Here is a 55,374-nt window from a genome sequence, read left to right as displayed (position 1 = left end):
CGATCGTCGCGTCCCTCGCCGTGGTCGTGACCGCCGGTGTCACCGGGTTCCTGGTGCTCGGCGGTGACAAGGACGACCAGGCGGACGACGGCAAGGACAAGAAGGTGTCGGCGAGCCCGACCGTGGAGAAGTCCGAGTCCCCGGCCGCCGACCCCACGGCGTCCGGTTCCGACGACAATCCGCGCGGCGGTGAGGGGGCGAAGGCCACCATCGACGGCTGGAAGGTCGTCGCCAACCCGCGCTTCGGCACCATGTTCGACGTGCCCGCGGACTGGGAGATCGAGAGCACCGGCACCAGCGTCGGCTTCGAGTGGGAGGAGGACGGCAAGACCGACCGCACCACCGTCACCGCCCCGGCCTACCTGAAGTCCAAGTGGTGCACCACCGACGAGAACAAGGACGGCCGCAAGGAGAGCACCGCGCTCGCCACCGCGGGCACCCGCGGCGAGAGCGGCGCCAAGGACACCGACATGGCGGCCGAGACCCGGGTGCCGTGGTGGATCTACGGCGGTTACACGCAGCCCGACAAGAAGAGCGTGAAGTACGGCAAGCCGAAGGCGTACACGACCGCCTCCGGCATCAAGGGCAGCGTCATCACCGCGCACTCGGAGGGCACGCCCCAGAAGGGCAAGTGCGACTCCGAGGGCAAGGCGATCACCTTCGCGTTCAAGAACGGCGCCGGCGACTTCGTCACCTGGAACCTGTACGGCGCCAAGGGCGTCAAGGACGAGGTCCCGGAGGCGACGGTCCAGAAGATCCTCAGCACCGTGCGCCTGACCGAGGAACCGCCGACCGAGTCGTAAACCGCCGGGGCGTGGGCGCCGGGGCGGTGACGCCGCTCAGCCGATGCCGAACGCCCCGGCCGGCGGCTCGGGCGAGGCTACGGCGTCCTCGTCGCGCACCGGCTCGGCGTCGCCGGTGAACTCCCGCAGGGCGGGCCCGTGTTCGACCCTGGCCGGGAAGACGTCGGCGGCGGTGCGCCGGGCCAGGGCCGCGGTGTCCAGGGGCCGGTGCGCGGCGACGAGCACCGCGTTGCCGAACCTCCGCCCGCGCAGCACGCCCGGTTCGGCGATCAGCACCAGTTCCTCGAAGAACACGGCCAGTGACGCCAGTTGGCCGCGCAGGAAGCCGAACGGCGCCGCGTCGGCCAGGTTCGCCACGTACACGCCGTCGGCGCGCAGCACCCGGGCCGCCTCGCGCAGGTAGCCGACGGAGGTCAGGTGCGCGGGCACGCGCGAACCCCCGAAGACGTCGGCGACCAGGACGTCGGCCGAGTCCCCGGGGGCGGATGCCAGCCAGGCGCGGGCATCGGCACCGTGGGCGGTGATGCCCGCGCCCGGGGGCAGCGGCAGGTGCTCGGCGACCAGGCGGAGCAGCCCCCGGTCGGCTTCCACGACGTCCTGGCGCGAGCCGGGCCGGGTGGCGGCCACGTACCGGGGCAGGGTCAACGCGCCCCCGCCCAGGTGCAGTACGTCCAGCGCGCGTCCCGGCTCGGCGACCGTGTCCAGGACGTGGCCGAGCCGGCGCGTGTACTCGAACTCGAGGTGCGCCGGCTCGTCCAGGTCGACGTAGGACTGCGGGGCGCCGTCGACCGTGAGCAGCCAGGCCCGTTCCCGGTCGACGTCGGGCATGAGCTTGGCGGTGCCGTGGTCGGTGACGCGGCTGACGGGTATGGCTTCGTTCACCCGCCCATTGTGCCAACCGCCGGCCTCACCCGACGGCGGTCACGGTCCCCGCGCCCACCGTGCGGCCGCCCTCGCGGACGGCGAAGCCGAGCCCCGTCTCCAGCGGCACCTCACGCCCCAGCTCGACCGTCATGGTGACGGTCTCCCCGGGCCGGGCGAGAGCCGCCCCGCCGAGGTCCACGTCGCCGACCACGTCCGCGGTGCGGATGTAGAACTGCGGCCGGTATCCGGTGGTCAGCGGCGTCGAACGACCGCCCTCGCGGGCGGACAGCACGTACACCTGCGCACGGAAGCGCCGCGCCGGGACGACGCTGCCGGGTGCGGCGACCACGTGCCCGCGGCGCACGGTGTCGCGGGCGACCCCGCGCAGGAGGAGCGCCACGTTGTCGCCCGCCTGGGCCTCCGTCATGGGTTTGCCGAAGGTCTCCAGGCCGGTGACGACCGTCTCGGCATCCGCCCCGAGCACCTCGACCCGGTCGCCGACGCGCACGGTGCCGCGCTCGACGGCGCCGGTGACGACGGTGCCGCGGCCGGTGATGGTGAGCACGTTCTCCACCGGCAGCAGGAACGGCGCGTCCAGGTACCGCTCGGGCATGGGCACGTACGTGTCGACGGCGTCGAGCAGCGCCTCGACGGACGCCGTCCACCGCGGGTCGCCCTCCAGGGCCTTGAGCCCGGAGACCCGGACGACGGGCACGGCGTCGCCGCCGTAGCCGTGCGTGGTGAGCAGTTCGCGGACCTCCAGCTCCACGAGGTCGGCCAGTACCGCGTCCTCGCCGTCGTCGACGGCGTCGGCCTTGTTGAGCGCGACCACGATGTGGTCCACGCCCACCTGCCGGGCGAGCAGCACGTGTTCGGCGGTCTGCGGCATGATCCCGTCCAGCGCGGAGACGACCAGGATCGCCCCGTCGAGCTGGGCGGCGCCGGTGACCATGTTCTTCACGTAGTCGGCGTGGCCGGGCATGTCGACGTGCGCGTAGTGCCGGGTGTCGGTCTCGTACTCGACGTGCGCGATGTTGATGGTGATGCCGCGCGCGGCCTCCTCCGGGGCGCGGTCGATGCGGTCGAACGGCACGAAGGAGCCGGCCCCGCGCTCGGCGAGGACCTTCGTGATGGCGGCGGTCAGGGTGGTCTTGCCGTGGTCGACATGGCCCATCGTGCCGATGTTCAGATGCGGTTTGGTGCGGACGTACGCCGTCTTGGACATGGCGGTACCTCGAAGCCTCGTGGCGGTGGTGGGGACCCCTGGGGCCGGCCGACCCTCCCCCTGCGGGGTCCGCCGGACGATCCGGGGAGGGTCAGCTTCGGGCGCCGTCGACTGCGGCGGCGAGGTGCGGGACGGCAGCCTTCGGGGCATCCGCGACCGCGGATGCTGCGAGGTGGAAGGCGTACCGGAACATGACGCCGATCATCGCCGACGCCCCGCCGCGCGTCGAATGCTTTTCGAGGGGGCGCAAGTCCGGGCGCGGTGCCCGTCCGGCGCTACGGGCCGACGTTCCGCAGCGCCTCCCGCACGGACAGCGGCGCCAGGCGGGTCCGGTGGGCGGCGACGAAGGCGCGCACGGCGTCCGGATCGGTCTTGGCGTACTCGCGCAGGCACCAGCCGACGGCCTTGCGGACGAAGAAGTCGCCGTGTCCCGACTGGCGCGCGCAGTAGCCGAAGAGGCGGTCGGTGTCGGTGTGTTCCCTGGCGCGCAGTTGGTGCAGGAGCGCCGTGCGGACCAGCCAGAGGTCCTCGTCCTCGATCCAGGCGTCCATGACGGCCGTGAGGTCGCGGTCGGCGGTGACGAGGCCCCCGACGACGTGGACGGCGAGCAGGTCGACGGTGTCCCACCAGGGGACCGTGGTGAGCAGGTGACGCACCACGGGCAGGAATCCGGACGAGCAGTGCGTCACGTACCGGCGCAGGTAGTCGACGGCGAAGTAGTGGTACTCGCGCTCGGGCAGTCGCCAGCAGCGCAGCGCGACCGCCGTGCAGTCCGCCTCGTCCGGGCGGGGCACGCCCGCCAGGACGGTGCGGGACAGGGAGCGGCGCACGGGCGAGGTCGTGCCCAGGAACGGAGCCACGTCCTTCATGTAGGCCCGCAGTTCCACGGCCCGCCCGGGGTCGGCCGCGGTGGGGTACTCGGCGGTGAGCCGCTCCAGTACGGTGTCGGCGAGAGCGCTGTCCGGGGCGTCCGGAAGTGGCCGGGCTGTGACGCTCATGAGACGCAGCATACGGCGATCACACATATATGTCGGTTAGTGTCACCGGATGCTCGATGCCACCACCCGCTCTGGGGGCACCGCCACGGTCACTCCCCGGACCGCTGCCACGGAACTCGCCGTCGCCACCGCGGGACCGGTCGCGCCGACCGGCCTCGCCCGTGTGACCAGAGTCCTGCTGTCCCCGTGGTCCCGGCTCTCCCTGCTCGTCGCGCTCCTGGCCTCGGCCGCGACGACGGTGGTGCTGTTCCGGCCGCAGGAGTTGCTGACCGACGGCTGGCCGCCGCAACTCGGGGGCGCCGCGGCGGCCCTCGCCTACGCGGTGGCGTACGGGCTGTGCACGGTGGCCTTCGTGCCGCGTCCGCTGCTCAACCTGGCGGCCGGTGCCCTGTTCGGCTCGCAGCTCGGCCTCGCCTGCGCGCTGGCGGGGACGGTGCTCGGTTCCGGGATCGCGTTCTGTCTGGGCCGGGTGCTGGGCCAGGAGGCGCTGCGCCCGCTGCTGCGGGGCAAGTGGCTGAAGGCGGCGGACGGGCAGCTCAGCCGGCACGGTTTCCGGACGATGCTGGCGATGCGGCTGTTCCCCGGGGTGCCCTTCGCGGCGTCCAACTACTGCGCCGCCGTCTCCCGCATGGGCCTGCTGCCCTTCCTGCTGGCGACGGGGCTCGGCTCGGTCCCCAACACCGCCGCCTACGTCGTCGCCGGTGCCCGCGCCTCGACGCCCACCTCGCCCGCCTTCCTGATCGCGCTGGCCTGCATCGCCCTGCCCGGGCTCGCGGGAGCGGTGGTGGCCTGGCGCAAGCGGCACCGGCTGCGCGGGCGCTGACCCCGTCGCCCGGGGTTCATTTCGGGGCGCTACGCTGCCCCTCGGCGCGCCAGGTCCCGATCACCGCACACGACGGTTCGGCGTGTCCGCCGACCGTTTCTCGATCGCCTCTTGGACTGACGTAACTTCATGTCTTGGTTTGAATCCCTCGTGCTCGGACTCGTCCAGGGGCTGACCGAGTTCCTCCCCGTGTCCTCCAGCGCCCACCTGCGGCTGACCGCGGCGTTCTCCGGCTGGCACGACCCGGGCGCGGCCTTCACGGCGATCACGCAGATCGGCACCGAGGCCGCGGTGCTCATCTACTTCCGCAAGGACATCGGGCGGATCATCGCGGCGTGGACGCGCTCGCTCACCGACAAGTCGATGCGCCACGATCCCGACGCCCGCATGGGCTGGCTGGTGATCGTCGGCTCCATCCCGATCGGGGTGCTCGGCCTGACGCTGAAGGACCAGATCGAGGGCCCCTTCCGCGACCTGCGGATCACCGCGACGATGCTGATCGTCGTCGGCGTGATCATAGGCATCGCCGACCGGATGGCCGCCCGGGACGAGAAGGGCGGCCGGCACCGCGCGCCGCAGCAGCGCAAGGAGCTGGAGAACCTGGGGGTGCGGGACGGCCTGATCTACGGCCTGTGCCAGGCGGCGGCCCTCATCCCCGGCGTCTCGCGCTCCGGCGCGACCATCAGCGGCGGCCTCTTCATGGGCTACCGGCGCGAGGCCGCCGCGCGGTACTCGTTCCTGCTCGCGATCCCCGCGGTGCTCGCCTCCGGGGTGTTCGAGCTGAAGGACGCGATGGCCAGCGACCACGTGGTCTGGGGGCCGACCCTCTTCGCGACGGTCATCGCCTTCGCCTCCGGGTACGCGGTCATCGCATGGTTCATGAAATGGATCTCCACAAAGAGCTTCATGCCGTTCGTCTGGTACCGCATCGCGCTCGGTGTCGTGGTGATTGTGCTGGTCAGCCTGGGTGTGCTGAGCCCGCACGCAGGCGAATCCGCCGGCTGATCCGGGCCCGCGCCCGTCGTGGCCCGGCCACGCGGCGACCTCGGCAGGCCGTCGGCGGCGGGGTGCTCACTCGGAGCGCACGGTGTCGTCGTCTGCGGTGAGCACGTCTCGGAGTGACGCGGCGACTGCGTGGAGGCAGGCTGCGAAGTCCTTCCGGCCGTGCGAGTCGGCCCAGCGGTCGATGGCGGTCTGGGAGGCGATGGTGGCGATCTGGGCCACGAGTTTCGCGCAGTCGTCGCCGACGCCTCGTTGCCGGAGTGCGTCGTGGATCGCGCTGGTGACTGCGGCCAGTTTGGTGCGCTCCCGCTCCTGGAGCTCCGGGCTGGAGGCGATCACTGCCCGGCGTTCGGCGGTGCGGCCGATGTGTTCGACGAGTGTGGCGCCGACCTGGGCGAGGGCCTCAAGGGCTGCCGACATCGGGGAGGCAGCCGGGCGGGCATCGAGGACCGCCTCGCGGATCACGGCGGGCAGGCGTTCCGATCCGGCGAACAGGACCTCACGCTTGTCGGGGAAGTAGCGGAAGTACGAGCGGCGGGTGATCCCGGCCCGCTCGGCAATCTGCGTCACAGTCACGTTGTCGTACCCGTGTTCCGTGTAGAGCTCGAGTGCTGCCCTTGTGAGGCGCTCCTCGGTCCCGGGGTCCCATCTGGCCATGGTCGGACCATATCAAGTGACGTCCCAGTGTGTCATCGGTGCTAGGGTCGGTAATGACACAGTGAGACATCACTGTGGGAGCGAGCGACCATCGAGCGTGCCGAACGCGCCGAACGCGCCGAACGACAGGAGCAGGCCATGACTGACACCACCCAGAGCACACGATCGGGAGAGATCTGGATCCTCGGCGCCGGCGGGCGCATCGGAAGTGCCGTCACGGCGAACCTGGCCGCTCAAGGACTCAAGCCTGTTCTCGTCGGTCGCGAGAGCGGCGGCGACCGGCTGCGCGAGGCCGCCGCGGACTTCGGTGGCCGTGTCGTCATCGCGAACGGCGTCGACGGCATCGCGGCCGAGATCACCCGGCAGCGACCCGCCGTGGTCTTCAACGGCATCGGCGACTACGCCGCGACGGCCACGGTCATCGCTCGGGCCTGCATGCCCGGTGGCCACTACGTCGACCTGGCCGCAGATCTGACCGCCGTCCCCCGTCTGCTCGACCTGGACCAGGAGGCCGAACGGGCGGGCAGCACGCTGGTGACCGGTGCCGGATTCGGCGTGCTGGCCACCGAAGCCGTCGTGATCAGGCTGTGCGAGGACCGCCCGACCCCTGCCGCCGTGCGCGTCGACGCCCTGGCCTCGGTGTCCCTCAGCGCCGGAGTCGTCGGCTCCGCCTTCGCCGCCTCCATGGTCGACATGTTTGCTACCGGGGGACGTCGCTACACCGGCGGCCGCATGGTTGCTTCACGTCTCGGCTCCGATCTCCAGAACCTCACGCTGCCCGATGGGCAGCAGGCGAAGTCCGCTGGTGCTCCCAGCGCGGAGCTCCTCGCCGCACACCGGGCCAGCAGTGCGCCATCCGTCACGGTGACCACCGGGATGGCCCCCACCTCGCTTGCCGTGCGGACCATGGCCCCGCTGGCCGGGAGACTGCTGTCCGTCGCGCCGCTGCGCCGCTTCGCCGTCGGCCGGATGGCCAAGGCCAAGATGAAGGAAACCCCGGCCCCGCGCCGGCACTCCTGGGGGCACGCGGTCGTCACCTGGCCCGACGGCACCCACCGCGAGGGCTGGCTGCGCGCCGGCGACGGCATGGCCTACACCGCCTCGGTGGCAGCGACAGTGGCCGCCAGTCTCGCCCGCGGCGAGGGCCGGCCGGGCGCCTACACACCCGGCGCCCTGTTCGGCGCGGGCGTCGCCGAGCAGGCGGGCGGAGAGATCCTCCTGCCCCAGGAGACCGGTCCCGCCCAGGACGGACCGGTCATCGACTGAAGGTGCGCAGTATGGTCCCGCTCCGGCCGCGCATGGAGCACCGGAGGGTCGACGCGTCGGAGTCCGCCCTCCACCGGCCTCGTGCCGCACCCCGGCGGCGGTACGTGGCTCCGTTCTTCGCGACCGAACTCGTCCCCGCACACGGTCACCCGGTCCGGCAGGGGGCGGGCCCGGTGTTCGAGCTGTTCCGCAGGCAGCTCGGCGACCAGTGGAGCGTGGGTGACTGGGAGGGGTTCCGCCGCGCGGCCGGCGCCTCGGCGACGCCGACGGCGCGGCCCTTCGTGGCGGACGCGATCCCGCAGTACCTGAAGGAGTACGCGACCCGGCATGAGCCAGGGCTGTCCACAGGGGGACCGTCGGGCCGAACTGTCCGCACGAGCGCATGCTGGGCCGGGTCAACACGCCGGTACCCCTCACGCACCACATGCGCGGCACCGCCCCGGAGACCGGGAACCTGCTGGGGGGAGGCATGAGATCCGGTACCGCATCGCGCTGGTCGCGGCCGGTGTCCTCAGCCCGCACGCCGCGGAGGCCGCGGGCTGACGCCACGGGATCTGTAGCCGTCCGGTAGCGCAGCGTCAGTGCTTGCCCCTAGGCTGTTCGGCATGTCCCCCGATTACGTGACCCCTGGTTCCGTGCGGTCCGCCGCGGAACTGAACGATCAGATCCGCGCGCTGTGGCGGCGCGCGGGCGGGACCCTGTCCGCCCAGGAGCGCGTGGAGTACGAGTTGCTGGTGGTCGAGTGGGCGACCGCGATGCGCGGCGAGGTCATCGAGGCGGCCTGAGCCGTCGCCCCGGGGGCGTCAGCGTCCGCCCGCCACCCGGAGCACCGTCCCCGTCGTGTACGACGCGTCGGGCGACAGCAGCCAGGAGATCGCCGCGGCGATCTCCTCCGCCCGGCCCGCGCGTCCCATCGGCACCGCCGCCCCCATCCGCGCCGCCCGCCCGGCGTCGCCCGCCGCCGCGTGCATCTCGGTGTCGATCACGCCGGGCGCCACGGCGTTGACCCGGATCCCGTCGGGGCCCAGCTCCTTGGCCAGGCCCAGCGTCAGCGCGTCGACGCCCGCCTTGCTCGCCGCGTAGTGCACGTACTCCCCCGGACTGCCGAGGGTCGCGGCGCCCGACGACACGTTCACGATCGCGCCGTCGCCCCGCGGTGTCATCAGCCGCGCCGCCCGGCGTGAGCACAGCAGCACGCCCAGCAGGTTGACGTCGAGGACCCTGCGCAGGTCCGCGGTGTCGCTGTCGGCGAGCCGCCCGAGCGGGCCGGTCACGGCCGCGTTGTTCACCAGCCCCGTCACCGGGCCCAGCCGTTCCTCCGCCGCGTCGAAGAGGCGCTCGACGTCGGCCTCGACGGACGTGTCCGCCCGCAGCGCGACCGCGCGGCCGCCCGCCTCGCGCACCTGGGCCACGACCGCCTCGGCGGCGGCCGAGTCGCGTGCGTACCCCACGGCGACGTCGTGTCCGTCGGTGGCGAGGCGCAGACAGGTCGCCGCGCCGATCCCACGACTGCCGCCGGTGACCACCGTGATGGGTCGCGTCATTGATGCCTCCAGGTCCAGGCGATCATGTTTGATCGATCATCGATCATCCTAGGGAAACTTTTCCGCGCCGCACAGACCTCGGTGTGATCAACTGAATTCGCCGTCGCCGTGGGCGCACGCTGTGCGGATCACCGGGTAGGCGGCATCGACAAGGAGGCGCCCATGCACAAGCCCGACCACTGGCTCGCCTCCCGGTGGCGGCGCTCGGTCCTCGCCGTGCTCGCCGGGGCGCTGCCGGTGCTCGCCTTCCCGGGCCCGGCCCTGTGGTGGTGGGCCTTCGTCGCGCTGGTCCCCTGGATCCTGCTGGCCCGTACCGCACCGGACGGCAGGCGCGCGGCGTACGACGGGTGGTGCGGCGGGTTCGGGTTCGTGCTGGCCATGCACCACTGGCTGCTGCCGAACCTGCACGTGTTCACGTTCGTCATCGCCGCCCTGCTCGGCGCGCTGTGGATCCCGTGGGGCCTGCTGGTACGCCGGACGCTCGGCGGGGCGCCGTCCCGCGGCCGGGTCGGCGCGGCCCTCCTGGTGCTGCCCTCGGCCTGGCTGCTCGCGGAGCTGGTCCGCTCCTGGCAGGGGCTCGGCGGGCCCTGGGGGATGCTCGGCGCCAGTCAGTGGCAGGTGGCCCCGGCGCTGCGGCTGGCCTCGGTGGGCGGGGTGTGGCTGCTCAGCTTCCTGGTGGTGGGCGTCAACGTCGCCGTCGCGGTCCTCGTCGCCGTGCGCCGGGCGAGGGTGCCGGCCCTGGCGGGGCTGGTCGCCACGGCCGCGGCGGCCTCGGCGGCCTGGGTGTGGGCACCGCGCCCCGACACCGGCGAGCGGGTCGCGGTCGGCGTGGTGCAGCCGGGCGTCGTCGCCGGCGCGGGCAGCGCGGACCGGCGGTTCGACCGCGAGGAGGAGCTGACCCGCGGCCTCGCGGACGAGGGCCTCGACCTGGTCGTCTGGGGCGAGAGCAGCGTCGGCCACGACCTGGACGACCGGCCGGACCTCGCCCGGCGGCTGGCCGCGCTGTCCCGGGAGACCGGCGCGGACGTCCTGGTCAACGTGGACGCGCGGCGCTCCGGCAAACCCGGCATCTACAAGAGTTCGGTGCTCGTCGGTCCCGAGGGCCCGACCGGCGACCGTTACGACAAGATGCGGTTGGTGCCCTTCGGCGAGTACGTGCCGTTCCGCTCGCTGCTCGGCTGGGCCACCTCCGTGGGCAAGGCGGCCGGCGAGGACCGCATGCGGGGCACCGGGCAGGTGGTGATGGACGTCGGTGACGGCCTGCGGATCGGGCCGATGGTCTGTTTCGAGAGCGCCTTCCCCGACATGAGCCGGCGGCTGGCCGCGGACGGCGCCGGAGTGCTGCTCGCCCAGTCGTCCACGTCGACCTTCCAGCACACGTGGGCGCCCGCGCAGCACGCCTCCCTCGCCGCCCTGCGCGCCGCCGAGACCGGCCGGCCGATGGTGCACGCGACCCTGACCGGCGTCTCCGCCGTCTACGACGCGAACGGCACGCGGATCGGGCCCCGGCTCGGCACCGGTGCGAGCGCGTCACAGGTGTACGAGGTCCCGGTGGCCCACGGCACCACGCCGTACGTCCGCTACGGCGACTGGACGGTGTACGCGGCGCTGCTGACGCTCGCGGCCTGGGGCGCCGCCGAGAGCGTACGGACGGTGCGGCTCAGGCGGGGCCGTCCAGTACGGCCCGGACCACGCGCTCGCACAGCTCATGGGTCTCCAGCGCGTCCCGGGCGCTGAGCACCTCGCCGGAGCGCACCGCGTCCAGGAAGGAGAGCACCGCCTGCTCGATGCCGCGCTGCCGGGCCACGGGCACCCAGTCGCCGCGCCGCCGCACGGTGGGCTGGCCCTTGTGGTCGATCACCTCGGCGAGGTTGACCACCTGGCGCTTGGTGTCCTGGCCGGAGACCTCCAGGATCTCCTCCGCCGAGCCGCTGAGCCGGTTCATCACGCCGAGCGCGGTGAAGCCGTCCCCGGCGAGCTGGAGCACGACGTGGTGGAGCAGGCCGTTCTCGGTGCGGGCGCGCACGGTCACGTCGTCGACCGGTCCGGGCACCAGGAACCTGAGGGTGTCGACGACGTGGATGAAGTCGTCGAGGATCATCGTGCGCGGTTCCTCGGGCAGTCCGGTGCGGTTCTTCTGCATGAGGATCAGCTCGCGCGGGTGCTCCGCGCACTGCGCGTACCCGGGCGCGTGGCGCCGGTTGAAGCCGACGGCGAGGCCGGTGCCGCGCTCCTCGGCGAGGGCCACCAGGCGCTCGGAGTCGGCGAGTTCGTAGGCGAGGGGCTTGTCGACGTAGGTGGGGACGCCCGCGCCCAGCAGCTTGGTCACGATCTCGGGGTGGGCGGCGGTCGGCGCGTGCACGAAGGCGGCGTCCAGGCCCTGGGCGAGCAGCGCGTCGAGGTCGGCGTGGCGCCGCGCCGGCGGGACGCGCAGCCGGTCGGCGACCCGGGTGAGGGTGGCGGGGGTGCGGGTCTGCAGGTGCAGTTCGATCCCGGGGAGGCCGCCGAGCACCGGCAGGTAGGCCTTCTGCGCGATGTCGCCGAGTCCGATGCAGCCGACCTTCACGGGATGTGCTCCTCTACCGCTCGTAACGCTCGCCGTCCTGGGTCCGCGGGGAAGCATACGGGGACTGCGGGGGCCGCCAGTCGGCGATGCCGTCGAAGCTGCGCAGGAACAGGGCCGGTCCGGCCGTGGACAGGGCGCGGATCGCGGTGTCGCGAACGGCGATCTTGGCCCGGTTGCCCGTCAGGTTGAGCCGGGCGACCTTGACCGCTTTGCGGGTGATCGCGGTCGTGCGGGGCAGCCGGGCGGCCGTGTAGGCGGCGAGGTCCTGGCTGTGGTGGGCGAGCACGACCGCGTCCTCGACGGCCTGGTTGCCGCCCTGGCCGAGGCTGGGCGGCATGGCGTGCGCGGCGTCCCCGAGCAGGACGGTGCGGCCGCGGTGGTAGGCGGGCAGCGGCTCGGCGATGTGGTGCACGTCGTGGCGCAGTACGTCCTCGGCACTGGCGGCGGCGAGGACGGCGGGGATCGGGTCGTGCCAGTCGCCGTAGCGGTGCAGCAGTTCCGCCCTCTCGTCGGCCGCGTGCCCTCCGGCCGGGGCGAGGGCGGCGGCGTAGGCGTAGACCCGGCCGTCCTTGAGCGGGTGCGTGCCCCAGATGCGGCCGCGGCCCCAGGTCTCGTGGGAGGCGAACCGGGCGCCGGGGAGCGGGATGACCACCCGCCAGGTGGTGAAGCCGGAGTAGACCGTGCCGGGGTGCAGCGGGAAGAGCGCGCGGCGTACGGCGGAGTGGATGCCGTCGGCCCCGACGACCAGGTCGGCCTCCAGTTCACCGGCCGGCGTGCGGACCCTGGCCGGACGGCCGCGCTCGCCCGGGTCGGCGAGGCTCGCGTCGGCGCCGGTGCGGACGGCGTCCGGCGGCAGCAGCGCGGAGAGGCGGTCGACGAGGGTGGAACGGTGCAGCAGCACCAGCGGACCGCCGAAGCGCGCCTCGGCGTCCTCGGCGCTGGACCGGGAGAGCCAGCGCCCGTCCGGGGTGCGCATTCCCCCGTCGCCCTGCCAGGCGGCGAGGGCGCGGATCTCGTCGCCGAGGCCGATCACGTCCAGGGCGCGCAGGGCGTTGGGCGACAGCGAGATGGCCGCGCCGACCGGCCGGAGGGAGGGGGCGCGCTCCAGCACGGTGACCCGCAGGCCGCTCTGGTGCAGGGCCACCGCCGCGGTCAGGCCGCCGATGCCGCCGCCGATCACGACGGCCGTCCTCGTCCTCGTCATGACGCTCGACTCTCCTCGGTCTTCTCGGCTGCTTCCCGGGCTGCTTCCCGGCGCTCGCGAGCGCTCCTGGGCGCTGCTCGTCCCGGGGCCCGCCACGAGCAGGGCGGGTTCACCACAGGCGTTTCACTACAGGCGTAGTAACCCCTTGCCGCCGACTGTACTACAGCCGTAGTCGGGCCGGTAGATTGATCCGCATGTCCGCTCCTGCCGCATCTCCCGGGCCCCCGACGGGCGTCTCGCGCGCCGACCTCGTCGCCGACGCCGCCGTGACGCTCCTCGCCGAACGCGGGATGCGCGGGCTGACGCACCGGGCGGTCGACGAGCGGGCCGGGCTTCCCCAGGGCTCCACGTCCAACGTCGCCCGGACCCGGCAGGCGCTGCTGGAACTCACGGTGCGGCGCCTGGCCGACCGGGAGGCGCGGGTGCTGGCCCTGCACGAGATGCCGGACCCGCGCGCCGGCCTCGACGCCCTGGTCGGCGCGCTGGCGCTGGCGACGCACCGGGCCCTGACCCGCCACCGCACGCTGACGCTGGCCCGCTACGAACTGGCCCTGGAGGCCACGCGCCGCCCCGAGCTGCGGGCGCACTTCGACGCGGCGGGCGCCCGCTTCCGGGAGCAACTGGGCGTCCTCGTCACGGCGATGGGCTCGGCCGACCCGGCCCGGCACGTGCTCTCCCTGGTCGCCTGGGCGGACGGCCTGATGTTCAGCTGTGTGGCCGGGAGCTTCCACTCCGAGGTGCCGAGCCTCCAGGAGGTGCGCTCGGGGCTGCGGGAGCTGCTGGACGGCATGCTGGGCGGACGGCCGGTCCCCTGAAACCGGCTGGTGGGACCGGCCGGGTCCGGGCGAGGATGACGCCATGACCACCGAACGCCGTGAACCCCCCGCCGACGCCGACGAACGCGCCATGCTGGAGGGCTGGGTCGACTACCACCGCCAGACGCTCGCCCTGAAGTGCGAAGGACTCACCGACGAGCAGCTCAGGACGGCCGCCGTGGCACCGTCGACGCTGACCCTGATGGGGCTGGTCCGGCACATGGCGGAGGTGGAACGCAGTTGGTACCGCAGGGTGCTGGCGGCCGAGGACGCGGGCCCGATCCACTACTCCGACGAGGACCCGGACGGCGAGTTCCGGGTGACCGGCGAGGACACCTTCGCCCGGGCCCGCGCCACCTGGCAGGCGGAGATCGAGGCGGCCCGGCGCAACGCGGCCGGCGTCCCCCTGGACGCGCCGACCCGGGGCAGGCATCTGCGCACCGGTGAGCGCTACACCCTGCGCTGGATCCACACCCACATGATCGAGGAGTACGCCCGGCACAACGGACACGCGGACCTGATCCGCGAACGCCTGGACGGAGCCACGGGCGACTGACGTCACCTCCGGGCGCCCACGGGCCTCCGTACGGGGCGGGAGATCACCCGTGCGGGGCAACCTTCGCTCGTCCGGCGCCGGTTGGCGGGCCGGACGCAGCAGAGTGGCGCGGGTGCATCGAACGACGACCACCGCAACGCTTCTGCTGACCGTGGCTGTCTCGGCCCTGACCGGCTGTACGACGGTCGGGGGCCGGGCCGTGGACGGCCCCTCCGGAGCCGGGGCCCGCTCGTCGGCGCCCCGCCCGGACGGCCCGGCCGAGCCACGGGTCGTCCAGGCTCCGGCCCGGGAGGCACTGGAGATGATCGGCCCCTCCCCCACCACGAAGGGCGCCACCGCGAAGCCGCACCCCGCCGGGACCCCGGCGCCCCGGTCCACGCCCCACGCTCCGCCCGCCACCCACGCCGCCGGACGGCAGGACGCCCCTCCCCCGGCACCGGGTCCCACCCGCGCCCCCGCCGCACCCCGGCCCGGGGCCCCCGGCGTGCCCGGCACCCCCGGCTCCGGCGGGAAGGCGGACGTGTGCTCCCTCGGCAAGCAGTACGGCGGCTGGCGGCCGGGCAGCCCCGAGGCCCGCATCTGCGAGCAGGCGTACGGCCACTGAGGCCGGGCGGTGCTACGGCCGCTGCCGCGGCGGCCGGCCCCACTCCTCGGGACCGTCGAAGCGGCCGCCCCCGGCCATGCGCCGCTCCAGCCGGTCGATGGCGGCGCGTACGCCCTCCGCGTAGCGGCCGGGGGCGAGGGACTCGGCGGTGGCACGGGCGCGCCGCAGGTGCAGGCGGGCCGCCTCCCGGTGCCCGAGCCGGTCGTAGTCCGCGGCCAGGTTCAGGTGGAGCGAGGGGGACAGGGCACGGGCGGCGGACGCGCCCTCGTGCCGGTCGGCGCGCCGCTCCCCCGTCAGTTCCTCGGCGGCCGACAGCGCCCGCAGGTCCCAGGCCAGCTCCTCGGACGGGTCGTCCTGGGTGCCGGCGAGGTAGTGGGCCAGCGTGCAGCGGTGGAGGGGGTCGCCGTGCTCGCCGATCTCCGCCCACAGGGCGAGGAAGCGGTCCCGGGCCTCCTCGCGGTCGCCCGCGTGGTGCAGCATGGCGACCTGACCGATCCGCGTCAGCACGGCGTCCGGTGCCGTCTGCTCCTGTCCCCTCGCCACCGCGTCCTCCGTGCCCTCGTCGGCTGTCCCGACGACGCTAACCGCAGGCACCCGCATTCCCGGTCAGGCGGCACCGGGCGCGCTGATCAGCCCAGGTTCGGGATGGTCCAGTCGATCGGCTCGTGGCCCTGCGCGGCGACCGCCTCGTTGATCTGCGTGAACGGGCGGGAGCCGAAGAACTTCTTCGCGGACAGCGGCGAGGGGTGGGCGCCCTTGACCACGACGTGCCGCGCCTCGTCGATCAGGGGCAGCTTCTTCTGCGCGTAGTTGCCCCACAGGACGAAGACCGCCGGGTCGGTCCGGCCGGCCACCGCGCGGATCACCGCGTCGGTGAACAGCTCCCAGCCGCGGGACTTGTGCGAGTTCGCCTCGCCGGCGCGGACCGTGAGCACCGCGTTGAGCAGCAGGACGCCCTGCTGCGCCCACGGCATCAGATAGCCGTTGTCCGGGATCGGGGTGCCCAGCTCCGCGTGCATCTCCTTGTAGATGTTCCGCAGGGACGGCGGGACCTTCACGCCGGGCCGGACCGAGAAGCACAGCCCGTGTCCCTGGCCCTCGCCGTGGTACGGGTCCTGGCCGAGGACCAGTACCTTCACCCGGTCGAAGGGCGTGGCCTCCAGCGCGGCGAAGACCTCCTCGCGGGGCGGGTAGACGGGGCCGTTCGCCCGCTCCTCCTCGACGAACTCCGTCAGCTCCTTGAAGTAGGGCTGTTGCAGCTCGCCGCCCAGCACCTCGCGCCAGGACTCGGGCAGCATGGCGATGTCGGTCACGTCAACTTCCTTACGCTGTGCGGTGGCTTCCAGTCCCCAGAACCTACCGGCACCCACTGACAACGGCGGCGCGGGCCGGTGTCGTCTACCAGCTCGTCTTCCGGTGGAACTGCCACATCATCATGATCGTCGACGGATCCAGGGCCTGCTCCGCGCCCGAGATGTCCGTGCTGGCGGCGATGTACTGCTTGCCCTGCCACAGCGGCAGGAGCCGCGCGTCGTCCACCATGATCTGCTGCGCCCGCTCGAAGTCCCGCTCCACATTGGCGCGGTTGCTCTCCCGGCGTGAGCGCGGCAGCAGTTCATCGGTGATCTCGGGGGTGAGGTAGGGCGTGCCGAGGGCGTTCTGCTTGCCGACGAAGGGGGCGATGAAGTTCTCGGCGTCCGGGAAGTCCGGGGACCAGCCGCGGCCGAACACCGGGTACTCGCCCTTCTGGTAGCCGGCGACGTACGTCTTCCAGGGGCGGCTCTCCAGGGTGACCTCGAACAGGCCCGAGGTGTCGAGCTGCCGTTTGAGCTCCTTGAACTCCTTGGCCGTCTCGGAGCCGTAGCGGTCGCTGGTGTACCAGAGGGTGAGCGGGACCGGGTCCGTGATGCCGGCGTCCTCGAGCAGTTTCCGGGCCTTGGCGACACTGGGGTCGCCGTAGTCGTCGAAGAAGCCCGTGGTGTGGCCGGTGAGGCCCTTGGGGACCATCGAGTACAGCGGGTCGACGGTGTCCTGGTAGATCCGGTGCGAGATCGCCACCCGGTCGACGACCTGGGCGACCGCCTGGCGCACTTCCTTGCGTCCCGCCCACGGGTCCGCGGGGTTGAAGACGAGGTAGCTGATCTCCGTTCCGCTTCCCTCGACCAGTTGGAGGTTGTTCTCCTTGCCCTCCTTGCCCTGGAGCGTGACGACGTCGTCGGCGGCGAGGCCGCGGTAGGTCACCTGGATGCCGCCGTCGCGCAGCGCCTCCACCATGCCGGCGGAGTCCTTGAAGTAGCGGATGGTCACCGCCTTGTTGTGCCGTTCGGCGAAGCCCTTGTAACGGTCGTTGCGCACGAGTTCGGCCCGCTCGCCGTCCGTGTACGACTGGAGCGTGTACGGTCCCGAGCCCACGGCGCCGCCGCCTTCGCGCAGGGCGTCGGCGGGGTAGTGCCCGGGGTCGACGATCGACATGGCGGGGGTGGCGAGCACGAACGGGAAGGTGGCGTCGGGCTTGTTGAGGTGGAAGACGACCTCGCGCGCGCTCGGTGCCTGCACCCGTTCCAGGCTGCCGAGGAGACCGGCCGGGCCGCCGTTGACGTTGATGCGCCTGATGCGGTCCATCGAGTACTTGACGGCCTGGGCGTCGAGGGCGTCCCCGTCGGAGAAGGTCAGGCCCTCGCGCAGCTCGCAGCGGTACACCTGGTTGGTGCTGTCGGTGAACGCGCACTGCTCGGCGGCGTCGGGCTGGGGCGCGGTGGCACCGTTGGGGTAGCTGAGCAGCGTCTGGTAGATGTTCCGGAACAGCTCCCAGGAGCCGTCCCACGAAGCGGCCGGGTCCAGCGTGCTGGGGGCGCTGGTCGTCCCCACGACGATCGGCTTCTCGTCCTTGGAACTGTCGGACGACAGGAGGCCGCATCCGGTCACCAGCGACGACATGGACACGATGGCCGCGACCCGCCGCAGGCCCCGCTTCCGGTTGAACACGCGCACGCTCCTCGATCCGCCGTACCAAGGTCGGCAGACCATACCGCAGCGCCACGCCCCCTGAACCCCCTTCTGAACAGGGGTTTTGATCATCTGGGGATGACTACGTTGTCATCGTGCACCGGGTTCCGATACCCGGACACGGGCGCCGTTCTCGTCAGCGGCGCCCGTGTCCCGGACCGGTCTCAGGGGCCCTCGGGAGGGCGAGATCAGGCCACGCCCGCGTTGAGGAAGATGCCGCCGTCGACGACGAGCGTCTGACCCGTGACCCAGGCGGACTGCTCCGAGGTGAGGAAGGCCGCGGCGCCGCCGATGTCGGACGGCACGCCGAGCCGGCCCAGCGGGTAGCCCGAGGCGGCCTCCTCCTCGCGGCCCTCGTACAGGGCGGCGGCGAACTTGGTCTTCACGACCGCCGGGGCGATGGCGTTGACCCGCACCTTGGGCGCGAACTCGTGCGCCAGCTGCGCGGTGAGGTTGATCAGCGCCGCCTTGCTCACGCCGTACGCGGCGATGAAGGGCGAGGGCGAGAGGCCCGCGACCGAGGCGATGTTGACGATCGCGCCGCCGTTGTCCTTCTGCCAGGCGTGCCAGGTGCGCTGCGCGAAGCCGAGCGCCGAGATCACGTTGGTCTCGAAGACCTTGCGCGCGACGTTCAGGTCGAGGTCGGCGATCGGACCGAACACCGGGTTGGTGCCGGCGTTGTTGACCAGGAAGTCGACGCGCCCGAAGGCATCCATCACGCGCTCGACGGCGACGGCCTGGTGGGCCTCGTCGTGCGCCTTCCCGGCGACGCCGACGACCCGGTCGGCGCCGAGCCGGTCGACGGCCTCCTTCAGGGCGTCCTCGTTGCGGCCGGTGATGCAGACCCGGTCGCCGCGGGCGACCAGCGCCTCGGCGACGCCGTAGCCGATGCCGCGGCTGGCGCCCGTGACGAGCGCGACCTTGCCGGAGAGTGCGGGCAGTTCAGTCATGTCAGTGTTCCCAACCGTTCCTGGTCTCCGTCCTGCCTAGTCGAGCGGCCCGCCGGCCACGTACAGCACCTGGCCGGAGACGAAGCCGGCGGCCTCGCCGGTGAAGAAGGCGACGGCGTTGGCGATGTCGTCGGGCTCGCCGACGCGCGCGACCGGGATCTGGGTGGCGGCGGCGGCCTTGAAGTCCTCGAAGCCCATGCCGACGCGGTCGGCGGTGGCCTTGGTCATCTCGGTGGCGATGAAGCCGGGGGCGACGGCGTTGGCGGTGACGCCGAACTTGCCCAGCTCCTTGGCGAGGGTCTTGGTAAAGCCCTGCAGACCGGCCTTGGCGGCCGAGTAGTTGACCTGGCCGCGGTTGCCGAGCGCCGAGGAGGAGGACAGGTTGACGATACGGCCGAACTTGGCGTCCACCATGTGCTTCTGGCAGGCCCTCGACATCAGGAAGGCGCCGCGCAGGTGCACGTTCATGACGGTGTCCCAGTCGGAGGCGCTCATCTTGAACAGCAGGTTGTCGCGCAGCACGCCCGCGTTGTTGACGAGGATCGTCGGCGCGCCCAGCTCCTCGGCGATCCGCGCGACGGCCGCCTCGACCTGGGCCTCGTCGGAGACGTCGCAGCCCACCGCGATCGCCCTGCCGCCGGCCGCGGTGATCTTCTCCACGGTGTCCTTGCAGGCGGCCTCGTCGAGGTCGATGACGGCGACGGCGCGGCCCTCGGCGGCCAGTCGTACGGCGGTGGCGGCACCGATGCCGCGCGCGGCTCCGGTGACGACGGCGACCCGCTGCTCAGTGGTGGACATTCGCTGCTTCTCCTCGTCCTGGGGATGCGGCCCGTGGGGAGCGTGCGCCCGTAGGTGAGCGACCGCTTAGTACCTTCCGCAGACGTGACGCTAGAAGCCCTGGCACCCGGTGTCAACGGGACACCGGGACGGTGTGATCCATTACCCGCCCCCTTCCGCCTCGCCGCCCCGCCCCGGTCGCCCGATCGGCCCAGCGCTGCGGGCCGCCCGGCCGCCGGGCCCCTAGCGTCGAAGCGCGAGCCACTCGTGGCCGGAAAGGAGGCGTCCATGCGCCGTCGTACCGGTGCAGCAGGCATAGCCGTCGCGATCGCCGCGATCGTGCCGCTGGCCGACCCCGCACCCGCCCAGGACCTCGACCCGGGGCTGGAACAGGATTGCCGGAGCTTCACCCATCAGGAAACGGTGCCGATCGGGCTGACCGGGGATCCGGGCCGCCCTGACGCGCTCTGCCCGGACGCGCCGCACGAAGACCCGTCCGGCGCCGCCCCGCTGGACGAGGGCCGGTCCGACGACGGCCGCCTCGACAACGGTCGCGAGGACGGAGGCGGCCTTGGCGGAGGCGGGCTCGACGGAGGCGGGCTCGGCAACGAATGGCCGGGCGAGGAGCTGCCCGGCGGCACCGGGCCCGGCCGGGTCGGGCCGGACGGTCTCGCCCCCGGCCGGCTCGACGAGGACCGGCACGACCGGGACCGTCCCGAGACGTCGCACGCCACCGGCCTGGGCTCCTCCGGCCAGGGCGAGGTCCGTGAGGTCCGGGAGGGCGGCGACGGCGCGGCGCACGCGCGCGAGGACCGGGAACCGACGATCTCGGCCACCTCCCTGCCGCGTCCGGCCACCACGGCCCCGGCCCCGGCCGTCACCGCTCCCGCCCCCGTGGCCTCCCCCGCCGTGACGCCGACGCTCGGCACCCGGGGCGGCCTGGGCGGGACCTCGGGCACCGGACCCAGCGACTGGGACATCGCCATCGGCCTGGGCTTCGTGACCGGGGCCGCGCTCGCGACGGGCTTCGTGATCCGCCGTCGCCGCCGCACCTGAGGCACGGGCTCCCGCCCCGCGCGCCGTCGGCAGCCCGGCGGGCCTACCGCACCAGCAGTTCGAGGAGCCGTTCCGTCTCGGCGGCCGGGTCGGTGGTGAGGCCGGTGTGGACGGGGCCGGGCTGGAGGACGGTCGAGCGTGGCGCGATCAGCCAGCGGAACCGGCGGCCGGGGTCGTCTCCGGCCGCCTGGCCCGCCGCGTCCCCTCCGGCACAGACCCCCTCCACGGCACGCAGCGCCGCACGCACCCCGGCCAGGTCCGCCCGTGGGTCCAGGGCGAGCAGCCTGCCCTCGTCGAGGTGGGTGCGGGCACCGACGTAGGACTTGGCCCGGCAGTAGACGAGGACGCCGGCGTTGACGCACTCGCCGCGCTCGATTCGCGGTACGACGCGCAGCAGCGCGTACTCGAAGACGTGGCGGTCGTTCACCGCTCCCCCTTGGTCCACTGGACGCGTTCGTGGATCGTGGCCGCCCGCGCGAGCAGGGGCGCCGCGTAGGCCCTGCGGAGGTCGTCGGGCGTGGCGAAGCCGGGCTCGTCCCGCAGCCAGACGTCCGGGATCTCCGCGGTCACCTCGGCGAGGAGTTCCCCGGTGACCAGCGGCGCGAGCGCGGCGGCGGCCGAGCGGACGTCCGGCGCGAAGCGGGCGAGTGCGTGGTCGGCGGCGGCGTAGGGACGGGCGGCGGAGGCCTCGGCGCCGGGCCAGTTGTGGTGCCAGATCATGGTGGCGCCGTGGTCGATGAGCCACGTCTCACCGTGCAGACGCAGCAGGTTGGGGTTGCGCCAGGAGCGGTCGACGTTGTTGACCAGCGCGTCGAACCAGACGATCCGTCCGGCCTCCTCGGCGCTCACCTCGAAGGCGAGCGGGTCGAACCCGAGCGCGCCGGAGAGGAAGTCCATGCCGAGGTTGGTGCCGCCGCTGGACTTGAGCAACTCCTGGACCTGCTGGTCGGGTTCGCCGAGCCCGAGCACCGGGTCGAGGTCGACGGTCACCAGCCGCGGCACCCTGAAGCCCAGCCGGCGGGCGAGTTCGCCGCAGACGACCTCGGCGACGAGGGTCTTGCGGCCCTGTCCCGCGCCGGTGAACTTCAGGACGTAGGTCCCGAGGTCGTCGCCCTCGACGAGGCCCGGCAGCGAGCCGCCTTCACGCAGCGGCGTGATGTAGCGGGTGGCGATGACTTCCTTGAGCATCGCCCCAGGTTACCGGCGTGGCACGGGTGCCGGGCGTCCGGCCGGTGTACGGCCGACAGCGAATCGACAGCCGTGTTTTACGCCCGCCCGACCGCCGGCCCGACAGCATCTCCGCACGGTCTGAACAGCACGTCGCACGGGGCCGTACCTCTCGGCGGATCACCACCGCCTCCCCCCTCGGAAGGGAACCCCAGCATGACCAGCGCACCGTTTCATCCCGCAGCGGGACCGGCCCGGCGTACCGTCGTGGCGGCCGCCGGAGCGGCGGGGCTCACCGCCGTGCTGGCCGCCTGCTCGGACTCGGACGACGACGCCTCGGGCGACGCCGGCACCGCGCCCTCCGGTTCGGCCTCCCAGGAGGCGGGCGGCGGCGAGACCGCCGGGGCGGGGCCGGCGCTCGCGGCGACCGCCGACATCCCCGAGGGCGGCGGGAAGTTCTTCCCCGACCAGAAGGTGGTGGTCACCCAGCCCGCGGCGGGCGAGTTCAAGGCGTTCTCGGCCACCTGCACCCACCAGGGCTGCGCGGTGAAGAGCGTGTCCGACGGGGTCATCAACTGCCCGTGCCACAACAGCAACTTCTCGATCACCGACGGGAGTGTGCAAAGCGGCCCCGCGACCAAGCCGCTGCCCGCCGTGCGGCTCACGGTCAGCGGGGACTCGATCCGGCTCGCCGGATGACCGTGACACGGCACGTGCCTTGTGGCGACCGCCGGAAGACACCCGCGGCTCGCCGGGGCTCGCCGTGATCACGCGCCCCGGGCACCGGCACCGGCACCGGCACCGGCCGCCAGCGTCCGGTTCACCCGGCCCGGTCCACCTCCGTGGCCGCCGCCCGCAGGGCGTCCACCGCCGCCCGGATCGACGGGCGGCGGTCGGCGTCGGCGCGCCAGACGACGTACACGTGCCGGCGCACCCGCTGCTTGAGCGGCACGGTGACGACCCCGGCGGGCGTCGGGCGACGGCCGAGCAGCGGGGCGATGCACACACCGAGTCCCGCGGCGACCAGCCCGAGCTGGGTGTGGGTCTCGGCGGCGCGGTGGCCGACGATCGGCTCGATGCCCTTCGAGCGCAGCGTGAACATCAGCCACTCGTGGCAGAACTCGCCCTCGCCCCAGGTGATCCACTCGTCCTCCGCGAGCTCGGCGAGGTCCACCTCGTCCCGGTTCGCGAGCCGGTGGCCGGCCGGCAGGGCGACGTCGGCGGGGTCGTCGAGGAGGGGCGCCTTGACCAGGCCGTCGGGCAGCGGGATCGGCTTGTTGTACCAGTCGAGGACGACGGCCAGGTCCAGGTCGCCGCGCACCACTCCGCTGATTCCGCGCTCCGGTTCCAGTTCCGAGGAGCGGACGCGCAACGCGGGGTGCTCGGCACGCAGGGCGGCCAGCGCGGCGGGGAAGAGTCCGCGGGCCGCGGTGGGGAACGCCGACAGTCTCAGCTCGCCGGCCACCTGGCCGCGCTGCGCCTCCAGGTCGGCCTGGGCCAGCTCGACCTGGGAGAGGATGCGGGCCGCGTGCTCGGCGAGCAGCCGGCCGGCGTCCGTGAGGCGGACGCCGCGCCCGTTCTTGGCGAGGAGCCGCTGTCCGGCCTCGCGCTCCAGCTTGGCCATCTGCTGGGAGACCGCCGACGTGGTGATGTGCAGTCCGGCGGCGGCGCCGCTGACCGAGCCGTGCCGGGCGAGGGCGTCGAGGGTGCGCAGGCGCTCCAGGTTCAACATGTAAGTGATGCTACGAGATATCCGGTGCGAAATCTCGATTGTGCTACGAGGACGGTTGCCGCATCGTTGCGGACATGAGCAGCCTCCCGTCCTCCTCCGGCTCCGTTCCCGCCGTGCCCCGCCGCGTCTTCGACTGGCGGCTGCGCTTCGCGGCGCTCTCCCTCGTGTGGGGTTTCAGCTTCCTCTTCATGAAGGTGGGCACCGAGAGTTTCGCCCCGTTCCAGGTGACGCTCGGACGGCTGGCCTTCGGCACGGCGGTGGTCGCGGTGGCGATGGCGGTGAAGCGGGAACGGCTCCCGCGCGGGGCGTGGACATGGCTGCACCTGACGGTCGCCGGGTTCCTCCTCAACGCACTGCCGTTCTCCCTGTTCGCCTTCTCGGAGCTGACCATTCCGTCGTCGCTCGCCGGCATCTGCAACGCGACCTCGCCGCTGTGGGGCATGGCCCTGTCACTGGTCGCGCTGTCCGAGGACCGGCCCACGCGGCGCCGGGTGGCCGGGCTCGGCATCGGCTTCCTCGGCGTCCTGACGGTGCTGGGCGTCTGGCAGGGCTTCCACGGCCTCGACGTCACGGGCACCGCGCTGGCCCTGCTGGCCTCGCTCAGCTATCCGGTCGGCTGGATCTACGTCCGGCGCACCCTGGCCGGCTCGCGCCACTCCCACCTCTCCCTGACCGGCGCCCAGTTGGGTCTGGCCACGCTGCAACTGGCCGTCGTGACCCCCGTCTTCACCTCGGTTCCGGCCGCCTTCCCGGTGCTGCCGCTGCTGGCGGTGGCGGCCCTGGGCGTGCTCGGTACCGGGCTCGCCTTCCTGATCCAGTACGACCTGGTCGCCGAGGTCGGCCCGACGACGGCCCAGATGGTCACCTACTTCACCCCGGTCGTCGCCACGGCGGCGGGCGTCGCGCTCCTGGGCGAGTCGCTGTCCTGGTCGACGCCGGTGGGCGCCGCGATCGTTCTCGCCGGCGCGGCCCTGACCCAGTCCCGGCCCAGGACCGGCCGGGGCGGCACCGCGCCCGCAGCGGGTCCCCGGGCGGCGGCGGGGGTACGGGAGAAGGCGCGCGCCTGAGGCGGGTCGGGGCCAGGGCTCGCTCCGCACCCCGCGACGGCTCACCCCGGGGCCGCCCCGGCCGAACCGCCCCCGCGCGGCCGGCGCGAGGAGCCATGAGCCGCCCGGTCCCGTCGGCCCGCGCCGGACGGCCGCACACCCTGCGGCGCGTCCCACGGCTCCACCGCGCCCCACCGCTCCACCACGCCATCGCTCCACCACGCCATCGCCCCACCGCTCCACCACGCCACCGCTCCACCACGCCATCGCCCCACCGCCCCACCACTCCACCACTCCACCACCCCGGCGATCCCCACCGCCCCGGCGCGTTGCTCCGCGGAACAGCCCGGTCCGTGGCGCCGCACCCTCGGCACCAGCACGGCAGGGATCACGGCCCGGGGGTGAACCGGGGCCGCTCAGACGTAGCTCCGCGCCGGCCCCGCCCCCGGCCCCACCGCCGCCGCGACCGCCGCCGCCAGCGGCACGCAGTCGCCCTCCCCGAGCGTCGAGACGGTGATCCTGATGCCGGGCGGGGTGCCCAGCCGGAAGCGGGCGCCGGGGGCCACGGCCCAGCCGGCGTGCAGGAGCCGGGCGACGGCGCCGGTCTCGTCCGGCACCGGGATCCACACGTTCAGGCCGCTGCGCCCGTGCCCGGCGATCCCGTGCTCCGCGAGGGCGCCGAGGAGCGCGTCGCGGCGCCGCCGGTACACCCCGGCCACAGCACGGGCGTCCACCGTGCCGTCGGCCCACAGCCGGGTCACGGCCCGCTGGGTGACGCGGCTGACCCAGCCGGGGCCGAGCCGTTGCCGGCCCCGGACCCGGTCGAGCGTGACGGGGTCGCCGGTGAGCACGGCGAGCCGCAGGTCGGGACCGCAGGCCTTGGCGGCGGAACGGACGAAGGCCCATTGCCGGGTCGTGCCGGCGAGGGGGTGCAGCGGGAGGTCGACGATGCCGTGGCCGTGGTCGTCCTCGATGAGCAGGGCCCCGGGGTGCTCGCGCAGCACGGACCGCAGGGCACGCGCGCGTGACGCGTCCACCGCCGCACCCGTGGGATTCTGCGCGCGGCCCGTGACGACCAGGGCGCGGGCCCCGGCCGCGAGGACCCGGTGCACGTCCTCGGGCAGCGGCCCCTGGTCGTCGACCCGGACGGCGGCCGTGCGCAGGCCGAGCGCGGGCACCAGGTCGAGGAGGCTGCCCCAGCCCGGGTCCTCGACGGCGACGGCGTCCCCGGGCTTGAGATGGGCGGCGAGGACCCGCTCCATCGCATCCAGCGAGCCGGACGTCACCGCCACGGGCCCGTCGGGCACTCCGTCGGCGTCCAGTCCGGCGCGGGCGACGCGGGCCAGTTCCGGATCGACGGGTGCCTGCCCGTACAGCACCGGTGCGCGGTCGCCCTGCTCCGCCGCCGCGGCGAACACCGGGCCCAGGGCGGGCAGCAGGGCCGGGTCCGGGTTGCCGTCGGACACGTCGCGCACTCCCTCGGGCACCTCGACGCGAATGAACTCCCGCCCGGTGGTGGCCGGTCTCGCGCGCACCCGGCTCCCCCGGCGCCCGGCCGTCTCGATGACGCCCCGCTCGCGCAGGGTGCGGTAGGCGGCGGCGACCGTGTTCGGGTTCACCCCGAGGTGCTGCGCCAACTCCCGCATCGGCGGCAGTGGTTGCCCCGGCTCCAGTTCTCCCGAGCCCACCGCGCGCTCGACGCTCGCGGAAATCTCCGCTGCGCCCCGTCCCGTGATCCGATACTCTCCTAGCACAAAGAAGATTATGCACTAGTGCAATGGGGAACGCCATGCAGGGGACCGCGGGGACGCCGCCGCAGCCGACCGACACCTATCCGCCCACGGACCGCACGGTCCCGACCCGCGCCCCCGACCGGGCCGCGTACGACAGGGAGCTGGTGCACGCGATACTCGACGAGGGTTACGTCTGCCATCTCGGCTTCGTCCGCGACGGCGCCCCGGTGGTCCTGCCGACGCTGTACGGCCGGGTCGGCGAGCGGCTCTACGTGCACGGTTCGACCGGTTCGCGCCCGCTGCGGATGACCGGCGCGGCCGACCCGGGGCTGCCGGTGTGCCTGACGGTGACGCACGTGGACGCCCTGGTGCTGGCCCGCTCGGCCTTCCACCACTCCGTCAACTACCGCTCGGTGGTGGTGCACGGCACGGCGTACGAGGTGACGGACCCCGAGGAGCGGCGCACCGCTCTGGACGCCCTGGTCGACCACGTCGTCCCGGGCCGCTCCCGCGATTCCCGGCCGGCGAACAAGAAGGAGCTGGCCGCCACCGCCGTGATCCGCCTCGACCTGGACGAGGTCTCCGCCAAGCTCCGCACCGGCGGGGTCAACGACGAACCGGAGGACCTCGCCCTTGCGCACTGGGCCGGACTGGTCCCCCTGCGCAAGGGGTACGAGACCCCGGTCGCCGACCCCGCCCTGCCTCCCGGCACCGCGCTGCCCGACTACCTGGCGGCCCGCTGACCCCGGCCCACGACGGCGGGGCCCGCACCGGTCCCCGCCGTCAGATCCTCGTCGGCCGGGTCCGCGCCTCCCTCGCCCCCCGCACCTCCCTCGCCGCCCGGGTCTCCGCCACCGCGAGCCCGGCGACCGATCCGAGCATCAGCAGCGTGCCGGCCAGGGTCGCCGCCGTGAGGTGCTCGCCGAGCAGCAGGACGGCGAACGCCGCCGCGCTGACCGGCTCGAGGAGCATGATCACTGAGACGGTCGCGGACCGCACGACGGCCGCCCCGGCGAAGTAGAGCCCGTAGGCGAGGGCGGTCGGCACGGCGGCGATGTACGCGAGGAGGCACAGGAGCCGGACCGGTTCGCCGGTGTGCGGCAGCAGGCCCTCGGCCAGGGCGAGCGGCAGCAGGCACAGGCTCGTGACGGCGAACGCCCCGACGGACGCACTGGCGGCGTCCGCCCCGCCGTCCCTCCCCCACCAGCGGGTGAGCAGCGTCATCACCGAGTACCCGGCGGCGGAGAGCAGGGCGAGGAGTACGCCCGGCAGGCGGACGGTCGTGCTCGTGCCGCCGAGTACCAGCACCGCCAGCCCGGCGAGCGCGCCCCCGACGGCCGCGACGCCGCCCGGCCCGAGGTGTTCGCCGAGGGCGAGGCGCGCGCCGAGGGCGATCAGCACGGGCCCGGCGCCCAGGGTGACGACCGTGGCCACGGCGAGGCCGGTGGACTGGACGGCGGCGAAGTAGGCGGTCTGGAAGACCGCGAGCCCGATGCCGGTGACGCCGGCCCGCAGCGCTTTGTGCGCGAAGGGTTCGGCGGCGGGGCGCGCCCTCGGGCGCAGCGGACGGGCGGCGAGGAGCAGGACGAGCCCCAGCGCGCAGCGCCAGAACGACAGGGCGACGGGGCCCATGTCGCCGGCGCGGTAGACCAGCGAGGCGGTGGCACCGGCGGTGCCCCAGGCCACACCGGCGACGATCAGACAGAGGAGGCCACGCCCGACGGGCAGGCCGGAGACGGCATTCGACACGGGTTCTCTCCGCAGACGCGCACGGGGCGCGGACGTTCGAGGCGTCCCGGAAGGAACGGCCGGGACGCGTGGACTCTCGTCTGCGGGCAGCACCGTCCGGCCCGGCGACAGCGCGCCGGGCTTGTCACAGGGCCCGCCTCAGGCGGCCGGAGGCGGGAGGACGAGTGCGTCGGAATGCATGAGCCGCACCCTAGGTCGCCGTTCCTCGGCTCGACAACTCCCTTTCGGGCCCCCCGCCGGCCACCGGGGCCGCCGAGCCCTTCGCCGGGGTCGACGACTGGGCGATGAGGGCGCCTGCCAGCACCACGACGCCGCCGACGATCTGCGGGGCGGAGAGGTGCTCACCCAGCAGCACCCAGGCCAGGACGGTCGCGATGACCGCTTCGAGGCAGGCCACGACCCCGGCGACCTGCGGCGACAGCCGGCGCACGGCGACGATGCCGGTGACGTAGGCGAGCACGGTCGCGACGAGCACGATCCAGGCCAGCAGCAGGGCCGCGGCGACGGGTGTGCCGTCCATGCGGGCGGTGCCGCCGAGGACCGACCAGTCCATCGACCAGGGCCGGGCGACGACGGTGAGCACCGCGGCCCCGACGAGCAGACCGTAGGCGATGACCCCGAGCGGGTCGGGTGCCTGCTCACCGGCGTCGCTGCCCTGGTCGGACAGGACGAAGTAACCGACCTGGCAGCAGGCGGCGCCGAGCGCGAGCAGCAGTCCGAGGGCGTCGAAGCCGAGTCCCGACCAGACCTCGACGACGCAGGCCAGCCCGCCGACCGCGAGCACGACGCCGAGCGCGGCGGCCCGCGTGACCGGCCGCCGCTGCACGAACCGCACCCAGCCGAGGACGAGGGCGGGGGCCAGGTACTCGACGAGCAGCGCGACGCCCACGGGGATGCGGGAGATGGCGGCGAAGTAGCAGGCCTGCACACCGGCCACGGCGAGCAGGCCGTACCCGGCGACCAGTGCGGGGCGGCGGCGCAGCAGGGCGCGGTGGCGCACGGCGAGCGGCAGCATCACCAGGGCCGCTCCGGCCACCCGCAGCCAGACCACGTGGAGCGGGTCGAGTCCGGCTTCGATCAGCGGTTTGGCCGCCACCCCGGAGCCGCCGAAGGCGACGGCGGAGGCGAGTGCCAGGCCGAGTCCGGTGCCCTTGCCGGCGTTGCCGCGGGCGCTGTCAGACGTATGCACCGGCACATGATGACAGGGGTCGACATGACCGTCACCCCTGATGACACCTGTCTCACCGAATGGACGGGGCGGCACGGCGCCGCCGGGAGGCGAGCGGGGACGCGGGAAAGGGTCAGGGGGCCGACTCGAAGTGGCCCTCCACCCGCGCCAGCACGGTGTGCGGCTCGACGGCGGCACGGGCCAGCACCTCGACGGCGCGCGTCCGCGGGTCCGCGACCAGGGCGGCGAGCAGGTCCACGCCCCCGGCCCGGCCCGCGCCGCGCCGTTCGGCACGTGCGCAGGCCTCCTCCATGGCCGCCGCGGCCGACGGGGAGAACCCGGCGGCGCCGGTCACCACCGGCACGGCGCCGGAGTCCTCGACCGCGCCCTGCCAGCGCAGGCCGTAGCCGATGCTGCGCTGCACCAGGTAGCCGAGGACGCGGGCGACGCGCGGGCCGTCGGCGAGGAGCGCACGGGCCTCGGCGTCGCACTCCAGCAGTGAGTGCAGCAGGTGCGCGGTGTCGATCTGCCGGTCCCCGTCCCGCACCGCCCGGCGGCGGGCACCCGAGACCGCCGAGGCCAGTTCCGCGCTGAACCGGTCGTCGAGGTCGGTGCCGTCGGGCCACCGGCCGCCTTGCTCACCGGCCGACTGCCGGGGGATACGGGGTTGCACGCCTCCCAGCTCATCAGTCCCTCGGGACCCGGTCATCCCCGGCGGGAAGCATTTCGCCGTCCCACGGGGAGTGGACCCGCCCGGACGCAATCTCCTCCTTGCGGATGACATCAGAGCGTTTCGGCCCGCCACGGCCACGCACCGCCCCGCCTCGGCACCCGCCCGCGACGACGGCCGTGTCCCACGGATTCACTCCGCGGGACACGGCCGCTCACACCGGTCTGTGCCGATTCTCGATCGATCCTCGCCTGCGGGGACGTCGTCAGTCCTCGTCGGCGAGGATCAGGTACAGCTTCTTGCGGGCTTCGCCGATGACGGCGAGCGCCTTCTCGCGCTGCTCCTTGCTGCCGGTCTTCCAGACCTGGCCGAAGGCCTCCATCAGGCCGAAACCGGCCTGGCGGACGTCGTTGAGGGCCTCCCAGTCGACGCCGCGCGAGGCCTCCTCCCAGGGCGCCTCCGGACCTTCCTCGGCCGCGGTGCGGCCCGCCTCGGTGAGCGCGAAGAGCTTCTTGCCGCCCTCGCTCTCGCTGGCGATCAGCCCCTCGTCCTCCAGGAGCTGGAGGGTGGGGTACACCGAACCGGGGCTGGGCTTCCACGCCCCGCCACTGCGTTCGGCGATCTCCTGGATCATCTCGTAACCGTGCATCGGCCGGTCCTTCAGGAGGGCCAGGATCGACGCCCGTACGTCGCCTCGCCGTGCCCTTCCCCTGGGCCCGCCGCGCCCTCGGCCGCCCCAGGGGCCACCGTGGCCGAAGCCCGGCCCGAAGGGACCGCCGGGGCCACCGGGACCGCCCGGCCCGAAGGGGCCGAACGCCGCACGCCGGCCCTCGAAGGCCCCCCGGCCGAAGGGACCGCAGGGGCCGCCCTCGCCGCGGCCGTGTCCACCGTGTCCACGCTCGTATCCGTGGTCGCGCATCGCCATCACTCCATTCAGTCGTTGATCTGTCGCGATGCCTCAACGATATATCGGAACACATCGCGCGACAAGCCCCCGCCGCACATCGGGTCCGGGTCCGTCCGGTCCCGGCCCCGGCGGCGTCGCACCGGCGCTACCGTGATCCCCATGACGGCTGAACGTGATCCCCATGACGGCTGAGGACGAGGCGCTGGCCGGCGGCATGGCGAACGCGGGGGCGGTCTTCCGCCGGGGCGGGCTGGTGGACCGGCCGGCACCGCGCAACGCGCGCGCCCTCCACGCGCACCTCCTGGCGCTGGAGGAACGCGGCTTCGACGCGGCGCCGGTCCCCGTCGGTCTCGGTGCGGACGCCCGTGAGCAGCTCACGTTCGTCCCCGGCGACGTGGCCCTGCCGCCGTTCCCGGACTGGGCGATGACGAGTTCCGCCCTCGCGTCGGTGGGGAGCCTGCTGCGGCGGCTGCACGAGAGCAGCGCGGACGTCGCGTTCGACAGCGGTGCCCCGTGGCCTTCGGACCTCGCCGACCCCGAGGGAGGAACGATCGTGTGCCACAACGACGTGTGCCCGGACAATGTCGTCTTCCGCGAGGGCCGTGCCGTGGCCCTGATCGATTTCGACTGGGCGGCCCCGGGCCGCGCCCTGTGGGACGTCGCCATGACCGCCCGCTACTGGGTGCCCATGCTCGATCCCGAGTCCGCGGCCTCCCTCTACCCCGAGGGGCTGGACGCGGCCGCACGGCTGCGGATCCTCGCCGACGCCTACGGCCTCTCCGCGGCCGACCGCGCCGAGTTGCCCGGCGTCGTCGAGCAGGCCACCGAGGTCTGCCGGAACTTCGTCGCCCGCCGTGTGGCCGGCCAGGACCCCGTCTACCTCCGGGCGCTGGCCGAGCGCGGTGGATGGGAACGCTGGGACCGCATCCGCACCTGGCTGGCGGACCACCGCCGGACGTTCACGTCCGCCCTGCTGAACTGACCGGGCCGGGGGCTCGGCGACGGCCTCACAACGTCATCGCCCCGCCCCCGTCAGCCGGCCGTCGCCGCCACGCGCAGCCGGCCGTCGCGCATCTCGGCGATCCGGTCGACGGCCGTGAGGTGGGTGCGGTCGTGGGTGACCAGGAGGGTGGCACCGGCCCGCTGGTGGGTGAGGCGGGTGATCAGGTCGATGACGGCGGCGCCGCGTTCGTGGTCCAGGGCGCTGGTGGGTTCGTCGACCAGGAGGACGGTGGGGTCGTTCATCAGCGCGCGTGCCAGGGCGACGCGCTGGCGCTGGCCGCCGGAGAGCTGGTGGGGACGGCGGCCCGCCTGGCCGGCCAGACCGACCGCGTCCAGGAGTTCCATCGCCCGGCCCCGCACGGCGCGGGGCTTGCGTCCCGCGATCCGGGCCATGACCTGCACCTGTTCTACGGCGGTGAGGGACGGCAGCAGGTTGGGCTGCTGGAAGACGATGCCGATCCGGTCCCGGCGCAGCGCCGCCAGCTCACCGCGGCCGAGGCCGGTGGTGGCGACGCCGTCGACGGTGACGGTCCCGGCGTCGGGGGTGACGAGGGTGGCGGCGACGGCCAGCAGGCTGGACTTGCCGGAGCCGGAGGGACCGACCACGGCGGTCAGGGTGCCCCGGGGGACCTCCAGGCCGACCCGGTCGAGCGCGGTCAGGCGGTCCTCGCCGTCGGCGTAGGTGAGGGTGACGTCGGTCAGGTTCAGGCTCATCGGGCGCTCCCGAGGGCGGTCAGCGGGTCGACGGAGGTGATCCGGCGGATGGACAGGGCGGCCCCGAGGACACCGAGGACCACCATGACGGCGGCCGGGAGGAGGACGGTGGCGGGGGTCAGCAGGAACGGCACGGCCGAGCCCGCGACGAGTGCCCCCAGGGCGGCGGCGAGGCCGGTGCCGACGAGGGTGCCGCCGGCCAGCAGGACGAGGGCCTGGCCGAGGGCGTCCTTGAGGAGGCCGGCGGTGGAGGCGCCGAGCGCCTTGAGGACGGCGACGTCACCGGCGCGCTGGATGGTCCACACGGTGAAGAAGGCGCCGACGACGAGTGCGGAGATGGCGAACAGGAAGCCGCGCATCAGCTGCAGGGAGCCGTTCTCCGAGGTGTACGAGCCGATCGCGGCCAGGGAGTCGCCGGTGGCGACCGTACGGGTGCCGGCCTGCTCGTCGAGGGCCGCCGGGTCGGCCTCCGGGGTGGTGTCCAGGGCGATGACGGTCGCGGTGGACCCGTCCGCGCCGTCGGCGGCGGGAGGTGCGGCCTTCCGCCACACGCCGAGGCTGGTCCAGACGACCGGGGTGTGGCTGAAGAAGGCGTCTCCCGACACCGCCGCCACCCGCAGCCGCTGCCCGGCCAGGGCGAAGGAGTCGCCGGGCCGCACCCCGAGGTCGTCGGCGGCCGTCGTGGACAGCACCGCCGCGCCGTCGTCGACGCGTTGGCCGTCGGGTGCCAGCGGGGAGCCCGGCCGCACCCCGAAGGCGGAGACACCGCTGCTCCGGTCGCCCGCGGTGGCCTTGGTCGTGGTGATGCCCAGCGGTTCGGCCCACTCGACGCCGGGGGCCACGGACCACTGCGACCACTGCCGCTCGGTGACCGTGGAGTCGGCGTACGACAGGTCGGCACCGCCGCGGGGCGCCTGGAAGGCGATCCGGTCGGCGGGCAGCCCCGTGATCGCGGAGGTGTTCTGCCGGCCGAGCCCCGCCGTCAGTCCGGACAACAGCCCCACCAGCAGGGTGATCAGCACGATGACGGTCCCCATCAGGGCGAAGCGCCCCTTGGCGAACCTGAGGTCTCTCCAGGCGACGAACACGGTCCGGGCCCGTCCTTTCCGGTGGTGGAAGCGGTACGGCCCCACCGTCGCCGCCGGACCCCCGTACGCGCGTCCGGCGCAGGAGAGCACTTCGCGGGCCGGAAGGCGGCACGCGGGTTGTAACTTTCGACGGAGGCCGCCGGGCGCCCGCCTTTCGTAGCCTGGAACGCACTGTGAACGCTTCCGCCCCCGCCCTGACCCCGACCACCCGGGCCCTGGCCTGGTGTCTGCACCTGCTGGTCGTCGGCCTGCTCGGCCTGGTCGCCGTCCGGGCCCTGGCGGACGGCCGCCCCCACGCCGGACCGGTCGCCGCCGTCGCGGTGGTGTGCGGCCTGGTGTACGCGGCGGGGCCCCTGCTGCCCCGCGTCCGGCTCGTCCGCCGGGCCGCCGCCTGGTGGCTGACCGCTGTGGGAGCCGTCTGGCTGGCGCTGCTGTGCCTGTCCCCCGAGGCGGTGTGGCTGGCCTTCCCGCTGTACTTCCTCCAGCTCCACCTGCTGCCGCGCCGGGCCGGCCTCGCCGCCGTGACCGTGACCGCCGTGGCGGCCGTCGCCGGGTACGCCGCCCATACCGGCACCTTCGGCCCGGCCATGGCGATCGGCCCCGCGCTCGGCGCCGCCGTCGCCGTGGCCGTGGTCTGGGGCTACCAGGCCCTGTACCGCGAGAGCGAGCAGCGCAGGCGGCTGATCGAGGAGCTCACCGCCACCCGCGCCGACCTCGCCCGGGCCCAGCACACCGCCGGTGTGCTCGCCGAGCGCGAGCGGCTGGCCCGCGAGATCCACGACACCCTCGCCCAGGGCCTGTCGAGCATCCAGTTGCTGCTGCGCGCCGCCGAACGCGCCCTGCCCGAGCGGCCGGACTCCGCCACCGGCCACGTCGTGGCGGCCCGTCAGGCCGCCGTGGACAACCTCGCCGAGGCCCGCCGCTTCGTCGCCGCCCTCACTCCTCCCGCCCTGGAGGACACGACCCTGGCCGGCGCCCTGGAACGCCTGTGCGCCACGACCTCCGCCCGGCACCGCGTCACCGCCCGCTTCCACCTCACCGGCACCCCGTCCCCGCTGCCGACCGCCCACGAGGTCGCCCTGCTGCGCATCGCCCAGTCTGCCCTCGCCAACACGGTCCGCCACGCCGGTGCCGGCACGGCCGAGGTCACCCTCAGCCACCTCGGCGACCGGGTCGCCCTCGACGTCGTCGACGACGGCGTCGGTTTCGATCCGGCCGGGCTGCCCCCCGCCGACCCCGAGGCGGGAGGTTTCGGTCTGGCCGCCATGCGCGCCCGCCTGGACGCCCTCGGCGGCACCCTGGCCGTCGAGTCCACCCCCGGCCACGGCACCGCCCTGACCGCCCGGCTGCCCCTCACCCCGCCCACCGAACCCGAGGCCCGCCCGTGACCGACACCCCCATCCGCCTGCTCCTGGCCGACGACCACCCCGTGGTGCGGGCCGGACTGCGCGCCGTACTGGAGACCGAGCCGGGCCTCGAGGTGGTCGCCGAGGCCGCCACCGCCGAGGAGGCCGTCGCCCGCGCCGCCGGCGGCGACGTCGACGTCGTACTGATGGACCTGCAGTTCGGCGGGGGCATGAACGGCGCCGAGGCCACCGCCGCGATCGCCGCCCGCCCCGAGGCCCCGCGCGTGCTGATCGTCACGACGTACGACTCCGACGCCGACACCCTGCCCGCCATCGAGGCCGGCGCCACCGGCTACCTCCTCAAGGACGCCCCGCCCGAGGACCTGGCCGAGGCCGTGCGCACGGCCGCCGCCGGACGCACCGCGCTCGCCCCCGCGGTCGCCGACCGTCTCATGAACCGGCTGCGCACCCCGGGCACCACCCTGACCCGGCGCGAGACCGAGGTCCTGGCCCTGGTCGCCGACGGCCTGTCCAACCAGGCCGTCGGTCAGCGGCTCCACCTCACCGAGGGCACCGTCAAGTCCCACCTCGCCCGCGTCTACGCCAAGCTCGACGTCGACTCGCGCACCGCGGCCGTCGCCGCCGCGACCTCCCTCGGGCTGATCCGCCGCTGAGGGGGCCGCCCGGACGCCCCGGGCCACCGCCGGAAATCGGTCCAGCAGCGCGCGATTGGCCTTGGTGCGCCGCTCCCGACGGCCCTAGCTTCGTGGCATGCGCATCCGAATCGTCGACGCCTTCACCGACCGCCCCTTCGCCGGCAACCCCGCCGGGGTCCTGCTCCTCGACGCCTTCCCCGACGACGACCGGCTCCAGCGGGTCGCCCTGGAGGTCAACCACTCCGAGACGGCGTTCGCCCACCGGCTGCCCCCGGGCGGCGGGGCCGACTGGGCGCTGCGCTGGTTCACCCCGGCCACCGAGGTGGCGATGTGCGGCCACGCGACGCTCGCGACGGCCCACGTCCTGCACACCACCGGCGCCCACGAGGGACCGGTGCGCTTCGCCACCCGCAGCGGCGTCCTGACCGCCACACCCCGCGAGGACGGCTCGGTCACCCTGGACTTCCCCACCGCTCCCCTCACCCCGGTCGAGGCCCCGGCGGGCGTCACCGAGGCCCTGGGCGCCGAGCCGCTCACGGTCCTGGACACCGGGCCGAACATCCGGGACCTGCTGGTGGAGGTCGCCGACGAGGAGACGGTCCGCGCCCTGGCACCGGACTTCAAGGCCCTGGCCGCCCACTCCGAGCGCGGTGTCATCGCCACCGCCCCGGCGCAGGATCCCGCCCGTGGCTACGACTACGTCTCCCGCTGCTTCTTCCCCAACGTCGGCATCGACGAGGACCCCGTCACCGGCAGCGCCCACACGGCACTGGCGCCCTTCTGGTCCGAGCGTCTGGGCCGCCCGGACCTCACCGGGCTCCAGGCGTCCTCCCGCTCCGGCCTGGTGCGCACGGAACTGCGCGGCGGGCGCACGCTCCTGAGCGGCCGGGCGGTGACGGTGATCGAGGGCGAGCTGCTGGCCTGACCGGTGCGGACGCGGGTCCCGGCGGTCATGCCGTCGGGAGCCAGCCCACCTTGCCCGCCAGCAGGCCGTAGCCGACGAAGGCTCCGATGTCGAGCAGGGAGTGCGCCACCACCAGCGGACCCACCCGCCCCCAGCGGCGGTAGAGGTGGACGAAGACGACGCCCATCACCATGTTCCCGACGAACCCGCCGATCCCCTGGTAGAGGTGGTACGACCCGCGCAGCACCGAACTGGCCGCCAGCGAGGCGCCCGCGCCCCAGCCCATCTGGTCGAGCCGGCGCAGCAGGTAGCCGACGACGACGACCTCCTCCAGGACGGAGTTCTGCACCGCGGAGAGGATCAGGACGGGGTACTTCCACCACACGTCGGGCAGGGCCTCGGGCACCACGGTGAGGTTGAAGCCGAGGCCGCGGGCGGCGAGGTAGAAGGCGATGCCGGTGCTGCCGATGACGGCGGCGACGGCGGCACCGCGGCCCAGGTCCGGCCACGGGCGGCTGCGGTCGAAGCCGAGGGTGCGCAGGCTGCGCCCCTCACGCAGCAGGAAGTGCGCGACGAGGGCGACCGGGACGAGTGCCGTGGTGATCCCGAAGAGCTGCCAGGCCAGGTCGAGCCAGGGACGGCCGGGCGCGGCGGAGGCGTTGAGCGTGGCCGCCTGGTCCTTGAGGCCGCCGGGCCGGGTGACCGAGCCGATGAAGCTGATGAGGGCGGACACGCCGCTCGCGCCGAGCGAGAGCGCGAGGACGAGCAGCGTCTCGTCCCGCAGGACCCGCCGCGGGAGCCGCCCCTCGTGCCAGGACCGCTCGTCGAGTCGCTTCTGAGGAATCGCGTCGTCCACCGGGCCCGCCTCCGCCATGCACACCTGCCTCCTGCTGGGACGTCACAGCTTGCCCGATCAGTATGGGGCGGCGCGCGGCGGGGGCGGGGCGGGAGCGGGGCGCGGCGGGAGCGGGGCGGGAGCGGGGGCGCGGCGGCGGTCAGCTCGCCGGCACCCGCTCCGCATCGGGCCCGGGCAGGCCCACCGGCCACAGGTGCACGGGGTCGCCCTCGCGCATCAGCTCGACGTAGCGACGGGTCGTGGCGGCCAGCGCGGCCTCCCGGGACCGGCCCGCCTCCAGCGCCCGGTGGAACGTGGCGGCCTGCCAGGAGGCGCCGTTGACCCGGCGCCGGCACCGCTCGTCGATCACGCCGAGGTAGAAGTCGCGGTCGGCGGGCTCCACGCCCCACGCGTCCAGACCCGCCTCGGCGAGCGGCAGCAGCTCGTCGCGCACGAGGACGGCGGCGTCGACCTCGGTGGTGCCGCCGAGGCGGCCGCGCCGGGGCCACTCGAAGCGGGCGTCGATGCCCTGGCGGCAGGCGGCCTCGAAGTTGGCGGCGGCGGCCTCGAAGGGCAGCCGGGTCCACACCGGCCGGGGCTCGTCGGCGAGTGCGCGCACCACCCCGTAGTAGAAGGCGGCGTTGGCGATGACGTCCGTGACGGTGGGGCCCGCGGGCAGGACCCGGTTCTCCACGCGCAGGTGGGGGACGCCGTCGGCGACGTCGTAGACGGGGCGGTTCCAGCGGTAGACGGTGCCGTTGTGCAGGACGAGTTCGGAGAGCGAGGGCACCCCGCCCGCGTCGAGGACGTCCAGCGGGTCCTCGTCGTCGCAGATGGGCAGGAGGGCCGGGAAGAAGCGCCGGTTCTCCTCGAAGAGGTCGTAGGCCGAGGTCACCCAGCGTTCCCCGAACCAGGTCCGCGGACGCACGCCCTGGGCCTGGAGTTCGGGCGGGCGGGTGTCGGTGGACTGCTGGAACAGCGGGGGCCGCGACTCGCGCCACAGTTCGCGGCCGAAGAGGAAGGGCGCGTTGGCGCCGAGGGCGATCTGCGCGGCGGTGACGGCCTGCGCCGCGTTCCACACGTCCGCGAAGCGGTCGGGGGTGACCTGGAGGTGCAGTTGCACGGAGGTGCAGGCGGCCTCGGGGGCGATGGACTTGGAGGTGCAGGTCAGGCGCTCGACGCCCTCGATGTCGAGGGTGAATTCCTCACCCCGGGCGGCCACGATCTGTTCGTTGAGCAGGGCGTAGCGGTCGACGGCGGAAAGGTTGGAGGAAACGAGGTCGTCCCGGTCCAGCGTCGGCAGAATACCGATCATCGCGATTCCCGCGTCGACCTCCCCGGCCTTGCGGTCCGCATATGCCAGTGACGTACGGATCTCTTCCGCGAGCCGGTCGAAAACCCGGTCCCCGAGACGGTGGGGGGCTATGTTGACCTCCAGGTTGAACATGGCCAGTTCGGTCTGGAAGTCACGGCTCGCGATGCGTTCGAGGACTTGCGCGTTCAACATTTTCGGCATCCCGTCGGCACCGACGAGATTCAATTCGATCTCCAGCCCCATCAGGTTCTTCGGACGGTCGAACCGCTTCTCCGCCAGAAGTCGCTCCAGGCCCGTCAGGCACCGCTGGAGCTTGTCGCGGTAGCGCTGGCGATCGGACAGGTCGAACTGACCTGCCACGACCTTCTCCCCCATGGAAGAGTCCCTTCTCGGAGCGATGTGTGGAAGATCCGGCCGCCACTGCCCGGCCGCCGGTCAGGTGGGATGATGCCCAGCCGAAGCGATCGATAACGTCCCCGCGCCGGCCCGGCAGCCGCTACTCTGTGCCGATGTGACCGGTGGCACATTCACCGGGCATGGCGCGTCGAGCGGTTTTCCGGGCCGGCAACTCGTGAAAAACACCGACGACAATAGGCCGACCGCTCGGTGCGTATTCCCCGAGGTCATCGCCGCACACCTGGTCCGGAATCCGGAGGATTCCCGCAAATCAACGGCCGAGTTCAACCTTGTACGGGTTACCGGAAACGGCTAGCGGAAACACCGTGCGAACACATGTCGTATAAACTCCGCGGACAGGCAGTGGACCGGCGCCCACGGTCGAAGGTTCCCGCCGTCGAGCCGACGCGCGGCACACCTCTCCCCTCTCGTTTCCAGGCCCCGGCCCCTGCCTCTCCCAGCCCTGTGAGCCGACAGCGTCGTCCGCCCCGCCCTCGCGCCACCGTGCCTTCGAATGAGAGGCGACCCACCATGCCCCTGCGTGTTTCCCAGGCCCCCGCGCCCGCCCTGCGCACCGTCCTCACCGCCCTCTCCTCGCCCACTGCGGTCCGTGAGGCCCGGACCCCCGCCCTGCTCGGCACCCAGGGCCCGGCCACACCGGAACTGCCGCTGCCCGTGCACGTCCTCGACCGGGTCACCACGGACGGCGTGACGGCGACGCGGCTGACCGGGTGGCGTTTCCACATCCGGCGCGCGGACCTGGTGGTGGCGGCGGCGGAGACGATGCTGACCGCCGACGGCTGGGTGTTCTCGCACTTCTTCGAGGGCCCCTACGTCACCTCGACCGAGCGCGCCCTGCGGCAGGCCGAGGCACTGCCCCAGCCGTACCAGCCACGCCTGCTCTCGGTTCCCGAGCTGTACATGCTCACGCTGTGGCTGCACGGCGACAGCGCCGCGGACGCCTCGGCCGGGCACCCCGCGGCCACCGACCTGCTGGTGCCGCTGGCACCGGCCCCGCCGGGGATCGCGGCCCACGTGCCGCACCGGGTCGCCGAGCTGCTGCCGGTCCTCACGCACCGGATGAACCCGACGCGGCTGCTGGGGTCTCCCGCCTGACCCGGCCCGTCGCCTCCGGCCCACCACCCGCGCGGACTAGCCCCAATCGGCCATGCCGAACCACCCGAAGTGACAGTGCAGTTGGGCTGAACCGTCCGCGCGGGTGACGCGTCATGAACCTGTGAGAAGCGGTGCCGCGAAATACCTGCGGATCGACGCCCATGGGGCAACACTGGGTTCGGACCGACTCGAGAACGGGGGGCGGACATGAACGAGGCTTCACGCCGCGATACGGACAAGACAGCGAATTCACCCGTCATCACAGACCGAGAGACCCCATCCATGTGCCAGCACCAGCCACCGTGCCCGTCAGCCGTCTCCGCCGACCGGGAGTCCGCCCGTCTCGTGGCGCACCACCCGGAGCAGGGGTGGAGCCTGCTGTGCAACGGCGTCGTCCTCTTCGAGGACACCGGTGAGCTCCTGCCGGACGGCCGGGTCATCGCCCCGCACCGTCCCGTCGGGGCGGGCCTGACGACCGCCGCCTGACCACGCACCGGGGCGGGTGACACCGACGACCACCACCTGCCGGGGCCGGCCCGCAGCCACGACTGCGTACCGGCCCTCACCCATGTCCGGGGCAGCACAAGGGGTCCCCGAATGCGCACATGTCTGGCACAACGCCCCGTCCGGGCTACGGTGCCCCCATGAGCCTGTCCATCCGCAACCAGCTCCCCGGCACCGTCACCGCCGTCACTCCGGGCGAGGCCATGGCGACGGTCCGGATCCGTCTCACCGGCGGCCAGGACGTCACCGCCGCGATCACCCGGGAGTCCGCCGACGACCTCGCCCTCTCTCCCGGCGCCGCCGTGCGCGCCCTGGTGAAGTCCACGGAGGTGTCCCTGGCCACCGGCCGGGTCGACGGTCTGTCCATCCGCAACCGGCTGCCGGGTACGGTCACGGCCCTCACCACCGGCCCCGCGATGGCCGCCGTCACGGTCGCCGTCGAGGGGGCCGAGCTGACCGCCGCCGTCACCCGGCAGGCCGCCGACGACCTGACGCTGGCCGTGGGCGTTCCCGTCGTCGCACTGATCAAGTCGACCGAGGTGTCGCTCGCCACGGCGTGAGACGCCGAGAGGCTCCGCCCGGACCCTGGGGGACCGGACGGAGCCTCTCGCACTTCCGCGGACCTGCTCAGTCCTCGTAGGCGTCCAGCGGCGGGCAGGAGCAGACGAGGTTGCGGTCGCCGTACGCCTGGTCGATGCGGCGCACCGGCGGCCAGTACTTGTCGGCCGCGGAGACGCCGGCCGGGAAGACGGCCTCCTCGCGCGTGTACGCGTGGTCCCACTCGCCGCCGAGGGCGCCCGCGGTGTGTGGGGCGCCGCGCAGCGGGTTGTCGTCGGCGGGCCAGGAGCCGGAGCCGACCTTCTCGATCTCCGCACGGATGGCGATCATCGCCTCGCAGAACCGGTCCAGCTCGGCCAGGTCCTCGGACTCGGTCGGCTCGATCATCAGCGTGCCTGCCACCGGGAAGGACATCGTCGGCGCGTGGAAGCCGTAGTCGATCAGCCGCTTGGCGACGTCGTCGACGCTGACGCCGGTGGCCTTGGTCAGCGGGCGCAGGTCGATGATGCACTCGTGCGCGACCAGACCGCCGGGGCCGGTGTACAGCACCGGGAAGTGCGGTTCCAGGCGCTTGGCGATGTAGTTGGCGGACAGCACGGCCACCTGCGTGGCCCGCTTGAGGCCCTCGCCGCCCATCAGCCGGACGTAGGACCAGGAGATCGGCAGGATGCCGGCCGAGCCCCACGGCGCCGCCGAGACCGGTCCGACGCCGGTCTGCGGGCCCGCCGCGGGCTGCAGCGGGTGGTTGGGCAGGTACGGCGCCAGGTGCGACCGTACGGCCACGGGGCCGACGCCGGGACCGCCGCCGCCGTGCGGGATGCAGAAGGTCTTGTGCAGGTTCAGGTGGGAGACGTCGCCGCCGAAGTGGCCGGGCCTGGCCAGGCCGACCAGGGCGTTGAGGTTGGCGCCGTCGACGTAGACCTGGCCGCCCGCGTCGTGCACCCGGGCGCAGATGTCGGCCACGTGCTCCTCGAACACGCCGTGCGTGGAGGGGTACGTGATCATCAGCACGGCCAGCTCGTCGCGGTGCTTCTCGATCTTGGCCCGCAGGTCCTCGACGTCGATCTCGCCGTCCTCGGCGGTCTTGACGACGACGACCTTCATGCCGGCCATCACGGCGCTGGCGGCGTTGGTGCCGTGCGCGGAGGACGGGATGAGGCAGACGGTGCGCTGCTCGTCGCCGTTGGCCCGGTGGTAACCGCGTACGGCGAGCAGGCCCGCGAACTCGCCCTGCGAGCCGGCGTTGGGCTGCAGCGAGACCTTGTCGTACCCGGTGACCTCGGCCAGCCGCTCCTCCAGCTCCCGGATCAGGGTCAGGTAGCCCTGGGCCTGCTCGGCGGGTGCGAAGGGGTGCAGCGCGCCGAACTCGGGCCAGGTGACCGGCTCCATCTCGGTGGTCGCGTTGAGCTTCATGGTGCAGGAGCCCAGCGGGATCATGCCGCGGTCCAGCGCGTAGTCGCGGTCGGCGAGGCGGCGCAGGTAGCGCAGCATCGCGGTCTCGGAACGGTGCTGGTGGAAGACGGGGTGGGTCAGGAAGTCGTCGGTACGCAGCAGCGCCTCGGGCAGCGCGTCCGCGGCCTCCGCGTCCAGCGCCTCGACGTCGCCCTCCACGCCGAACGCGCTCCACACGCCGCCCACCTGGGCCCGGGTGGTGGTCTCGTCGCAGGCGAAGGAGACGTGGTCGGCGTCGACGAGCCGCAGGTTGATGCCGCTCTCCCGGGCGGCGTGGACGACCGCGTCGGCCCGGCCGGGCACCCGCGCCGTGACGGTGTCGAAGTAGGCGCCGTGCACGATCTCGACACCGCCCGCGGCGAGCCCCGCGGCGGTGATCGTGGCGTAGCGGTGCGTGCGGCGGGCGATGGCCCGCAGTCCCTCGGGGCCGTGGTAGACGGCGTACATGCCGGCCATGACGGCGAGCAGCACCTGCGCGGTGCAGATGTTGCTGGTGGCCTTCTCACGACGGATGTGCTGCTCGCGGGTCTGCAGGGCGAGGCGGTAGGCCTTGTGGCCGTCCGCGTCCACGGAAACGCCGACCAGGCGGCCGGGCAGGCTGCGGGCGAACTTCTCGTGCACCGCCATGTAGCCGGCGTGCGGTCCGCCGAAGCCCATCGGCACGCCGAAGCGCTGGGTGGTGCCCACTGCGATGTCCGCGCCCAGCTCGCCGGGCGAGGTGAGCAGGGTGAGGGCGAGCAGGTCGGCGGCGACGGTCACGAGCGCGCCCAGCTCGTGCGCCCGGTCGATCACCGGCTTGATGTCCCGCACGGCACCGGAGGCGCCCGGGTACTGGACGAGGACGCCGTTGATCTCGCGCTCGGTGACCTCGGCGGGGATGCCCTCGCTCAGGTCGGCGACGACGACCTCGACACCGGTCGGCTCGGCCCGGGTCCGTATCACCGCGACGGTCTGGGGCAGGGCGTCCGCGTCGACCAGGAACAGCCCCTTCTTGTTCTTGCCCATGCGCCGGGACAGGGCCATCGCCTCGGCGGCGGCGGTGCCCTCGTCGAGCAGCGAGGCGCCGGAGGTGGGCAGGCCGGTCAGCTCGGCGACCATCGTCTGGAAGTTCAGCAGGGCCTCGAGCCGCCCCTGGGAGATCTCCGGCTGGTACGGGGTGTACGCCGTGTACCAGGCCGGGTTCTCCATGACGTTGCGCAGGATGACCGGCGGGGTGAAGGTGCCGTAGTAGCCGAGGCCGATCATGGAGTCGAGGACCTGGTTGCGGTCGGCCAGGGAGCGCAGCTCGGCCAGGACCTCGGCCTCGGAGCGCCCGCCCGGCAGGTCGAGCCGGTCGGCGTTCTTGATCACGTCCGGCACGGCGGCGGCCGTCAGTTCGTCGAGCGAACCGTAACCGACCTGCGCGAGCATCTTGGCCCGGGCCTCGTGGTCGGGGCCGATGTGGCGCTGCTCGAAGGGCATGGCCTGTTCGAGTTCGGAGAGCGGGGTGCGAGGGGCGGTCATGTGCGGAGGCCTCCTGGTCTGACGACCTTCGTGGGGCACCACGGCGCGGGTACCCGGACGGCCTCCCCCTCTGTCATCTCAACCTGAGAGCTTCACCGGTCGGGCCCTTGGGCCCTCCCGGCTTTCACCGTCGGTGAGAGCGGAAGCCGTCGACACCCGCCCTGCTTTCCAGAGTGACCTCGTCCGTGCGGTACGTGAGCCTGAGAGATTCCGGGGAGGATTTGCTCCTTCGGCGCCTCCGGTGGTGTCCGGAGGACTCTCCCGCGCGGGGTCAGCAGCCGTTTGCCAGCGTACCAGCGACGTACTCCCACGGACCTCGAGTGGCCGACCGGCCACATGTGCTCTTTTGTAGTACTTACGGATGGTTAGGCGGCTGGTGTGCGACCCCAGTGCGGCCCAGTGGTGCGATCAAGTGGAGGGCCCCGTGCGTACTGACATTGATCCGCGGAACCTGATCGGCCGCAAGGCGTTCGACCGCGACGGCGCCAGGATCGGCACCGTCGACGAGGTCTACCTCGACGACGCCACCGGCGTCCCCGAGTGGGCGGCGATACGGACCGGTCTCTTCAGCCGGGACGCCTTCGTCCCCCTGGAGCCCAGCGAGCTGGTGGACGGCACCCTGCGCGTGCCCTTCGACCGGTCCCTGATCAAGGAGGCGCCGGACTTCGGCGTCGGCCGCCACCTCTCGCCGGAGCAGGAACTCCAGCTCTACCACCACTACGGCCTGGACGTCGCGGCCGCTCCCCCGCCCCCCGACCACGACTTCGGCAAGCTGGCCGGCAAGGGCAACGACGACGGCTGACACGGCCCCGCGCTACCCGCCCGTCCGTCCCGCGGGGACGACCAGCGGGAGTGGCTCGGCCGGGCTCAGCTCCGGGTCGTCCACGGCGAACGTCCGCACCCGCCCGACCCCGGAGTACGGCGTCTCGAACCGCACGGTGACCCGCCCCAGACCGCTGCCCTGCACCCACCCGTGACCGAGCCGGGCGTGCCGCACGTCGTGCCCCGCCGGCCACCGGCGCTCGGCGGGCGAGGGGCCGGGCTCCTCGACCGGCTCGGCCGTTGCGGGCTCCTGGTCCGGCTCCTCGGTCCGCTCCCCCGCCGCCTGCGCGAACAGGTCCTCCTGCGTGTAGTCGGCGAGCCCGCTGACGCCCACCCCGAGCAGCCGCACGCCGCCCGTGGTGTCCACGGAGTCCAGCAGTCTGGCCGCGGCCTCCGAGACCACCGCCGGGTCGTCGGTGGGCCCGCGCAGCGTCTCGGAGCGCGTCAGCGTGGAGAAGTCGTACCTGCGCACCTTGAGCACGATGGTCCGCCCGGACAGACCGGAGGCGCGCAGCCTCCGCACGCAGCGGTCCGCGAGCCGCCCCACCTCGACGCCGACCCGCACCCGGTCGTGGATGTCCACGTCGTAGGTGTCCTCGACCGAGACGGACTTGGTCTCCCGCTCGGCCACCACCGGCCGCTCGTCCCGCGCCAGCGCCATGGCGTACAGCGCGTGCCCGTGCGCCTTGCCCAGCAGCCGCACCAGCTCGTCCTCGCCCGCCTCGGCGATCTCGCCGACCGTGGTGATCCCCGCCCGGCGCAGGTGGTCCCCCGTGGCGGGTCCCACCCCGGGCAGCGTCCGCACGGTCATCGGCTCCAGCATGGCCCGCTCCGTCCCCGGCGGGATGAGGACCAGTCCGTCGGGCTTGGCCTCCTCGGAGGCGATCTTGGCCAGCATCTTGGAGGCGGCGAGCCCGACGGAGCCGGTGAGGCCGGTGACGGCGCGGATGTCCACGCGCAGCCTCGCCCCGGCCAGCCGCGCCGACTCCGCGTCCCAGGCCGCCCCACCGGCCTCCAGGTCGACGAAGGCCTCGTCCAGGCTCAGCGGCTCCACCAGGGGCGACAGCTCCCGCAGCAGCCCCATGACCTGCTCGCTGATCGACCGGTACAGCTCGAAGCGCGGCACGAGGTACGCGGCGTGGGGGGCGAGCCGGCGGGCCTGGCCCATCGGCATCGCGGAGTGCACCCCGAACACCCGCGCCTCGTAGGAGCAGGTGGCGACCACACCGCGGGGCCCCAGACCGCCCACGATCACCGCTTTCCCGCGCAGGCTCGGCTTGGACGCCTGCTCCACCGAGGCGAAGAAGGCGTCCATGTCGAGATGCAGGATCGTGGGCGCGGTTCTCACATCTCCGATGCTGCCCTACGCCACTGACAATGCCGCGACCACCGGCGCGAGGAGCCCCGCGGCACCACGGGCTTCAGACCGCCCGGTTGTTCCGCCGCCGGGCCAGCTCGTCGGCCGGATTGTGCCCGACCAGCGTCTCGCCGGTGTCGATCCGCTCCCCGTGCAGCTGGGACAGCGCGCTCTCCACGTCCCGCCACACCACACCGACGGCGATCCCGAAGATGCCCTGGCCGCCCTGGAGCAGGGCGTGCACCTCGTCGGGGGAACCGCACTCGTAGACGGTGGCACCGTCGCTCATCAGGGTCATCCGCTCCAGGTCGCGAAACCCGCGCTCCCTGAGGTGCTGGACGGTGGTGCGGATGTTCTGCAGCGACACCCCGGTGTCGAGGAAGCGCTTGACGATCTTCAGCACGACCACGTCGCGGAAGCTGTACAGCCGCTGGGTCCCGGACCCGTGGGCGGGTCGCACGCTGGGCTCGACCAGGCCCGTGCGGGCCCAGTAGTCGAGCTGCCGGTAGGTGATGCCGGCGGCCGCGCAGGCCGTCGGTCCGCGGTAGCCGATCTGCTCGGACGCCATGGACGTCGCCCCTCCGCTGGTCGGCACGGCCGCCGGTCGCTGCGGGCCGGGATCGGCCGCGCCACCGTGCTGGGCGTGACCCGCGCCCTCGCGAAGCCGGGAACCCGGGGGAGGGTACGGACCGCCTGCCCCGAAGCTGCGCCCGGGGCCACCCCCAACCGTACCGTCGCCGCTGATTCTCACGCCGACCTCCGTCCTTGACCTGCCTCCTCGAAGGTAGGCAGTCACCAAGGGTGCGTCAACGATCGCCACACTCGGCACGCCGAGTGATAATCACCTTACGAGTGGTTTCCCGTGCCCTGTTCCGGGAAAGGATGGCTGATTGTGCCCGAACAGGGCCGCGCGCGGCCCCGGAGCGTCCCGGGCACGTGCCTCACTGGTTGCTCGTTCCGAAGTCCTCGGGCGAGATCTGGTCGAGGAACTCGCGGAACTTCTCCACCTCGTCCTCCTGCTCGTCCGGGATCGCGATGCCGGCGTCGTCGAGGACCGTGTCACTGCCGTAGATCGGCGTACCGGTGCGCAGGGCCAGCGCTATGGCGTCAGAGGGCCTGGCACTGACCTCGACGCCGCTCGCGAACACCAGCTCGGCGTAGAAGACGCCGTCGCGCAGGTCGGTGATGCGCACTTCCGTGAGCTCCTGGCCGACGGCCTCCAGCACGTCCTTGAACAGGTCGTGGGTCAGCGGCCGCGCGGGGGCCATGCCCTGCTGGGCGAAGGCGATCGCCGTCGCCTCCCCCGGTCCGATCCAGATGGGAAGGTAGCGGTCGCCGCCCACCTCGCGCAGCAGCACGATCGGCTGGTTGGAGGGCATCTCGACCCGGACACCTACGACATCGAGCTCGTTCACACAGCAACCCTAGGCCGTGCCCGGGACGTTTGGGTAGTCGGGCCGGGATCGGGTGGGCGATCCGGGTCTGGATCCGGCGGGCGGCCCGGCTCCCGGGCCTGCCCGTTTCAGGGCAGGCGCACGCCCAGGGCGCTCTGCACCAGGGCCGCGTGCAGCTTCACCGCGAGACCCGCCAGCTCCTTGGTCCGGGCTTCGGCGTGTGCCCGGGTCTGGGGGTTGCGGTGCCGCTTCAGCGGGGCCACCACCTGGTCGACGAGCCCGGCCTCCCGGTCGGCGGCGGCCTTCATGACCCGCAGGTGCCGCGGCTCGATCCCGAACCGCCCCAGTTGCACGACCAGCGACGCCACGGTGACCGCATCGGCCTCGTACGCACCGTCGGGCAGCGGGGCGAGCAGACCGTAGGACTCCCACTCCTCCAGCTCCCGGTCACCGATCCCGGCCGCCGCCAGCAGCTCGTCCCGCCCGATCCTGGCCACCGTCGGGCTCTCGGCGGGCTCCGGCACGGCCGCCTCCCCGTCGCGCTGCCGGCCGACCCGGGGCAGGGACACGGCCTCACCGCGCTCCACGGCGTCCAGGTGCTCGCGGATCACCTTCAGCGGCAGATAGTGGTCCCGCTGCATGCGCAGCACCTCGCCGAGGCGCTCGACGTCGTGCGCGCTGAACTTGCGGTACCCGGCCGGGGTCCGCCGCGGCTCGACGAGCCCCTCCGACTCCAGGAACCGGATCTTGGAGATGGTGATGTCGGGGAACTCGTCACGCAGCGCGTTCAGCACTGCGCCGATGCTCATCAGCCCACTGTCCGTGGCGGCGGCGCCGTGACCGGCACCGCCGCTCGGTGTTTGAAACATGGACCTTCCCTGGGAGGTTCCCCGGGCGAGCGGCCCGGGGGCGGGTCAGTAGCCCCGCTGGCTCGCGTAGAACACCAGCCGGTACTTGCCGATCTGCACCTCGTCACCGTTGGACAGGGCGACCTGGTCGATGCGCTCCCGGTTGACGTACGTGCCGTTCAGGCTGCCGACGTCGGCGACCGTGAACGAACCGTCGGGGCTCCGGCGGAACTCCACGTGCCGACGCGAGACCGTCACGTCGTCCAGGAAGATGTCGCTCTGCGGATGACGACCGGCGGTGGTCAGCTCGCCGTCCAGCAGGAAGCGGCTGCCCGAGTTCGGGCCGCGGCGCACGACCAGCAGGGCGGAGCCCAGCGGCAGCGCGTCCACGGCCGCCTGCGCCTCGGGAGAGAGCGCCGGCATCGCCGTCTGGCCGGTGGTCTCGGCGTCGTAGGCCTCCAGACCGGAGATGGAGATCGTGGAGGTCGTCTCGGACGCACGCTCCGGGACGGCGCCGGGCCGCAGCGGAGCACCGCAGTTGGAGCAGAAACGGCTGTTCTCCGCGTTGCGGTTGCCGCACCTCGTACACACCAGGGCCGACATGGACGGATCCTCCTGCCGCGGCTGCCCCGCCGGGGCGTTCGACGCGTACGGGTCGGGGTTGAAGCCTCCGCCCGCACCCGGGGCCGAGGACTGGCCGAAACCTATGCCGCCGGACTGAGCAGGGTCAACAGACGGCGCGCCCGGACCACCCACCTGGTCCCGGAACATCGGGCGCGAGCCCTCCGCGTCGGGCTGTGCGCGATGACGAGCGGTCGCGTTGTCGCCGCTCCCCTCTCGCGCGCTCTTGCCGAACAACTTCGCAAACAACTTCACGGGCGATTCCCCTTGACCGAAACAGACCCGCCCGTGGGGCAGGACGAACCCTTACTGACCGCACTGACCGACCCGGACACCTTCACAACGTCCGTCTCCGCCAGACAGTTTCCACCACGCACCACCCAATCGGTGCGCCGACCCCCCGCAACCTCATGCCCTCGCCGGACGTCCCCCATGCACCGCCGGTTCACTGGGAGGACGACCGAGCGTAGTCAGGCCGCTCCGCCGCCCGCAAGGCGTCCACGACGATCTTGCTCGACCGCTCAACAGTAACGGTGGCCTGTTCCTTCTCCAGAGTCTGCACCACTCCTCCAGGAATGTTGAGAGCCGGTTCCAGGTCCTGCGGCTTACCGATGACCTGGAAACGATAGGGCGCTTTGATCTTGTTCCCGTCGACGCTGACGGAGTTGTCGGAGTCGGCGAGGTACGTCCCGGCGACGACCCGTACGCCGTTCACCTGGATCGCCTCCGCGCCCGCCGCGCGCAGCTCCTGGATGGCGTCGAGCAGCATGTCCGCCTCGACCGTCCCCTTCGCGTCCTCGATGGTCACCGTGATGCCGGGCCCCTGCGCGGCCACGGTGCCCGCGAGAACGCCCAGTTGCCGCTCCTTCTCGAGCGTCTGCTTGCGGGCCTCCTCCGCCTGGTCGGAGCTGTTCTCCAGCTCGTCGCGCTGCTTCTCGAGGCCCTGCTTCTCGTCTTCAAGACGCTGAGTACGGTCGTCCAGTTCATCGAGGATGCGGACCAGATCCTCCTGGCGGGCGCCCCGCAGCGCGCTGTCGCTGTCGCTGTTGGACGCCACCTGGACCGCGAGACCGAAGCCGAGCCCGAACAGAAGCAGGGCGACGATGAGTTGGGCCCGGGTCAGCCGCGGCGGCCACAACCCCTTCACGAGCCGCTGTCTGCCGGTGAGTCCGTTCCGCTCCGGCCGGGTCCCCTGCGCGCCGCCGTCCCCCGACGGATTGGCCGGGGGCGGAACCTCCTGCGGCAGTTCCCTGCGCAGCCGGTGCCCGTGCTGCTCGTCGTGCTCGCTCATCGGCCTCACGCCCGGAAGACGTGGCGGCGGATCGCCGCGGCATTGGAGAAGATGCGGATGCCGAGGACCACCACGACACCGGTGGAGAGCTGGGCACCGACGCCCAGCTTGTCGCCCAGGAACACGATCAGTGCGGCGACGACGACGTTCGACAGGAACGACACCACGAAGACCTTGTCGTCGAAGATTCCGTCGAGCATGGCCCGCAGACCACCGAAGACGGCGTCCAGCGCCGCCACCACGGCAATCGGGAGGTACGGCTCCACGGCCGCCGGCACCTCCGGCCGGACCAGCAATCCGGCCACGACTCCCACGACGAGGCCCAGTACGGCGATCACGATGTGCCCTTCTCGGTTATCGGCTGTGCTGAACGTACGATCAGACTTGGTGCGGCCGGCAGCTTGAGGTCGTCCGCGACGGAGATGGCGGTCCGGATGCCGTAGCTCTCCTGGAGGGCGTGCAGGTACAGCCCGTCGGCGCTGTCCTGGAAGGCGGCACTCAGCCGCTTCCCGTCCCCCACCGCGAGCACCGTGTACGGCGGCACCAGCGGCCTGTTGTCGACCAGTATCGCGTCCCCCGCGGCCCTGATCGCCGACAGCGCCGTCAGACGCTGTCCGTTGACGGAGACGGCCTCGGCGCCCGACTCCCACAGGCCGTTGACCACACGCTGCATGTCACGGTCCCGTACCCGGCCCGTGTCGGAGAACCCCGAGGTGCCCCGCGTCCTCCCGTCGGCCCCGGCGCCCGCGTCCTTGGCGTCGTCGACGACGAGCTTCACCCCGGGGCCGTGCACCTCGACCGCGCCCGCGAGGACGCCCACCAGGTCGGACCGGTCGCCCTCGCCGCTCTTCTCGAGCGCCTCGCGCCGGCGGGCGTTCACGTCGTCGCGCAGCTCGTCGACGCTCTTCTCCAGCTTGTCGGCCGCCGAGGTCTCCCCCTCGATGCGATCGACGAGTTCCTCGCGCTCCTTGGCGACGACGGGCGCGGCGACGCGCGCCTGAGCCGCCCCGACCGTCACGACCAGCGCCGCGAGCACGAGGCCGGCCGCCAGGCCCAGCTTGGCGCGGAGCGTCTTGGGCATCCCGCCGGTGCCGTCGGCCTTCTTCCGCGCGGCGGCCTCGGCGTAGCCGTCGTCAAGGCTGTGGTCCATGACGTTCGTGAGCAAGGACATGGACGCGTCCGGGCGCGCGGGCCGCGAGGATGTGCTCCGAACGGGGGGTGGCTGCGGCATGCCGCACATCGTCGCACGCCGCCGCCACTACCTCCGAATGGCCCCACCGACGTGCCGGACAGGCCCCCTTGGGGACACTTGTCCGGCACGCAGGCGTGCGGAGCGTTCTACCGGCCCGCGCTGTCCACCACCGCGGCCCACTCGTCCAGCAGGGCCTGCGCGGAGGCGTCGTCGGGGCCCTCGGCCCACAGGTGGGTGACCGCCTCCGCCGGGTCGGGCAGCACCATCACCCAGCGCCCGTCGGTCTCGACCACCCGCACCCCGTCCGTGGTGTCCACGAACCGGTCCCCGGCCGCCTCCACGACCCGCCGCATGACGAGTCCCTTGACGGCCCACGGAGTGGCGAGGTCGCGCTTGAGGACGTGGGCCCGCGGGATCCGCGCGTCGATCTGGCTCAGCGTGAGCTGCGTCCGCGCGACCAGGCCGATCAGCCGTACGAAGGCCGCCGTGCCGTCGTAGACGCTGCTGAACTCGGGGACGATGAAGCCGCCCTTGCCGTCGCCGCCGAAGATCGCGCCCTCCTCGCCCCCGACCCGCGTGAGGTCGTCCGGAGAGGTGGTGGTCCACTCGACCTGCGTGCCGTGGTAGGCGGCGACCTGCTCGGCGATCCTGGTGGTCGTCACCGGGAGCGCGACCCGGCCGCTGCGCCGCTCGGCCGCGATCAGGTCGAGCATCACCAGCAGCGCCCGGTCGTCCTCGATGATGCGGCCCTTCTCGTCGACGAGCGACAGGCGCTCACCGACGGGGTCGAACCGCACCCCGAACGCGGCCCGCGAGGACGCCACGATCTCCCCGAGGCGCACGAGCCCGGACCGCCGCATGTCGGCCGACTCGGTGGGCCTGGCCTCGTCGAGGCCGGGGTTGATGGTCAGCGAGTCGACGCCCAGCTTTCCGAGCAGACTGGGCAGCACCAGCCCTGCACTGCCGTTCGAGGCGTCGACGACCACCTTGAGCCCGGAGTCGGCGATACCGGTGATGTCGACGTTGCGCAGGAGCGATCCGGTGTACGAGTCGAACACGCTGGACGGGAAGTGCAGGTCCCCGATCTCCCCGGGGAACGCCCGCCGGTACTCCTGACGCGCGAACACCCGGTCCAGCTTCCGCTGGCTGCCCTGCGACAGGTCGGCGCCCTGTCCGTCGAAGAACATGATGTCGACGGAGTCCGGCACCCCCAGGGTGGTGCGGATCATGATCCCGCCCGCGCTGCCCCGGGCGGTCTGCTGCCGCGCCACGGGCAGCGGTACGTTCTCCAGGTCGCGTACGTCGATGGCGCTGGCCTGCAGCGCGGAGATCACCGCCCGCTTCAGCGCACGGGCACCGCGGGAGTGGTCACGGGCCGTGGTGACGGTGGACCCCTTCTTCAGGGTCGTCGCGTACGCCCCGGCCAGCCGCACGGCCAGCTCGGGGGTGATCTCCACGTTCAGGATGCCGGAGACCCCGCGAGCCCCGAAGAGGTGCGCCTGGCCGCGCGACTCCCAGATCACCGAGGTGTTGACGAAGGCGCCGGCCTCGATGGTCTTGAACGGGTAGACCCGCACGTTCCCCTGGACGATCGATTCCTCGCCGACCAGGCACTCGTCGCCGATGACCGCACCGTCCTCGATCCGCGCGGCCCGCATGATGTCGGTGTTCTTGCCGACCACGCAGCCCCGCAGGTTGCTGTGCGGACCGACGTACACGTTGTCGGCCACCACGGCCTTGTGCAGGAAGGCACCGCTCTTGACGACGACGTTGGACCCGACGACCGTGTGCTCCCGGATCTCGGCGCCGGCCTCGACCTTGGCGTAGTCACCGATGTACAGGGGCCCCCGCAGCACCGCGTCGGGGTGCACCTCCGCGCCCTCGGCCACCCACACTCCGGGCGAGATCTCGAAGCCGTCGATGTCGACGTCGACCTTGCCCTCCAGGACGTCGGCCTGGGCCTTCACATAGCTCTCGTGGGTACCGACGTCCTCCCAGTAGCCCTCGGCGACGTAGCCGTAGATGGGCTTGCCTTCCTTCATCAGCTGCGGGAAGACGTCTCCGGACCAGTCCACGGGGACATCGGGGTCGACGTAGTCGAAGACCTCGGGCTCCATGACGTAGATGCCGGTGTTCACGGTGTCCGAGAACACCTGGCCCCAGGTCGGCTTCTCCAGGAAGCGCTCGACCTTGCCCTCTTCGTCGACGATGGTGATGCCGAATTCCAGCGGGTTGGGCACACGCGTCAGACACACGGTGACGAGCGAGCCCTTTTCCTTGTGGAAATTGATCAGGTCAGTGAGGTCGAAGTCGGTCAGGGCATCGCCGGAAATGACGAGGAAGGCATCGTCCTTCAACGCCTCCTCGGCGTTCTTGACGCTTCCGGCGGTACCGAGTGGCTTCTCCTCGTTGGCATAGGTGAGCTCCATCCCGAGCTCTTCGCCGTCACCGAAGTAGTTCTTGACCAGTGAGGCCAGGAACTGGACGGTGACGACGGTCTCATTGAGCCCATGCCTTTTGAGCAACCTGAGCACATGCTCCATGATCGGCCGGTTGACCACCGGCAGGAGCGGCTTGGGCATGCTCGAGGTCATGGGACGAAGGCGTGTGCCTTCGCCTCCAGCCATCACGACGGCCTTCATGTCGGAAGCGTCCTCCTCTGAGAGACGACGGTTAAGCCGACTTCACCCGTCCAGGGTCCCGCACTTTTCCGGCGCGGGCCATCCGGCCCACGGGGACCGCACAATCAGCGAGTTCAATCGGCTGCGGCGTCCGCGCGCACCAGGCGGCGGACCTGCACCACATAGAGAACACCTGCCCACCAGTACAGGGTTGTACCCCATCCGGCGAACGCCCATCCGAAAACAGCGGCGAGTGACGCGATCCATCCGCTTCCGTCGCTCAGCAGCAGCAAGGGGAAGGCGTACATCAGGTTGAAGGTGGCGGCCTTGCCCAGGAAGTTCACCTGCGGCGGCGGATAGCCGTGGCGCCGGAGGATGCCCACCATCACCAACAGCATCGCTTCCCGAGCAAGCAGTACAAGGGTCAACCAGAGCGGGAGAATCTCGCGCCAGGTGAGACCCACCAGGGTCGAGAGGATATAGAGCCGGTCGGCCGCCGGGTCCAGCAGCCGGCCGAGGCTGCTGATCTGATTCCAACGCCGCGCGAGCTTTCCGTCCAGGTAGTCGCTGACTCCGCTGAGGGCCAGCACCAACAGCGCCCAGCCGTCGCTCTGCGGGCCACCGAACTCGGGCCACAGGATGAGCCACAGGAACACGGGCACGCCGACCAGGCGAGCCATGCTGAGGATGTTCGGGATGGTGAGGACCCGGTCGGTCTGCACGCGGGTCTCCTGGACCTCCACGCGGGGGCCTCCTGGGGTGAACGAGCCGATGATGCTCACTGACCTTACCCCAACGCAAAAAAGCTCTGGCTCTCGGGCTGTGTGCCCAAGAGCCAGAGCTCTAAAAGGAGTTCGGCGGCGTCCTACTCTCCCACAGGGTCCCCCCTGCAGTACCATCGGCGCTGTAAGGCTTAGCTTCCGGGTTCGGAATGTAACCGGGCGTTTCCCC

Annotated in this window: 56 protein-coding genes, 1 rRNA gene and 1 riboswitch (1 of these 58 only partly in view); of the genes, 21 read left to right on the top strand and 36 right to left on the bottom strand. The window is 72.9% G+C overall.

Features of this window, described 5'->3' with window-relative positions; genetic code table 11:
• Positions 1-803, top strand: partial view of a hypothetical protein gene (locus IG88_RS0100290; RefSeq protein WP_031033477.1) — the 3' portion only. 226 nt of this gene lie to the left of the window's left edge; the window shows 803 of its 1,029 coding nt (coding positions 227-1,029); the start codon falls outside the window, past its left edge; its stop codon occupies positions 801-803.
• 36 nt (positions 804-839) lie between these two features.
• On the opposite strand, the gene IG88_RS0100285 is transcribed toward IG88_RS0100290, so the two are convergent.
• The 3 genes from IG88_RS0100285 to IG88_RS0100270 all read right to left on the bottom strand — a co-directional run bounded on the left by IG88_RS0100285 (position 840) and on the right by IG88_RS0100270 (position 3,890).
• Positions 840-1,685, bottom strand: coding sequence for a spermidine synthase (locus tag IG88_RS0100285; RefSeq protein WP_031033475.1), 846 nt, complete (start codon positions 1,683-1,685; stop codon positions 840-842).
• A gap of 25 nt (positions 1,686-1,710) precedes the next feature.
• Positions 1,711-2,892 carry an elongation factor Tu gene (gene tuf / locus IG88_RS0100280; protein ID WP_031033473.1) on the bottom strand — a complete coding sequence of 394 codons (1,182 nt, stop codon included), beginning with the start codon at positions 2,890-2,892 and terminating at the stop codon, positions 1,711-1,713.
• 275 nt (positions 2,893-3,167) lie between these two features.
• Entirely contained in the window at positions 3,168-3,890 is a 723-nt protein-coding gene (locus tag IG88_RS0100270) for a DNA alkylation repair protein (RefSeq protein WP_031033470.1), read from the bottom strand.
• Between the two features lie 49 nt (positions 3,891-3,939).
• Here IG88_RS0100270 and IG88_RS0100265 point away from each other — a divergent pair, with 49 nt between their 5' ends.
• Both IG88_RS0100265 and IG88_RS0100260 read left to right on the top strand, forming a co-directional pair.
• Positions 3,940-4,713 carry a TVP38/TMEM64 family protein gene (locus tag IG88_RS0100265; protein ID WP_031033468.1) on the top strand — a complete coding sequence of 258 codons (774 nt, stop codon included), beginning with the start codon at positions 3,940-3,942 and terminating at the stop codon, positions 4,711-4,713.
• A gap of 129 nt (positions 4,714-4,842) precedes the next feature.
• Positions 4,843-5,718 carry an undecaprenyl-diphosphate phosphatase gene (locus IG88_RS0100260; protein WP_031033466.1) on the top strand — a complete coding sequence of 292 codons (876 nt, stop codon included), beginning with the start codon at positions 4,843-4,845 and terminating at the stop codon, positions 5,716-5,718.
• 66 nt (positions 5,719-5,784) lie between these two features.
• On the opposite strand, the gene IG88_RS0100255 is transcribed toward IG88_RS0100260, so the two are convergent.
• The gene (locus IG88_RS0100255) at positions 5,785-6,372 is read right to left on the bottom strand and encodes a TetR/AcrR family transcriptional regulator (RefSeq protein ID WP_031033463.1); all 588 of its coding nucleotides are present in this window, start codon (positions 6,370-6,372) and stop codon (positions 5,785-5,787) included.
• A gap of 138 nt (positions 6,373-6,510) precedes the next feature.
• Between IG88_RS0100255 and IG88_RS0100250 the strand changes: the two genes are divergently transcribed.
• Positions 6,511-7,638, top strand: coding sequence for a saccharopine dehydrogenase NADP-binding domain-containing protein (locus IG88_RS0100250; RefSeq protein WP_051851703.1), 1,128 nt, complete (start codon positions 6,511-6,513; stop codon positions 7,636-7,638).
• A gap of 605 nt (positions 7,639-8,243) precedes the next feature.
• Entirely contained in the window at positions 8,244-8,423 is a 180-nt protein-coding gene (locus IG88_RS0100245) for a hypothetical protein (RefSeq protein WP_031033459.1), read from the top strand.
• Positions 8,424-8,441: 18 nt separating this feature from the next.
• Here IG88_RS0100245 and IG88_RS0100240 read toward each other — a convergent pair whose 3' ends face one another.
• The gene (locus IG88_RS0100240) at positions 8,442-9,182 is read right to left on the bottom strand and encodes an SDR family NAD(P)-dependent oxidoreductase (RefSeq protein ID WP_031033456.1); all 741 of its coding nucleotides are present in this window, start codon (positions 9,180-9,182) and stop codon (positions 8,442-8,444) included.
• 162 nt (positions 9,183-9,344) lie between these two features.
• Here IG88_RS0100240 and lnt point away from each other — a divergent pair, with 162 nt between their 5' ends.
• Entirely contained in the window at positions 9,345-10,919 is a 1,575-nt protein-coding gene (gene lnt, locus IG88_RS0100235; protein WP_031033454.1) for an apolipoprotein N-acyltransferase, read from the top strand.
• On the opposite strand, the gene IG88_RS0100230 is transcribed toward lnt, so the two are convergent.
• Positions 10,843-11,748, bottom strand: coding sequence for a Gfo/Idh/MocA family protein (locus IG88_RS0100230; protein ID WP_031033452.1), 906 nt, complete (start codon positions 11,746-11,748; stop codon positions 10,843-10,845). The genes lnt and IG88_RS0100230 overlap by 77 nt on opposite strands.
• 13 nt (positions 11,749-11,761) lie before the next feature.
• Positions 11,762-12,952, bottom strand: a complete 1,191-nt coding sequence (locus IG88_RS0100225) for an FAD-dependent monooxygenase (RefSeq protein WP_031033449.1) — start codon at positions 12,950-12,952, stop codon at positions 11,762-11,764.
• A 194-nt stretch (positions 12,953-13,146) separates the two neighbouring features.
• On the opposite strand from IG88_RS0100225, the gene IG88_RS0100220 reads away from it, so the two are divergent.
• The 3 genes from IG88_RS0100220 (at position 13,147) to IG88_RS0100210 (ending at position 14,927) form a co-directional block, all read left to right on the top strand.
• Entirely contained in the window at positions 13,147-13,767 is a 621-nt protein-coding gene (locus IG88_RS0100220) for a TetR/AcrR family transcriptional regulator (RefSeq protein WP_031033448.1), read from the top strand.
• A gap of 43 nt (positions 13,768-13,810) precedes the next feature.
• Positions 13,811-14,323 carry a DinB family protein gene (locus tag IG88_RS0100215; RefSeq protein ID WP_031033447.1) on the top strand — a complete coding sequence of 171 codons (513 nt, stop codon included), beginning with the start codon at positions 13,811-13,813 and terminating at the stop codon, positions 14,321-14,323.
• A 151-nt stretch (positions 14,324-14,474) separates the two neighbouring features.
• On the top strand, positions 14,475-14,927 hold the full coding sequence (locus IG88_RS0100210) for a hypothetical protein (RefSeq protein WP_324608985.1): 453 nt from the start codon (positions 14,475-14,477) through the stop codon (positions 14,925-14,927).
• A gap of 12 nt (positions 14,928-14,939) precedes the next feature.
• On the opposite strand, the gene IG88_RS0100205 is transcribed toward IG88_RS0100210, so the two are convergent.
• The 5 genes from IG88_RS0100205 to fabG form a co-directional block, all read right to left on the bottom strand.
• On the bottom strand, positions 14,940-15,470 hold the full coding sequence (locus IG88_RS0100205; protein ID WP_031033445.1) for a hypothetical protein: 531 nt from the start codon (positions 15,468-15,470) through the stop codon (positions 14,940-14,942).
• 86 nt (positions 15,471-15,556) lie between these two features.
• Positions 15,557-16,240, bottom strand: coding sequence for a uracil-DNA glycosylase (gene ung / locus IG88_RS0100200; RefSeq protein WP_031033444.1), 684 nt, complete (start codon positions 16,238-16,240; stop codon positions 15,557-15,559).
• 85 nt (positions 16,241-16,325) lie between these two features.
• Positions 16,326-17,912: an ABC transporter substrate-binding protein gene (locus IG88_RS0100195; protein WP_031033443.1), complete on the bottom strand. Its 1,587-nt coding sequence runs from the start codon at positions 17,910-17,912 to the stop codon at positions 16,326-16,328.
• 209 nt (positions 17,913-18,121) lie between these two features.
• Positions 18,122-18,883 (bottom strand): SDR family oxidoreductase, encoded by a 762-nt coding sequence (locus tag IG88_RS0100190; protein WP_031033442.1) that lies wholly within the window; start codon positions 18,881-18,883, stop codon positions 18,122-18,124.
• A 36-nt stretch (positions 18,884-18,919) separates the two neighbouring features.
• Positions 18,920-19,681, bottom strand: a complete 762-nt coding sequence (gene fabG / locus IG88_RS0100185; protein WP_031033441.1) for a 3-oxoacyl-ACP reductase FabG — start codon at positions 19,679-19,681, stop codon at positions 18,920-18,922.
• Positions 19,682-19,948: 267 nt separating this feature from the next.
• On the opposite strand from fabG, the gene IG88_RS0100180 reads away from it, so the two are divergent.
• Positions 19,949-20,716, top strand: coding sequence for a hypothetical protein (locus IG88_RS0100180; protein ID WP_031033440.1), 768 nt, complete (start codon positions 19,949-19,951; stop codon positions 20,714-20,716).
• Positions 20,717-20,759: 43 nt separating this feature from the next.
• Here IG88_RS0100180 and IG88_RS0100175 read toward each other — a convergent pair whose 3' ends face one another.
• Positions 20,760-21,143, bottom strand: coding sequence for a DUF3037 domain-containing protein (locus tag IG88_RS0100175; protein ID WP_031033437.1), 384 nt, complete (start codon positions 21,141-21,143; stop codon positions 20,760-20,762).
• Positions 21,140-21,904: a HipA family kinase gene (locus IG88_RS0100170; RefSeq protein WP_031033435.1), complete on the bottom strand. Its 765-nt coding sequence runs from the start codon at positions 21,902-21,904 to the stop codon at positions 21,140-21,142. The genes IG88_RS0100175 and IG88_RS0100170 overlap by 4 nt, the downstream gene beginning before the upstream one ends.
• Positions 21,905-22,099: 195 nt before the next feature.
• Here IG88_RS0100170 and IG88_RS0100165 point away from each other — a divergent pair, with 195 nt between their 5' ends.
• Positions 22,100-22,582 (top strand): Rieske (2Fe-2S) protein, encoded by a 483-nt coding sequence (locus IG88_RS0100165; protein ID WP_031033432.1) that lies wholly within the window; start codon positions 22,100-22,102, stop codon positions 22,580-22,582.
• Between the two features lie 121 nt (positions 22,583-22,703).
• Here the strand turns inward: IG88_RS0100165 and IG88_RS0100160 are convergent, their stop codons facing one another.
• Entirely contained in the window at positions 22,704-23,615 is a 912-nt protein-coding gene (locus IG88_RS0100160) for a LysR family transcriptional regulator (protein WP_031033431.1), read from the bottom strand.
• A gap of 74 nt (positions 23,616-23,689) precedes the next feature.
• On the opposite strand from IG88_RS0100160, the gene IG88_RS0100155 reads away from it, so the two are divergent.
• Positions 23,690-24,682, top strand: a complete 993-nt coding sequence (locus tag IG88_RS0100155) for a DMT family transporter (protein ID WP_037835146.1) — start codon at positions 23,690-23,692, stop codon at positions 24,680-24,682.
• 395 nt (positions 24,683-25,077) lie between these two features.
• On the opposite strand, the gene IG88_RS0100150 is transcribed toward IG88_RS0100155, so the two are convergent.
• Positions 25,078-26,415 carry an aminotransferase class I/II-fold pyridoxal phosphate-dependent enzyme gene (locus IG88_RS0100150; RefSeq protein WP_031033426.1) on the bottom strand — a complete coding sequence of 446 codons (1,338 nt, stop codon included), beginning with the start codon at positions 26,413-26,415 and terminating at the stop codon, positions 25,078-25,080.
• 35 nt (positions 26,416-26,450) lie between these two features.
• Between IG88_RS0100150 and IG88_RS0100145 the strand changes: the two genes are divergently transcribed.
• Positions 26,451-27,137, top strand: coding sequence for a pyridoxamine 5'-phosphate oxidase family protein (locus tag IG88_RS0100145; RefSeq protein WP_031033424.1), 687 nt, complete (start codon positions 26,451-26,453; stop codon positions 27,135-27,137).
• 40 nt (positions 27,138-27,177) lie between these two features.
• Here the strand turns inward: IG88_RS0100145 and IG88_RS0100140 are convergent, their stop codons facing one another.
• From IG88_RS0100140 to IG88_RS40575, 4 genes are all read right to left on the bottom strand, one after another.
• Entirely contained in the window at positions 27,178-28,143 is a 966-nt protein-coding gene (locus IG88_RS0100140; protein WP_031033422.1) for a DMT family transporter, read from the bottom strand.
• 190 nt (positions 28,144-28,333) lie between these two features.
• Positions 28,334-29,338, bottom strand: a complete 1,005-nt coding sequence (locus IG88_RS0100135) for an EamA family transporter (protein WP_031033419.1) — start codon at positions 29,336-29,338, stop codon at positions 28,334-28,336.
• 106 nt (positions 29,339-29,444) lie between these two features.
• Complete coding sequence (locus IG88_RS0100130; protein WP_031033418.1) at positions 29,445-29,984, bottom strand: Clp protease N-terminal domain-containing protein; 540 nt, start codon at positions 29,982-29,984, stop codon at positions 29,445-29,447.
• Between the two features lie 262 nt (positions 29,985-30,246).
• Positions 30,247-30,900 carry a PadR family transcriptional regulator gene (locus IG88_RS40575; protein WP_063760571.1) on the bottom strand — a complete coding sequence of 218 codons (654 nt, stop codon included), beginning with the start codon at positions 30,898-30,900 and terminating at the stop codon, positions 30,247-30,249.
• Between the two features lie 169 nt (positions 30,901-31,069).
• On the opposite strand from IG88_RS40575, the gene IG88_RS0100120 reads away from it, so the two are divergent.
• Positions 31,070-31,870, top strand: a complete 801-nt coding sequence (locus tag IG88_RS0100120) for a phosphotransferase (protein WP_031033413.1) — start codon at positions 31,070-31,072, stop codon at positions 31,868-31,870.
• 50 nt (positions 31,871-31,920) lie between these two features.
• On the opposite strand, the gene IG88_RS0100115 is transcribed toward IG88_RS0100120, so the two are convergent.
• A complete protein-coding gene (locus tag IG88_RS0100115) occupies positions 31,921-32,604 on the bottom strand; it encodes an ABC transporter ATP-binding protein (RefSeq protein WP_031033411.1) in 684 nt (227 codons plus the stop codon).
• Positions 32,601-33,692: an ABC transporter permease gene (locus IG88_RS0100110; RefSeq protein WP_031033409.1), complete on the bottom strand. Its 1,092-nt coding sequence runs from the start codon at positions 33,690-33,692 to the stop codon at positions 32,601-32,603. The genes IG88_RS0100115 and IG88_RS0100110 overlap by 4 nt, the downstream gene beginning before the upstream one ends.
• Positions 33,693-33,865: 173 nt before the next feature.
• Here IG88_RS0100110 and IG88_RS0100105 point away from each other — a divergent pair, with 173 nt between their 5' ends.
• The 3 genes from IG88_RS0100105 to IG88_RS0100095 all read left to right on the top strand — a co-directional run bounded on the left by IG88_RS0100105 (position 33,866) and on the right by IG88_RS0100095 (position 36,619).
• Complete coding sequence (locus IG88_RS0100105; protein WP_031033407.1) at positions 33,866-35,080, top strand: sensor histidine kinase; 1,215 nt, start codon at positions 33,866-33,868, stop codon at positions 35,078-35,080.
• The gene (locus tag IG88_RS0100100) at positions 35,077-35,712 is read left to right on the top strand and encodes a response regulator (RefSeq protein WP_031033405.1); all 636 of its coding nucleotides are present in this window, start codon (positions 35,077-35,079) and stop codon (positions 35,710-35,712) included. Before IG88_RS0100105 ends, IG88_RS0100100 begins: the two co-directional genes overlap by 4 nt.
• Before the next feature lie 97 nt (positions 35,713-35,809).
• Positions 35,810-36,619 (top strand): PhzF family phenazine biosynthesis protein, encoded by an 810-nt coding sequence (locus IG88_RS0100095; RefSeq protein ID WP_031033402.1) that lies wholly within the window; start codon positions 35,810-35,812, stop codon positions 36,617-36,619.
• A 25-nt stretch (positions 36,620-36,644) separates the two neighbouring features.
• Here the strand turns inward: IG88_RS0100095 and IG88_RS0100090 are convergent, their stop codons facing one another.
• Positions 36,645-37,472, bottom strand: coding sequence for a CPBP family intramembrane glutamic endopeptidase (locus tag IG88_RS0100090; RefSeq protein WP_031033399.1), 828 nt, complete (start codon positions 37,470-37,472; stop codon positions 36,645-36,647).
• Between the two features lie 121 nt (positions 37,473-37,593).
• Positions 37,594-39,123 carry a glutamate-cysteine ligase family protein gene (locus IG88_RS0100085; protein WP_031033398.1) on the bottom strand — a complete coding sequence of 510 codons (1,530 nt, stop codon included), beginning with the start codon at positions 39,121-39,123 and terminating at the stop codon, positions 37,594-37,596.
• 552 nt (positions 39,124-39,675) lie between these two features.
• On the opposite strand from IG88_RS0100085, the gene IG88_RS0100080 reads away from it, so the two are divergent.
• The 3 genes from IG88_RS0100080 (at position 39,676) to IG88_RS0100070 (ending at position 41,324) form a co-directional block, all read left to right on the top strand.
• Entirely contained in the window at positions 39,676-40,260 is a 585-nt protein-coding gene (locus IG88_RS0100080) for a hypothetical protein (RefSeq protein ID WP_031033396.1), read from the top strand.
• Positions 40,261-40,542: 282 nt separating this feature from the next.
• Positions 40,543-40,746 (top strand): DUF5999 family protein, encoded by a 204-nt coding sequence (locus IG88_RS0100075; RefSeq protein WP_003977451.1) that lies wholly within the window; start codon positions 40,543-40,545, stop codon positions 40,744-40,746.
• A 158-nt stretch (positions 40,747-40,904) separates the two neighbouring features.
• Positions 40,905-41,324: a TOBE domain-containing protein gene (locus IG88_RS0100070; protein ID WP_031033394.1), complete on the top strand. Its 420-nt coding sequence runs from the start codon at positions 40,905-40,907 to the stop codon at positions 41,322-41,324.
• A 67-nt stretch (positions 41,325-41,391) separates the two neighbouring features.
• Here the strand turns inward: IG88_RS0100070 and gcvP are convergent, their stop codons facing one another.
• On the bottom strand, positions 41,392-44,277 hold the full coding sequence (gene gcvP / locus IG88_RS0100065) for an aminomethyl-transferring glycine dehydrogenase (protein ID WP_031033392.1): 2,886 nt from the start codon (positions 44,275-44,277) through the stop codon (positions 41,392-41,394).
• A gap of 178 nt (positions 44,278-44,455) precedes the next feature.
• A riboswitch (glycine riboswitch) is annotated at positions 44,456-44,551 on the bottom strand.
• A 150-nt stretch (positions 44,552-44,701) separates the two neighbouring features.
• On the opposite strand from gcvP, the gene IG88_RS40095 reads away from it, so the two are divergent.
• On the top strand, positions 44,702-45,079 hold the full coding sequence (locus IG88_RS40095; protein WP_030401955.1) for a PRC-barrel domain-containing protein: 378 nt from the start codon (positions 44,702-44,704) through the stop codon (positions 45,077-45,079).
• Positions 45,080-45,091: 12 nt separating this feature from the next.
• Here IG88_RS40095 and IG88_RS0100055 read toward each other — a convergent pair whose 3' ends face one another.
• The 11 genes from IG88_RS0100055 to rrf form a co-directional block, all read right to left on the bottom strand.
• Positions 45,092-46,447, bottom strand: coding sequence for a DNA polymerase IV (locus IG88_RS0100055; RefSeq protein ID WP_051851701.1), 1,356 nt, complete (start codon positions 46,445-46,447; stop codon positions 45,092-45,094).
• Positions 46,448-46,520: 73 nt separating this feature from the next.
• Positions 46,521-47,207 carry a MerR family transcriptional regulator gene (locus IG88_RS0100050; RefSeq protein WP_199807403.1) on the bottom strand — a complete coding sequence of 229 codons (687 nt, stop codon included), beginning with the start codon at positions 47,205-47,207 and terminating at the stop codon, positions 46,521-46,523.
• Between the two features lie 190 nt (positions 47,208-47,397).
• The gene (locus tag IG88_RS0100045) at positions 47,398-47,871 is read right to left on the bottom strand and encodes a bifunctional nuclease family protein (RefSeq protein WP_030189411.1); all 474 of its coding nucleotides are present in this window, start codon (positions 47,869-47,871) and stop codon (positions 47,398-47,400) included.
• Positions 47,872-47,978: 107 nt separating this feature from the next.
• Positions 47,979-48,719 carry a MerR family transcriptional regulator gene (locus tag IG88_RS0100040; RefSeq protein WP_031033387.1) on the bottom strand — a complete coding sequence of 247 codons (741 nt, stop codon included), beginning with the start codon at positions 48,717-48,719 and terminating at the stop codon, positions 47,979-47,981.
• Between the two features lie 45 nt (positions 48,720-48,764).
• A complete protein-coding gene (locus tag IG88_RS0100035) occupies positions 48,765-49,616 on the bottom strand; it encodes an FHA domain-containing protein (protein ID WP_234331968.1) in 852 nt (283 codons plus the stop codon).
• Positions 49,617-49,764: 148 nt separating this feature from the next.
• The gene (locus IG88_RS0100030) at positions 49,765-50,610 is read right to left on the bottom strand and encodes a DUF881 domain-containing protein (RefSeq protein WP_031033383.1); all 846 of its coding nucleotides are present in this window, start codon (positions 50,608-50,610) and stop codon (positions 49,765-49,767) included.
• A 5-nt stretch (positions 50,611-50,615) separates the two neighbouring features.
• On the bottom strand, positions 50,616-50,948 hold the full coding sequence (locus IG88_RS0100025; RefSeq protein ID WP_003977440.1) for a small basic family protein: 333 nt from the start codon (positions 50,946-50,948) through the stop codon (positions 50,616-50,618).
• On the bottom strand, positions 50,945-51,781 hold the full coding sequence (locus IG88_RS0100020; protein WP_031033380.1) for a DUF881 domain-containing protein: 837 nt from the start codon (positions 51,779-51,781) through the stop codon (positions 50,945-50,947). Before IG88_RS0100020 ends, IG88_RS0100025 begins: the two co-directional genes overlap by 4 nt.
• A gap of 167 nt (positions 51,782-51,948) precedes the next feature.
• Positions 51,949-54,444: a mannose-1-phosphate guanyltransferase gene (locus IG88_RS0100015; protein ID WP_030401963.1), complete on the bottom strand. Its 2,496-nt coding sequence runs from the start codon at positions 54,442-54,444 to the stop codon at positions 51,949-51,951.
• A 113-nt stretch (positions 54,445-54,557) separates the two neighbouring features.
• Positions 54,558-55,166: a CDP-alcohol phosphatidyltransferase family protein gene (locus IG88_RS0100010; RefSeq protein ID WP_031033366.1), complete on the bottom strand. Its 609-nt coding sequence runs from the start codon at positions 55,164-55,166 to the stop codon at positions 54,558-54,560.
• A gap of 109 nt (positions 55,167-55,275) precedes the next feature.
• Positions 55,276-55,374 (bottom strand): 5S ribosomal RNA (gene rrf, locus IG88_RS40090); the annotation flags it as partial.

The organism is Streptomyces sp. NRRL F-5650 (genome assembly GCF_000721365.1).
GTDB classification, from domain to species: domain Bacteria; phylum Actinomycetota; class Actinomycetes; order Streptomycetales; family Streptomycetaceae; genus Streptomyces; species Streptomyces ardesiacus.
The sequence above is the reverse complement of the archived record's forward strand: the minus strand, read 5'-3'. Positions and strand labels throughout refer to the sequence as shown.

What these genes read in the sequence shown, in the direction of transcription:
- IG88_RS0100160 (WP_031033431.1), bottom strand. Translation starts at nt 23,615, where the DNA reads ATGTTGAACCTGGAGCGCCTGCGCACCCTCGACGCCCTCGCCCGGCAC.
- IG88_RS0100225 (WP_031033449.1), bottom strand. Translation starts at nt 12,952, where the DNA reads ATGACGAGGACGAGGACGGCCGTCGTGATCGGCGGCGGCATCGGCGGC.
- IG88_RS0100015 (WP_030401963.1), bottom strand. Translation starts at nt 54,444, where the DNA reads ATGAAGGCCGTCGTGATGGCTGGAGGCGAAGGCACACGCCTTCGTCCC.
- IG88_RS0100090 (WP_031033399.1), bottom strand. Translation starts at nt 37,472, where the DNA reads ATGGCGGAGGCGGGCCCGGTGGACGACGCGATTCCTCAGAAGCGACTC.
- IG88_RS0100270 (WP_031033470.1), bottom strand. Translation starts at nt 3,890, where the DNA reads ATGAGCGTCACAGCCCGGCCACTTCCGGACGCCCCGGACAGCGCTCTC.
- IG88_RS0100220 (WP_031033448.1), top strand. Translation starts at nt 13,147, where the DNA reads ATGTCCGCTCCTGCCGCATCTCCCGGGCCCCCGACGGGCGTCTCGCGC.
- IG88_RS0100085 (WP_031033398.1), bottom strand. Translation starts at nt 39,123, where the DNA reads ATGGGGGAGAAGGTCGTGGCAGGTCAGTTCGACCTGTCCGATCGCCAG.
- IG88_RS0100255 (WP_031033463.1), bottom strand. Translation starts at nt 6,372, where the DNA reads ATGGCCAGATGGGACCCCGGGACCGAGGAGCGCCTCACAAGGGCAGCA.
- IG88_RS0100245 (WP_031033459.1), top strand. Translation starts at nt 8,244, where the DNA reads ATGTCCCCCGATTACGTGACCCCTGGTTCCGTGCGGTCCGCCGCGGAA.
- gcvP (WP_031033392.1), bottom strand. Translation starts at nt 44,277, where the DNA reads ATGACCGCCCCTCGCACCCCGCTCTCCGAACTCGAACAGGCCATGCCC.
- IG88_RS0100120 (WP_031033413.1), top strand. Translation starts at nt 31,070, where the DNA reads ATGACGGCTGAGGACGAGGCGCTGGCCGGCGGCATGGCGAACGCGGGG.
- fabG (WP_031033441.1), bottom strand. Translation starts at nt 19,681, where the DNA reads ATGTCCACCACTGAGCAGCGGGTCGCCGTCGTCACCGGAGCCGCGCGC.
- IG88_RS0100155 (WP_037835146.1), top strand. Translation starts at nt 23,690, where the DNA reads ATGAGCAGCCTCCCGTCCTCCTCCGGCTCCGTTCCCGCCGTGCCCCGC.
- IG88_RS0100240 (WP_031033456.1), bottom strand. Translation starts at nt 9,182, where the DNA reads ATGACGCGACCCATCACGGTGGTCACCGGCGGCAGTCGTGGGATCGGC.
- IG88_RS0100190 (WP_031033442.1), bottom strand. Translation starts at nt 18,883, where the DNA reads ATGACTGAACTGCCCGCACTCTCCGGCAAGGTCGCGCTCGTCACGGGC.
- IG88_RS40575 (WP_063760571.1), bottom strand. Translation starts at nt 30,900, where the DNA reads ATGCGCGACCACGGATACGAGCGTGGACACGGTGGACACGGCCGCGGC.
- IG88_RS0100115 (WP_031033411.1), bottom strand. Translation starts at nt 32,604, where the DNA reads ATGAGCCTGAACCTGACCGACGTCACCCTCACCTACGCCGACGGCGAG.
- IG88_RS0100165 (WP_031033432.1), top strand. Translation starts at nt 22,100, where the DNA reads ATGACCAGCGCACCGTTTCATCCCGCAGCGGGACCGGCCCGGCGTACC.
- IG88_RS0100250 (WP_051851703.1), top strand. Translation starts at nt 6,511, where the DNA reads ATGACTGACACCACCCAGAGCACACGATCGGGAGAGATCTGGATCCTC.
- IG88_RS0100265 (WP_031033468.1), top strand. Translation starts at nt 3,940, where the DNA reads ATGCTCGATGCCACCACCCGCTCTGGGGGCACCGCCACGGTCACTCCC.
- IG88_RS0100215 (WP_031033447.1), top strand. Translation starts at nt 13,811, where the DNA reads ATGACCACCGAACGCCGTGAACCCCCCGCCGACGCCGACGAACGCGCC.
- IG88_RS0100075 (WP_003977451.1), top strand. Translation starts at nt 40,543, where the DNA reads ATGTGCCAGCACCAGCCACCGTGCCCGTCAGCCGTCTCCGCCGACCGG.
- IG88_RS0100260 (WP_031033466.1), top strand. Translation starts at nt 4,843, where the DNA reads ATGTCTTGGTTTGAATCCCTCGTGCTCGGACTCGTCCAGGGGCTGACC.
- IG88_RS0100145 (WP_031033424.1), top strand. Translation starts at nt 26,451, where the DNA reads ATGCAGGGGACCGCGGGGACGCCGCCGCAGCCGACCGACACCTATCCG.
- IG88_RS0100095 (WP_031033402.1), top strand. Translation starts at nt 35,810, where the DNA reads ATGCGCATCCGAATCGTCGACGCCTTCACCGACCGCCCCTTCGCCGGC.
- IG88_RS0100020 (WP_031033380.1), bottom strand. Translation starts at nt 51,781, where the DNA reads ATGTCCTTGCTCACGAACGTCATGGACCACAGCCTTGACGACGGCTAC.
- IG88_RS0100070 (WP_031033394.1), top strand. Translation starts at nt 40,905, where the DNA reads ATGAGCCTGTCCATCCGCAACCAGCTCCCCGGCACCGTCACCGCCGTC.
- IG88_RS0100080 (WP_031033396.1), top strand. Translation starts at nt 39,676, where the DNA reads ATGCCCCTGCGTGTTTCCCAGGCCCCCGCGCCCGCCCTGCGCACCGTC.
- lnt (WP_031033454.1), top strand. Translation starts at nt 9,345, where the DNA reads ATGCACAAGCCCGACCACTGGCTCGCCTCCCGGTGGCGGCGCTCGGTC.
- IG88_RS0100030 (WP_031033383.1), bottom strand. Translation starts at nt 50,610, where the DNA reads ATGAGCGAGCACGACGAGCAGCACGGGCACCGGCTGCGCAGGGAACTG.
- IG88_RS0100180 (WP_031033440.1), top strand. Translation starts at nt 19,949, where the DNA reads ATGCGCCGTCGTACCGGTGCAGCAGGCATAGCCGTCGCGATCGCCGCG.
- IG88_RS0100170 (WP_031033435.1), bottom strand. Translation starts at nt 21,904, where the DNA reads ATGCTCAAGGAAGTCATCGCCACCCGCTACATCACGCCGCTGCGTGAA.
- IG88_RS0100040 (WP_031033387.1), bottom strand. Translation starts at nt 48,719, where the DNA reads ATGTTTCAAACACCGAGCGGCGGTGCCGGTCACGGCGCCGCCGCCACG.
- tuf (WP_031033473.1), bottom strand. Translation starts at nt 2,892, where the DNA reads ATGTCCAAGACGGCGTACGTCCGCACCAAACCGCATCTGAACATCGGC.